At 70.3% G+C, this 57,671-nt stretch carries 46 protein-coding genes and 2 tRNA genes (1 of these 48 running past the window's edge); 40 read left to right on the top strand and 8 right to left on the bottom strand.

Annotated features, from left to right (window positions below):
* Nucleotides 1-100: 100 nt before the first annotated feature.
* Nucleotides 101-1,108, bottom strand: a complete 1,008-nt coding sequence (locus tag ACFVH0_RS03525; protein WP_385817801.1) for a hypothetical protein — start codon at nt 1,106-1,108, stop codon at nt 101-103.
* A 140-nt stretch (nt 1,109-1,248) separates the two neighbouring features.
* Here ACFVH0_RS03525 and ACFVH0_RS03530 point away from each other — a divergent pair, with 140 nt between their 5' ends.
* Nucleotides 1,249-3,897, top strand: a complete 2,649-nt coding sequence (locus tag ACFVH0_RS03530; protein WP_385817802.1) for a valine--tRNA ligase — start codon at nt 1,249-1,251, stop codon at nt 3,895-3,897.
* Between the two features lie 70 nt (nt 3,898-3,967).
* On the opposite strand, the gene ACFVH0_RS03535 is transcribed toward ACFVH0_RS03530, so the two are convergent.
* The 3 genes from ACFVH0_RS03535 to ACFVH0_RS03545 form a co-directional block, all read right to left on the bottom strand.
* A complete protein-coding gene (locus ACFVH0_RS03535; RefSeq protein ID WP_385817803.1) occupies nt 3,968-5,338 on the bottom strand; it encodes a glycosyltransferase in 1,371 nt (456 codons plus the stop codon).
* Between the two features lie 49 nt (nt 5,339-5,387).
* Nucleotides 5,388-6,533 (bottom strand): non-hydrolyzing UDP-N-acetylglucosamine 2-epimerase, encoded by a 1,146-nt coding sequence (wecB, locus tag ACFVH0_RS03540; protein ID WP_385817804.1) that lies wholly within the window; start codon nt 6,531-6,533, stop codon nt 5,388-5,390.
* A 200-nt stretch (nt 6,534-6,733) separates the two neighbouring features.
* The gene (locus ACFVH0_RS03545) at nt 6,734-7,435 is read right to left on the bottom strand and encodes a response regulator transcription factor (RefSeq protein ID WP_385817805.1); all 702 of its coding nucleotides are present in this window, start codon (nt 7,433-7,435) and stop codon (nt 6,734-6,736) included.
* A 115-nt stretch (nt 7,436-7,550) separates the two neighbouring features.
* Between ACFVH0_RS03545 and ACFVH0_RS03550 the strand changes: the two genes are divergently transcribed.
* From ACFVH0_RS03550 to ACFVH0_RS03660, 23 genes are all read left to right on the top strand, one after another.
* The gene (locus ACFVH0_RS03550; protein WP_385817806.1) at nt 7,551-9,074 is read left to right on the top strand and encodes a bifunctional folylpolyglutamate synthase/dihydrofolate synthase; all 1,524 of its coding nucleotides are present in this window, start codon (nt 7,551-7,553) and stop codon (nt 9,072-9,074) included.
* A gap of 4 nt (nt 9,075-9,078) precedes the next feature.
* Nucleotides 9,079-9,438, top strand: coding sequence for a DUF4233 domain-containing protein (locus tag ACFVH0_RS03555; protein WP_385817807.1), 360 nt, complete (start codon nt 9,079-9,081; stop codon nt 9,436-9,438).
* A gap of 96 nt (nt 9,439-9,534) precedes the next feature.
* Complete coding sequence (gene ndk, locus ACFVH0_RS03560) at nt 9,535-9,948, top strand: nucleoside-diphosphate kinase (RefSeq protein ID WP_124717727.1); 414 nt, start codon at nt 9,535-9,537, stop codon at nt 9,946-9,948.
* A gap of 290 nt (nt 9,949-10,238) precedes the next feature.
* Nucleotides 10,239-11,258 (top strand): rod shape-determining protein, encoded by a 1,020-nt coding sequence (locus tag ACFVH0_RS03565; protein WP_124717728.1) that lies wholly within the window; start codon nt 10,239-10,241, stop codon nt 11,256-11,258.
* A gap of 117 nt (nt 11,259-11,375) precedes the next feature.
* Nucleotides 11,376-12,428: a rod shape-determining protein MreC gene (gene mreC / locus ACFVH0_RS03570; RefSeq protein WP_385817808.1), complete on the top strand. Its 1,053-nt coding sequence runs from the start codon at nt 11,376-11,378 to the stop codon at nt 12,426-12,428.
* An 11-nt stretch (nt 12,429-12,439) separates the two neighbouring features.
* Nucleotides 12,440-13,102 (top strand): rod shape-determining protein MreD, encoded by a 663-nt coding sequence (mreD, locus tag ACFVH0_RS03575; RefSeq protein ID WP_385817809.1) that lies wholly within the window; start codon nt 12,440-12,442, stop codon nt 13,100-13,102.
* A gap of 61 nt (nt 13,103-13,163) precedes the next feature.
* Nucleotides 13,164-15,329, top strand: a complete 2,166-nt coding sequence (gene mrdA / locus ACFVH0_RS03580; protein WP_385817810.1) for a penicillin-binding protein 2 — start codon at nt 13,164-13,166, stop codon at nt 15,327-15,329.
* Entirely contained in the window at nt 15,329-16,519 is a 1,191-nt protein-coding gene (gene rodA / locus ACFVH0_RS03585; RefSeq protein ID WP_385817811.1) for a rod shape-determining protein RodA, read from the top strand. Before mrdA ends, rodA begins: the two co-directional genes overlap by 1 nt.
* Before the next feature lie 51 nt (nt 16,520-16,570).
* Nucleotides 16,571-18,094: a CHAD domain-containing protein gene (locus tag ACFVH0_RS03590; RefSeq protein ID WP_385817812.1), complete on the top strand. Its 1,524-nt coding sequence runs from the start codon at nt 16,571-16,573 to the stop codon at nt 18,092-18,094.
* A gap of 50 nt (nt 18,095-18,144) precedes the next feature.
* A complete protein-coding gene (locus tag ACFVH0_RS03595; RefSeq protein WP_385817813.1) occupies nt 18,145-20,070 on the top strand; it encodes a TIGR03960 family B12-binding radical SAM protein in 1,926 nt (641 codons plus the stop codon).
* A 90-nt stretch (nt 20,071-20,160) separates the two neighbouring features.
* Nucleotides 20,161-21,324, top strand: a complete 1,164-nt coding sequence (locus ACFVH0_RS03600; protein ID WP_385817814.1) for a hypothetical protein — start codon at nt 20,161-20,163, stop codon at nt 21,322-21,324.
* A 122-nt stretch (nt 21,325-21,446) separates the two neighbouring features.
* Nucleotides 21,447-22,229, top strand: coding sequence for a TIGR03936 family radical SAM-associated protein (locus ACFVH0_RS03605; RefSeq protein WP_385817815.1), 783 nt, complete (start codon nt 21,447-21,449; stop codon nt 22,227-22,229).
* 231 nt (nt 22,230-22,460) lie between these two features.
* On the top strand, nt 22,461-26,369 hold the full coding sequence (locus ACFVH0_RS03610; protein ID WP_385817816.1) for an Rne/Rng family ribonuclease: 3,909 nt from the start codon (nt 22,461-22,463) through the stop codon (nt 26,367-26,369).
* Between the two features lie 390 nt (nt 26,370-26,759).
* Entirely contained in the window at nt 26,760-27,080 is a 321-nt protein-coding gene (gene rplU / locus ACFVH0_RS03615; RefSeq protein ID WP_030921216.1) for a 50S ribosomal protein L21, read from the top strand.
* A gap of 14 nt (nt 27,081-27,094) precedes the next feature.
* Nucleotides 27,095-27,352: a 50S ribosomal protein L27 gene (gene rpmA / locus ACFVH0_RS03620; RefSeq protein WP_018103204.1), complete on the top strand. Its 258-nt coding sequence runs from the start codon at nt 27,095-27,097 to the stop codon at nt 27,350-27,352.
* A 162-nt stretch (nt 27,353-27,514) separates the two neighbouring features.
* Entirely contained in the window at nt 27,515-28,951 is a 1,437-nt protein-coding gene (gene obgE / locus ACFVH0_RS03625; protein WP_385817817.1) for a GTPase ObgE, read from the top strand.
* A gap of 322 nt (nt 28,952-29,273) precedes the next feature.
* A complete protein-coding gene (locus tag ACFVH0_RS03630) occupies nt 29,274-30,773 on the top strand; it encodes a D-ribitol-5-phosphate cytidylyltransferase (protein WP_385817818.1) in 1,500 nt (499 codons plus the stop codon).
* A gap of 148 nt (nt 30,774-30,921) precedes the next feature.
* Complete coding sequence (locus ACFVH0_RS03635; RefSeq protein WP_385817819.1) at nt 30,922-32,952, top strand: hypothetical protein; 2,031 nt, start codon at nt 30,922-30,924, stop codon at nt 32,950-32,952.
* A 196-nt stretch (nt 32,953-33,148) separates the two neighbouring features.
* Nucleotides 33,149-34,321 (top strand): glycosyltransferase family 2 protein, encoded by a 1,173-nt coding sequence (locus tag ACFVH0_RS03640; RefSeq protein WP_385818054.1) that lies wholly within the window; start codon nt 33,149-33,151, stop codon nt 34,319-34,321.
* Nucleotides 34,322-34,458: 137 nt separating this feature from the next.
* Complete coding sequence (locus ACFVH0_RS03645) at nt 34,459-35,529, top strand: glucose-1-phosphate thymidylyltransferase (protein WP_385817820.1); 1,071 nt, start codon at nt 34,459-34,461, stop codon at nt 35,527-35,529.
* Nucleotides 35,526-36,512, top strand: a complete 987-nt coding sequence (rfbB, locus tag ACFVH0_RS03650) for a dTDP-glucose 4,6-dehydratase (RefSeq protein WP_385817821.1) — start codon at nt 35,526-35,528, stop codon at nt 36,510-36,512. The genes ACFVH0_RS03645 and rfbB overlap by 4 nt, the downstream gene beginning before the upstream one ends.
* The gene (gene rfbD, locus ACFVH0_RS03655; RefSeq protein ID WP_385817822.1) at nt 36,509-37,393 is read left to right on the top strand and encodes a dTDP-4-dehydrorhamnose reductase; all 885 of its coding nucleotides are present in this window, start codon (nt 36,509-36,511) and stop codon (nt 37,391-37,393) included. The genes rfbB and rfbD overlap by 4 nt, the downstream gene beginning before the upstream one ends.
* Nucleotides 37,394-37,549: 156 nt before the next feature.
* Nucleotides 37,550-38,344: a class I SAM-dependent methyltransferase gene (locus tag ACFVH0_RS03660; protein WP_385817824.1), complete on the top strand. Its 795-nt coding sequence runs from the start codon at nt 37,550-37,552 to the stop codon at nt 38,342-38,344.
* 73 nt (nt 38,345-38,417) lie between these two features.
* Here the strand turns inward: ACFVH0_RS03660 and rfbC are convergent, their stop codons facing one another.
* Both rfbC and ACFVH0_RS03670 read right to left on the bottom strand, forming a co-directional pair.
* The gene (rfbC, locus tag ACFVH0_RS03665; RefSeq protein WP_385817825.1) at nt 38,418-39,017 is read right to left on the bottom strand and encodes a dTDP-4-dehydrorhamnose 3,5-epimerase; all 600 of its coding nucleotides are present in this window, start codon (nt 39,015-39,017) and stop codon (nt 38,418-38,420) included.
* Nucleotides 39,018-39,101: 84 nt separating this feature from the next.
* Nucleotides 39,102-41,138 (bottom strand): glycosyltransferase family 2 protein, encoded by a 2,037-nt coding sequence (locus tag ACFVH0_RS03670; RefSeq protein WP_385817826.1) that lies wholly within the window; start codon nt 41,136-41,138, stop codon nt 39,102-39,104.
* A 437-nt stretch (nt 41,139-41,575) separates the two neighbouring features.
* Here ACFVH0_RS03670 and proB point away from each other — a divergent pair, with 437 nt between their 5' ends.
* From proB to ACFVH0_RS03695, 5 genes are all read left to right on the top strand, one after another.
* A complete protein-coding gene (proB, locus tag ACFVH0_RS03675) occupies nt 41,576-42,661 on the top strand; it encodes a glutamate 5-kinase (protein WP_385818055.1) in 1,086 nt (361 codons plus the stop codon).
* 143 nt (nt 42,662-42,804) lie between these two features.
* Nucleotides 42,805-43,305, top strand: a complete 501-nt coding sequence (locus ACFVH0_RS03680; protein ID WP_385817827.1) for a hypothetical protein — start codon at nt 42,805-42,807, stop codon at nt 43,303-43,305.
* A gap of 147 nt (nt 43,306-43,452) precedes the next feature.
* Nucleotides 43,453-44,736: a glutamate-5-semialdehyde dehydrogenase gene (locus ACFVH0_RS03685; RefSeq protein ID WP_385817828.1), complete on the top strand. Its 1,284-nt coding sequence runs from the start codon at nt 43,453-43,455 to the stop codon at nt 44,734-44,736.
* 67 nt (nt 44,737-44,803) lie between these two features.
* Nucleotides 44,804-45,403: a hypothetical protein gene (locus ACFVH0_RS03690; protein ID WP_385817829.1), complete on the top strand. Its 600-nt coding sequence runs from the start codon at nt 44,804-44,806 to the stop codon at nt 45,401-45,403.
* A 407-nt stretch (nt 45,404-45,810) separates the two neighbouring features.
* Nucleotides 45,811-46,953, top strand: a complete 1,143-nt coding sequence (locus ACFVH0_RS03695; protein WP_385817830.1) for a hypothetical protein — start codon at nt 45,811-45,813, stop codon at nt 46,951-46,953.
* On the opposite strand, the gene ACFVH0_RS03700 is transcribed toward ACFVH0_RS03695, so the two are convergent.
* On the bottom strand, nt 46,865-48,025 hold the full coding sequence (locus ACFVH0_RS03700) for a M48 family metallopeptidase (RefSeq protein WP_385817831.1): 1,161 nt from the start codon (nt 48,023-48,025) through the stop codon (nt 46,865-46,867). The two genes, ACFVH0_RS03695 and ACFVH0_RS03700, sit on opposite strands and share 89 nt — an antisense overlap.
* A gap of 110 nt (nt 48,026-48,135) precedes the next feature.
* Here ACFVH0_RS03700 and ACFVH0_RS03705 point away from each other — a divergent pair, with 110 nt between their 5' ends.
* The 7 genes from ACFVH0_RS03705 (at nt 48,136) to ACFVH0_RS03735 (ending at nt 52,330) form a co-directional block, all read left to right on the top strand.
* Nucleotides 48,136-48,288 carry a hypothetical protein gene (locus ACFVH0_RS03705; protein WP_177328010.1) on the top strand — a complete coding sequence of 51 codons (153 nt, stop codon included), beginning with the start codon at nt 48,136-48,138 and terminating at the stop codon, nt 48,286-48,288.
* 84 nt (nt 48,289-48,372) lie between these two features.
* Nucleotides 48,373-48,537, top strand: a complete 165-nt coding sequence (locus ACFVH0_RS03710) for a hypothetical protein (RefSeq protein WP_164495212.1) — start codon at nt 48,373-48,375, stop codon at nt 48,535-48,537.
* A gap of 38 nt (nt 48,538-48,575) precedes the next feature.
* Nucleotides 48,576-49,193, top strand: coding sequence for a nicotinate-nucleotide adenylyltransferase (nadD, locus tag ACFVH0_RS03715; protein WP_385817832.1), 618 nt, complete (start codon nt 48,576-48,578; stop codon nt 49,191-49,193).
* Nucleotides 49,194-49,212: 19 nt separating this feature from the next.
* On the top strand, nt 49,213-50,955 hold the full coding sequence (locus ACFVH0_RS03720; RefSeq protein WP_385817833.1) for an LCP family protein: 1,743 nt from the start codon (nt 49,213-49,215) through the stop codon (nt 50,953-50,955).
* Nucleotides 50,956-51,069: 114 nt separating this feature from the next.
* On the top strand, nt 51,070-51,501 hold the full coding sequence (rsfS, locus tag ACFVH0_RS03725; RefSeq protein ID WP_124717755.1) for a ribosome silencing factor: 432 nt from the start codon (nt 51,070-51,072) through the stop codon (nt 51,499-51,501).
* Nucleotides 51,498-52,151 carry a histidine phosphatase family protein gene (locus tag ACFVH0_RS03730; RefSeq protein WP_385818056.1) on the top strand — a complete coding sequence of 218 codons (654 nt, stop codon included), beginning with the start codon at nt 51,498-51,500 and terminating at the stop codon, nt 52,149-52,151. The genes rsfS and ACFVH0_RS03730 overlap by 4 nt, the downstream gene beginning before the upstream one ends.
* A 106-nt stretch (nt 52,152-52,257) precedes the next feature.
* Nucleotides 52,258-52,330 (top strand) — tRNA-Ala (locus ACFVH0_RS03735).
* A gap of 59 nt (nt 52,331-52,389) precedes the next feature.
* Here ACFVH0_RS03735 and ACFVH0_RS03740 read toward each other — a convergent pair.
* Nucleotides 52,390-53,169: a helix-turn-helix transcriptional regulator gene (locus tag ACFVH0_RS03740; RefSeq protein ID WP_385817834.1), complete on the bottom strand. Its 780-nt coding sequence runs from the start codon at nt 53,167-53,169 to the stop codon at nt 52,390-52,392.
* A 230-nt stretch (nt 53,170-53,399) separates the two neighbouring features.
* On the opposite strand from ACFVH0_RS03740, the gene ACFVH0_RS03745 reads away from it, so the two are divergent.
* The 4 genes from ACFVH0_RS03745 to leuS all read left to right on the top strand — a co-directional run.
* The gene (locus ACFVH0_RS03745) at nt 53,400-54,851 is read left to right on the top strand and encodes an MFS transporter (protein WP_385817835.1); all 1,452 of its coding nucleotides are present in this window, start codon (nt 53,400-53,402) and stop codon (nt 54,849-54,851) included.
* 212 nt (nt 54,852-55,063) lie between these two features.
* Nucleotides 55,064-55,297, top strand: a complete 234-nt coding sequence (locus tag ACFVH0_RS03750; RefSeq protein WP_015608461.1) for a hypothetical protein — start codon at nt 55,064-55,066, stop codon at nt 55,295-55,297.
* 129 nt (nt 55,298-55,426) lie between these two features.
* Nucleotides 55,427-55,499 (top strand) — tRNA-Ala (locus ACFVH0_RS03755).
* 342 nt (nt 55,500-55,841) lie between these two features.
* Nucleotides 55,842-57,671 carry the 5' portion of a leucine--tRNA ligase gene (leuS, locus tag ACFVH0_RS03760; protein WP_385817837.1) on the top strand. 1,044 nt of this gene lie beyond the right edge of the window, so only the first 1,830 of its 2,874 coding nucleotides appear in the window; its start codon is at nt 55,842-55,844; the stop codon falls past the right edge of the window.

Here is a 57,671-nt window from a genome sequence, read left to right on the forward strand (position 1 = left end):
GCTTGGGGGTGGGGGGGGGGAACTTTACGTCGGGGTCGGGTTAGGATTCCGCAAAGGGGGCGCCCGGCAGGGCGCCCCTTTTCCGTATGCCGCAGCCCGATCAGACCTTGGTGCGGGAGGTGTTGTAGAGCTTGGCGGTCAGGGTGGCCATGTCGTCCAGGGGGATGCCCTTCCCGGCCAGGGCGAGCGCCGTGTCGATGGCGTTGACCACACCGACCGTGCTGTAGTCGGCCCAGACGCAGACCGGGACCGTGAATTCCTTCGGGCCCTTCGTGGCGCTGCCGTCGCCGCTCGGGTTGGAGATCTTCATCTCCTGGCACTTCATCAGCGCGCCTTCGAATCCGGACGGCGTGACGGACTCGGGGCTACCGACGAGTTCGACGGTCATGCCCGCCTTGCCTTCCTTCATCGCCGCTTCGGCGTTGGCGAAGGAAACCTCGATGGCCTTGGCCGGGTCGGCGACCTCGCCCCAGGCACCCTGCAGGTTGAGCGCCTTGGTGGTGAGCGGATTGTCCTCGGTGCCGGCCTGGTAGTCGGCCCCCGCCTGCTGGGGGTTCTTGACGCCCATGGCTTCGGCCTTGGTCTTGCGCTGACCGGTCGCCGGCCCCGAGATCTCGCCGGTCGACTTCTTCTTGTACTCGTCGACCGAGGCCGCGGGCGTCAGCTTGTACCCCTTGGTGGAGTCCGCCACGGAGCCGCTGCCACCGCCCGACGTCAGGAAGTACACGCCGCCCGCGATGACCGCTACAGCCACGATCACGCTGCCGATGATCAGGCCGGTCTTCTTCTTCGGCTGGGCCGGGGGCATCGGCATCGTGCCGTAGGCCGGCTGGCCGCCGTACGGGGGAGTGGGGGGCTGCTGGCCGTAGGGGCCGGGCTGCTGGGCCTGGGGGTAGCCGTAGCCCGGCTGGGGCTGCTGCTGCGGCGGGACACCCTGGGGAGCCTGCTGGGGGTAGCCGTAACCGGGCTGGCCCTGCGGGGGCTGCTGGCCGTACGGGCCCGGCTGCTGGCCGTACGGTCCGGGCTGACCCTGCGGCTGCTGGCCGTACGGACCGGGCTGGCCCTGGGGCGGCTGGCCGCCGTACGGGCCCGGCTGGTTGTAGCTCATCTGCGGTGTCCCCTGTTCGGAATGCTTATGCGTTCCGAACATCCTGGCGGAAGGCTTGCCCGGATGGAGCACCGGGAGTCACACCGTTACTCAACAAACCGGTTTCAGTGCATGACTGTGACGGCCCTAAACTGTCCCCCGTGACCGAGAACACTCAGCAGACGCCAGCCAGCAACCCCGAACTGCCGACCCAGTACACACCGGCCGAGGTAGAGGGGAAGCTGTATGAGCGCTGGGTAGAGCGGGGTTACTTCGAAGCCGACGAGCACAGCGAGAAGCCGCCGTACTCCATCGTCATCCCGCCGCCGAACGTCACGGGCAGCCTGCACCTGGGGCACGCCTTCGAACACACGCTGATCGACGCCCTCGTCCGCCGCAAGCGCATGCAGGGCTTCGAGGCGCTGTACCAGCCCGGCATGGACCACGCCGGCATCGCCACCCAGAACGTCGTCGAGCGCGAGCTCGGCAAGGAGGGCAAGTCCCGCCACGACCTGGGTCGCGAGGCCTTCGTCGAGCGCGTCTGGCAGTGGAAGAACGAGTCCGGCGGCCAGATCTCCGGCCAGATGCGCCGCCTCGGTGAGGGCGTCGCCTGGTCCCGTGAGCGCTTCACCATGGACGAGGGCCTGTCCACCGCCGTCCAGACCATCTTCAAGCGGATGTACGACGACGAGCTCATCTATCGCAAAGAGCGCATCGTCAACTGGTGCCCGCGTTGTCTGACCGCGATCTCGGACATCGAGGTCGAGTACCAGGACGACGACGGCGAGCTGGTCTCGATGACGTACGGGGACGGGGACGACACCATCGTCGTCGCCACGACCCGCGCCGAGACGATGCTCGGTGACACCGCCGTCGCCGTCCACCCCGACGACGAGCGCTACAGGCACCTCGTCGGCAAGCAGATCCGGCTGCCGCTGACCGACCGCACGATCCCCGTCGTCGCCGACCACCACGTCGACCCGGAGTTCGGCACCGGCGCCGTGAAGGTCACTCCCGCGCACGACCCGAACGACTTCGAGATCGGTACGCGCCACGACCTGCCGTTCCTCACGGTCATGGACGAGCGCGCGGTCATCACCGTCCCCGGCCCGTTCGAGGGCCTGGACCGGCTGGAGGCCCGCTCCGCGATCGTCGCCGCGCTGCGTGCCGAGGGCCGGATCGTCGCCGAGAAGCGGCCGTACGTCCACTCCGTCGGCCACTGCTCGCGCTGCAAGACCACCGTCGAGCCCCGGCTGTCCATGCAGTGGTGGGTCAAGGTCGCCCCGCTCGCCAAGGCGGCCGGTGACGCCGTCCGCGACGGCAAGGTCAAGATCCACCCCCAGGAGATGGAGAAGCGGTACTTCGACTGGGTCGACAACCTCCACGACTGGTGCATCTCGCGCCAGCTGTGGTGGGGGCACCGGATTCCCGTCTGGCACGGACCCGACGGAGAGATGGTCTGCGTCGGCCCGGACGACGAGCCCCCCACCGGTGAGGGCTGGACGCAGGACGCCGACGTCCTGGACACCTGGTTCTCCTCCGGCCTGTGGCCGTTCTCCACGCTCGGCTGGCCCGAACAGACCGACAGCCTCGCGAAGTTCTACCCGAACTCGGTCCTGGTCACCGGCTACGACATCCTCTTCTTCTGGGTCGCCCGGATGATGATGTTCGGCCTGTACGTCAACGACGGCGTCCCGCCGTTCGAGACCATCGTCCTGCACGGCATGGTCCGCGACGAGCACGGCAAGAAGATGTCGAAGTCCTTCGGCAACGTCGTCAACCCGCTGGACTGGATGGACAAGTACGGCTCGGACGCGCTGCGCTTCACCCTGGCGCGCGGTGCCAACCCCGGCGTCGACGTCCCGATCGGCGAGGAGTGGGTCCAGGGCTCCGCCAAGTTCGCCAACAAGATCTGGAACGCCACGCGCTTCGCGCTGATGAACGGCGCCACGATCGAGGGCGAGCTGCCGTCCGCCGACGAGATGTCGGTGACCGACCGCTGGATCCTCTCCCGGCTGGGCAGCACCGTCGCCGAGGTCGACGCGTACTACGACGACTTCCAGTTCTCCAAGCTCAGCGAGGCGCTGCGGCACTTCGCCTGGGACGAGGTCTTCGACTGGTACGTCGAGCTGTCCAAGACCACGTTCTTCGCGGGCGGCCGCCCGGCCGAGGTCTCGGGCCGGGTCCTCGGCGAGGTCCTCGACGTGATGCTGCGCCTGCTGCACCCGGTCGTCCCGTTCGTCACGGAGACGCTCTGGACCGCGCTCACCGGCCGGGAGTCCGTCGTCATCGCCGACTGGCCGAAGGCTGTGTCCGTTCCCGGGGCTGACGCCCCGGGCGGCTTCCGCGACGCCGCGGCCGAGCAGGAGATCGCGCTCGTCCAGCAGGTCGTCACCGAGGTCCGCCGGTTCCGCTCCGACCAGGGCCTGCAGCCCGGCCAGAAGGTCCCGGCCGAGCTCACCCTGACCGGTACGCCGCTCGCCCCGCACGAGGCGGCCATCCGCCAGCTGCTGCGCCTCCAGCCCGCCGAGGAGGGCTTCCACGCCACGGCGACGCTGCCCGTCGCCGGGGCCACGGTCGCCCTCGACCTCTCCGGCACCATCGATGTCGAGGCCGAGCGCAAGCGCCTGACGAAGGACCTGGGCGCCGCCGAGAAGGAGAAGGCCCAGGCCCTCGGCAAGCTCTCCAACGAGGCGTTCCTCGGCAAGGCCCCGGACAACGTGGTCGACAAGATCCGCGGCCGGCTCGCCAAGGCCGAGGCCGACATCGAGCGGATCTCCGGTCAGCTGGCGAACCTGCCGCAGAGCTGATGACCTGAGCACGGAGCCCCCGTACCCCTGACCGACCAGGGGTACGGGGGCTTCGCCCGTTCCACGTGCGTCAGGACTCCAGCGCCACCGGGCCCGCGGTCACCGGCTCCGCGTTGCGCCGGGTCTTCGCCCAGCCGTTGCGGCCGCGCAGCATCCGCACGAAGGCCCGCGCCGAGACGACGAACAGGTGGTACGCGTACAGCCACAGCGCCAGCCCCCACACCAGCGAGCGCGCGAACGAGGCGTCCGGGGCGTGGTCGCGGCGGTAGACCGGGCCCCACAGGACGAACGGGGTGATGGACACCGCCGCCAGCACCAGGATCAGCGGCCAGTGGTCCAGCAGGGCCATCACCTCGTCAGCGCCCTGCCCCCGGATCAGGCCCACGGCGAGCGCGCCGAACACGAGCACGGTCAGCGCCAGGGTCACCAGATGGGCCAGCGGCTGGACGAAGGTGTACAGGGTCTCCAGCACCCCGCGGCCCGGAATGTGACGGGACGAGACGATCCGGGGCGCGTAACGCACGCACTGCAGGTTCCCCTGGGCCCAGCGGGTGCGCTGGGTCAGCAGCCGGCGGACGCTGGGCAGCGCCTCCTGGGAGACCCAGGTGTCGGCGACATGCGTCGTGCGGTAGCCCGCCAGCAGCATGTGGAGGCCCAGCTCGTAGTCCTCAAGCAGCGCGCCCTTCCGCCACGGGCGGCGCTCTGCCTCGCCGACCCGGTCCAGCGCGCCGAGCCGGGTGAACTGGCCGTTGCCGCCGAGGCCGGTGGAGCCCGTGCGGTTGCGCAGCAGCTGCATACCGGCGTTGGACACCGCGAACTCCATGTCCTGCACCCGCACCAGGACCCGGGCCGCCGCGTTCACCGGGCGTCCGCGTTCCGGGAAGGGCCGGCGGTCGCCCGCGTTGCGCATCCGTACGCCGATCTGCACACCGCCGACGTCCGGGTCGCCGAACGCCTCGGGGCCCGACACCAGCTCCAGCGCGCGCGGGTCGAGCTGCCCGTCCGCGTCCACGACACAGACGACCACCTTCGAGCGGTCGGTGCCCTCCGGCAGGAACGCCCCGAGCCGGTCGTACGCGGCGTTGAGCGCCGCGCCCTTCCCGGTCCTGGCGTCCGGACGGCGGCGCCGGACCAGATGCACCCGCGGGTCGTCGTCGGCGAGCGCCGCGACGACGGCGCCCGTGCGGTCCTCGCTGTCGTCGTCGATCACCCAGACGTCCGACGCCGGGAAGTCGGTACGCAGCCGGGTCACGGTCGTGCCGACGACCGCCTCCTCGTCCCGGCACGGCACGAAGAAATGCCAGTCGAGCAGGGAGGCGTCACCGGGCACGACGGGGGAGCGGCGCAGATACGACCGGCGGGCCCCCGCCCAGTAGAGCAGGAAGCCCAGCAGCAGGACGAAGGGAAGGACGAGCAGAACGGGGGCGAGTGAGCTGGGCATGGCTGCTTTCCATCGACGTGACTGCTGTGCATCGGGACGAGAAGGCCGGTCAGGCGGCCAGGGCCTGCCCGGCGGCGGGCCCGGCCGCTCCGGCGGCCGTGGCGACGAGCCGCGCGATCCGTTCGGCGGCGAGACCGTCGCCGTACGGGCTGGGCAGTGCGGCCAGCCGCCGCAGCCCCCGGTCGCCCTGCGCCAGCCGCAGCCGTGCCAGCCGGCCGAGCTCCGGGCCGGGCGTCACCAGGTCGGCGAAGTCGGCCATCGACTCGGGGCGCTCGGTGGAGCGGCGGACCACGATCAGCGGGCGCCCCAGCACCGTGCACTCCTCCTGGATGCCGCCCGAGTCGGAGACCAGCAGCGCGGCATGACGGGCCAGCGCCAGGAAGTCCCCGTACCCGAGCGGCTCCAGGACACGGATGCCGGCCAGCAGACCGCCCAGCCGCTCCGCCTCGATGCGGGCACGGGTGCGCGGGTGGAGCGGGAGCAGCACCGGGACCTCGTCGGTGGCGAGGGCGGCCAGCTCGGTGAGGACGGTGCGCAGAGTCGCCGTCCCGTCGGTGTTCTCCGGGCGGTGCACGGTGGCGAGTACGTAGCGGTCGCGGACGAGCCCGTGGCGGGCCAGCAGTGCGGTGCGCCGCCCGGCCGGGGGAAGGTGGCGCCGGACCGCCTCGACGACGGTGTTGCCGGTGACGGAGATCCGGTCGGCGGCGATGCCCTCGGCGAGCAGGTTCGCCCGGTTGTCCGGGGTCGCCGCGCAGAGCACGTCGGAGACCGCGTCGACCAGGACGCGGTTGTGCTCCTCCGGCATCGCCGGGTCATGGCTGCGCAGCCCGGCCTCGACGTGGACGAGCGGGACGGACCGCGCGTTGGCGGCCAGCGCGCCCGCCAGGGTGGCGTTGGTGTCGCCCTGGACGACGACGGCGGCGGGCCGGTCGTCGGCGAACAGCGCGTCCAGCTGCTCCAGCGAACGGCCGATCTGCACGGCCCGCGAGGTGCCGCCGATGCTGCTGAGCACCTCGGGACGGGGCAGCCCCAGCTCCGCCAGGAACCGGCCGGACATGGCGTCGTCCCAGTGCTGGCCGGTGTGGATCAGCCGGGTGGCGTCGCCGAGCCGGTGGATGACGGGCGCCAGCTTCACCAGTTCGGGGCGGGTGCCCAGAATCACGGCGACGGAGCGGGCGGGCAGTGCGCTGTACATGGAGTTCGGTGTTCCTTCTCGCCGTTCCCGGCCTCGGGGGAGCCCCAGAGTGGGGGACGGCGGTGGCAGAACCGGTGTGTGCGGGTTGCAGCCGGGTTGCAGCGCGGCCCGGACGTGCCGGAGGGGACCTGTGTCCGGGACCTTGTGCCCCCGCGGGCCGCCGGGCGGCGGGCCCTATTGCCCCGGTCCCGGCCGGGACCTCAGTCCTGACCGGGCTGCGCGGGGTAGCGGTACCCCACACCCCGTACGGTCTCGATGGGCGCGGGCGCACCGGTCGCCCCGGCGATCTTCCGGCGCAGCCGCAGCACCGTGTACTTCACCCGCGAGGCATCGCTGTCCGCGGACACGTCCCACACCATCCGCAGCAGCCGGTCCGCGGAGAGCACCTGCCCCGGATGGCGGGCGAGCGCGGCCAGCAGGGCGAACTCGATCGGGGTGAGGTCGAGCCGGTGCCCCGACAGGACGGCCTCGTGCGTGCTCAGGTCCAGGGTGAGCAGACCGTCCTCGACGACGGACGCGGTCTCGGGCGGGGCGTCGGCGGTGCGCCGCAGCCGGGCCCGCAGCAGCGGCCCGTGCAGCCGCTCCGAGAGTCCGGGCGTCAGATAGTCGTCGGCCCCCGCCTCCAGGGCGCGGGCGGCGTCCGCCACCCGGTACGTCAGGTCCACCACGGCGATCGGCAGATCGCTCATGTCCCGCACCCGGCTCAGCACCTCCCACGGATCGAGGCCGGGCAGCCGGAGGCTGAGGATCAGCCCGTCCGGGCGGTATCTGTACAGGGCGCGCAGCACGCTCTCGCCGGTGTGGACGACCAGCGTCTCGTACTGCGGGTCGGCACTCACCCGGGCGAGCGCCGGATGCAGGCCGTCGGGTGCGGCGATCAGGATCAGCGGGCGGGAGCGCACATCTCCACCATGCGCCCACCCGGCGCGACATGCCGACGGCGCTCCCCGCGTGGCTGAACCGGGCCCGCCACCGGGCGCTGCGTGCGATGTCCGTGCCCATCCGTAGACTGGCCCCGTGAGTGAGCCCCGCCCTTCCGACCGGCACGACGACTCCGATCCCGACGAGACCTTCGCGGAGATCGTCGACGAAGAGACCCAGCGCGACCCCGACCTGGCGGTGATCGAGGCCGGGAGCCGCACGCTGCGCACCCGCTCCGGACCGCCGCAGGGCGACGAGGTCCCCGCCCGCCCCGCCGACCCCGAGGTGGACAAGGCGCTGCGCGCCGTGGAGCAGGAGCTCGCCGGACGCTGGGGCGAGACCAAGCTGGAGCCCTCCGTCGCGCGTATCGCCGCGCTGATGGACGTGCTCGGCGAGCCCCAGCGCGCATACCCCTCGATCCACATCACCGGGACCAACGGCAAGACGAGCACGGCCCGCATGATCGAGGCGCTGCTCGGCGCCTTCGACCTGCGCACCGGCCGCTACACCTCGCCGCACGTCCAGTCGATCACCGAGCGGATCAGCCTGGACGGCTCCCCGATCGACCCCGAGCGGTTCATCGAGGCGTACCAGGACATCAAGCCGTACGTCGAGATGGTCGACGCCCAGCAGCCGTACCGGCTCTCCTTCTTCGAGGTGCTGACGGGCATGGCCTACGCGGCCTTCGCCGACGCCCCGGTCGACGTCGCGGTAGTCGAGGTCGGCATGGGCGGCAGCTGGGACGCGACCAACGTCATCGACTCCTCGGTCGCCGTCGTCACCCCCATCTCGCTGGACCACACCGACCGGCTCGGCACCACGCCCGCCGAGATCGCCGGTGAGAAGTCCGGAATCATCAAGCAGGGCGCCACGGTCATCCTGGCCCAGCAGCCGGTGGACGCCGCGCAGGTCATGCTGAAGAAGGCCGTCGAGGTCGACGCCACGGTCGCCCGCGAGGGCATGGAGTTCGGCGTCGTCTCCCGCGAGATCGCGGTCGGCGGCCAGCTGCTGACGCTGCGCGGCCTCGGCGGCGAGTACGAGGAGATCTTCCTCCCGCTGTACGGCGCCCACCAGGCGCACAACGCGGCGGTGGCGCTCTCCGCGGTGGAGGCGTTCTTCGGGATCGGTGCCGAGCAGCCCGGCTCGCTCGACGTCGACACGGTCCGCCGGGCGTTCGCCTCGGTGGTCTCCCCGGGCCGCCTCGAAGTCGTCCGCTCCAGCCCCACCGTCGTCCTGGACGCGGCGCACAACCCCGCGGGCGCCCGCGCCACCGCCGACGGCCTCTCCGAGGCGTTCGGCTTCTCCCGGCTGATCGGTGTGGTCGGCGCCAGCGGCGACAAGGACGTCAAGGGGCTCCTCGAAGCCTTCGAGCCGATCTTCGCCGAGGTCGTCATCACGCAGAACTCCAGCGGCCGCGCGATGGACGTCGACGAACTGGCCGCCGTCGCGGTCGAGGTCTTCGGCGAGGACCGCGTCCAGGTGGAGCCGCGCCTGGACGACGCCCTGGAGGCGGCGATCACCCTCGCCGAGGAAGAGGACGAGTACGCGGGCGCCGGGGTGCTGGTGACCGGCTCCGTGATCACGGTCGGCGAGGCCCGGCTGCTTCTGGGAAGGCGCTGACCGCATGCGTACGCTCTGTGCATCCACGCTGATCGGCGAGTTCTTCGTCATCGGCTTCGCCGGACTCGTCGCGATGAAGTCCGACGACCTGACCGGTGCCACGGTCTGGACGGTCTGCGGCATCGGCATGCTGCTCTCCGTGCTGCTCTGCGGGATGGTCACCCGTCCCGGTGGCATACAGCTCGGCTGGGCGCTGCAGATCGCCCTGGTGCTGAGCGGCTTCGTCGTCCCGATGATGTTCATCCTCGGCGTGGTCTTCGCCGGTCTGTGGTGGGCCTCGGTGCACTACGGCCGCAAGATCGACGAGGCGAAGGCCCGCTGGGCGGCGGCGCAGGAAGCCGCCGAGGCGCCGGCCGGCGGCTGACCCGGTGCCCGGTGGCCAAACCCGGCCGCCGGGCGGCCCCCGTACCCCTGTAGCCTCGGTTCACCGCACCCGCATGCCTGCAAGGAGCCGCACACCATGACCCAGCGCACCCTCGTTCTCCTCAAGCCCGACGCGGTCCGGCGCGGACTGGTCGGCGAGATCGTCGGGCGGATCGAGCGCAAGGCCGGCTGGCGGATCACCGCACTGGAGCTGCGCACCCTCGACCGCGCCACGCTGGAGCAGCACTACGCCGAGCACGTCGGCCGCCCGTTCTACGAGCCGCTCGTCGAGTTCATGCAGTCCGGCCCGATCGTGGCGCTGGTCGCCGAGGGCGAGCGGGTCATCGAGGGCATCCGGACGCTGGCCGGCCCCACCGACCCGATCGCCGCCGCGCCCGGCTCCATCCGGGGCGACTTCGGCACCATCACCCGGGAGAACCTCATCCACGCCTCGGACTCCGAGGAGTCCGCGGAGCGGGAACTGAAGCTCTTCTTCCCCGGACTCGTCTGATCCGCGATCAGCCGAACAGCGCTCATGACCTGGGGCGACCGAATTAATTCGGTCGCCCTTCGGTATAGGGTCCCAGATCGCGGGAACGCATCCCTCCGACGTAACGTCACCATGAGTGGAACGGCCACCCGTTCCGCCCACAATGGCGAAGGACCCTCGCGCGGTGTCCGTCAATACGGCACTACGATGGAATCTTCCACGCCCGCAGCGCTCAGCTCGCCGTCCAGAACAAGCCACATCGCTTTCTCGGAAGGCCCGACGCATCCTCAATGGGGAACAAGGGGAAATCAATGTCGTTCATCGGCCGTGACATGGCTATCGACCTCGGGACTGCCAACACGCTGGTGTACGTCAGGGGGCGCGGCATCGTTCTGAACGAGCCGTCCGTCGTGGCCATCAACACCAACACCGGCGGGATCCTGGCGGTCGGCTCCGAGGCCAAGAAGATGATCGGGCGTACACCGGGCAACATCGTTGCCGTACGGCCCCTGAAGGACGGCGTGATCGCCGACTTCGAGATCACCGAGCGGATGCTCCGCTACTTCATCCTGAAGATCCACAAGCGCCGCTACCTGGCCCGCCCGCGGGTCGTCGTCTGCGTGCCCTCCGGCATCACCGGGGTCGAGCGACGCGCCGTCATCGAGGCATCGACGCAGGCCGGTGCGCGCCAGGTGCACATCATCGAGGAGCCCATGGCCGCGGCCATCGGCTCCGGGCTGCCGGTCCACGAGGCCACCGGCAACATGGTCGTCGACATCGGTGGCGGCACCACCGAGGTCGCGGTCATCTCGCTGGGCGGAATCGTCACTGCCCAGTCGATCCGCGTCGCCGGCGACGAACTGGACAACGCGATCATCCAGCACGTCAAGAAGGAGTACTCACTCCTCCTCGGCGAGCGCACCGCCGAGCAGATCAAGATCACCATCGGTTCGGCGTACGACATGGACAAGGACGAGCACACCGAGATCCGCGGCCGCGACCTGGTCTCCGGGCTGCCCAAGACCGTGGTCATCTCGGCCGCCGAGGTCCGCAAGGCCATCGAGGAGCCGGTCAACGCGATCGTCGACGCCGTGAAGACCACGCTCGACAAGTGCCCGCCGGAGCTCTCCGGCGACGTCATGGACCGCGGCATCGTCCTCACCGGCGGCGGCGCGCTGCTGCGCGGACTGGACGAGCGGCTGCGCCGCGAGACCGGCATGCCGATCCACATCGCGGAGGACCCGCTGGACTCGGTGGCGCTCGGATCCGGCAAGTGCGTCGAGGAGTTCGAGGCGCTCCAGCAGGTGCTGGACGCCCAGCCCCGCAGGTGAGCAACCCCGCGGGTGGACAACACAATCGGTCCGCCGTACGGAACACTGCGGTTCCGTACGGCCGATCGTTGATATACAGGCACGAACATTCCGACGAGGAAGGCACGGCCGCCGCACGTGAGGGACACACGAGAGAGCCGGCTGCTCCTGGTGCTGCTGATCGCCATCGCGTTCGCATTGATCACGGTGGACATCCGCGGAGGCGAGGAGTCGCCGGTGGACGGCGCCCGGCGGGCCGCCGCAGCGGCCTTCGGGCCGGTGGAGAACGGCGTCGCGGCCGCCGTCGACCCGGTGGGCAACGCCATAGGGGCGGTACGCGACTCCGGTGAACGGCACAACCGGATCGCCCAGCTGGAACAGCAGAACGCCGCGCTCAAGACGAAGCTCGGCAGCGACGACCGCAACCGCAGCAGGGTCCGTGAGCTCGACCGGATGCTGAAGAAGTCGGCCGCCGGACAGTACGGCATCAAGGGCGCCGAGGTCATCGCCATAGGAGCGGCCCAGGGCTTCTCCTGGACGGTCACCATCGACGCGGGTTCCGACGACGGAATCAAGCGCGACATGACGGTCATCAACGGTGACGGCCTGGTCGGCCGGGTCACCACCGTCGGCCCGGACACCGCCACGGTGCTCCTCGCCAACGACCCCGACTTCACCGTCGGCACCCGCATGGAGAAGACCGACGAACTGGGCTTCGCCACCGGCCAGGGCTCCCAGCCGCTGTCCGTCCAGTTCCTCAACGGCAAGGCCAAGGTGAAGAAGGGCGACCGGCTGGTCACCTTCGGCTCCAGCAAGGACAAGCCCTTCGTGCCCGGCGTCCCGGTCGGCGAGGTCGTCCGGGTGGACCCGTCCGGCGGCGGCCTGACCCGTACCGTCTACGTCCGTCCGTACGTCGGCTTCACCAAGCTCGACATCGTCGGCGTCGTGGTCCAGGCCCCGCGCGAGGACCCCCGCGACATGGTCCTGCCGAAGCAGCCCGCCAAGCCCGCGAAGCCGAAGCCCACCCCCACCGTCACCGTCACCATCTCGCCCAACGGAGACATCGTCGACACCGAAGGAAACGTGGTCGGGAACATCCACGAGAGCCCGGATCCCAGCGGCAGCCCGGACCCGAGCGGCGGTCCGGACGCCACACCGAACGCCGGCAACGCGGTCAACGAGCAGAGGTAGAGCTGATTCCCATGCGTCTGAACCGGATTCTGCTCTCCACCGTCCTGGTCGTCGTCGCCCTCGTCGTCCAGGTCTCCGTGCTCGCCCGCCTCCAGCTCCCCGGCGCCGTGCCCGACCTGCTGCTCCTCGTCGTCCTCGCCCTCGCCTTCGTGTACGGGCACGTCAGCGGCGCCCTCATCGGCTTCGGCGCGGGACTCCTCGCCGACCTGGCACCGCCCGCCGACCACGCCGCCGGACGCTACGCACTGGTCCTGTGCGTCATCGGCTACCTCGCCGGGCTGGCGAAGCCGGAGAACGGGCAGCTGAAGTCGGCGATGGTCCCGATGATCGGGGTGGTCGCCGCGGCGATCGGCTCGACCCTGCTGTACGCGCTGGTCGGCGCGCTCGTCGGGGACACGGCGGCCCGTCATGTCGGCCTCGGCAGCCTGCTGTTCACCGCGGCCGTCTACGACCTGCTCCTCGCCCCCTTCGTCGTACCGCTGGTCATGGCCATCGCCAGACGCACGGTGAACGACCCGCTCGCCGACACCTCCGGCGGCGGCGACGTGGCCGCGGGCTGGCTCGCCTCCGGCACCGGACTGCGGATCGGCAGCCAGCGCGGCGGACTGCGCGTCAAGGCCGCCCGCAACCGCGCCTCCCGCGCCGGACGGATCAAGGGGGTCAAGCGACTGTGAGGCCGCACCGCAGGCGGGACACCGCGCGTACCCCCGGCCCGACCACCACCGGGGGCGCCCCGTGACCAACATCCCCGAGACCGGCCGGACCCAGCGGGTCCAGATCCGGCTCATCGTCATCCAGGTCCTCGTCTTCTCCCTGCTGCTCACCCTCGGCGGGCGCCTCTGGTACCTCCAGATCCGCAACGGCCAGGAGTACAGCGACGAGGCGAAGAACAACCACGTACAGCAGGTCGTCCAGCCCGCCGTCCGCGGCTCCATCCTCGACGCGCGCGGTGTGCCGCTGGCCGACAACGAGACCCGGCTGGTCGTCTCCGCGAGCCGCACCGAGCTGATGAAGATGGACGACGACGGCAAGAGCGTCCTGACCCGGCTCGCCGGTGTCCTCGGCATGAAGCCCAAGGAAGTCCTCGACAAGGTCCGGCTCTGCGACTCCAAGACGCCGCAGCCCTGCTGGAACGGCTCGCCGTACCAGCCGATCCCGGTCACCGACGAGGCCACCACCCAGCAGGCCCTCACGATCCGCGAACGCGCCGAGGACTTCCCCGGCATCACCGCCGAACCCACCGCCGTACGCCGGTACGGAGCGCCCGGCAAGGCCAACACCGCCCAGGTCCTCGGCTACCTCTCGCCGGTCACCGACGACGAGATCACCAAGGCCCAGGACACCGACTCGCCGTACCTGCGCTCCGACCAGGTCGGCCGCTCCGGCCTGGAGCGCACCTACGACAAGGAACTGCGCGGCAAGGCCGGGGTCACCCGCTACGAGGTCGACAACCTCGGCCGGGTCATCGGCCAGGCCAAGAACGACAAGGCGGAGCCCGGCTCCACCGTCGTCACCTCGATCGACGCCAGGGTCCAGGCCGTCGCCGAGTACGAGCTCAACGAGGCCATGAAGGCCGCCCGGCAGTCCTTCGACAAGAACACCGGCGAGAACTACAAGGCCGACTCGGGCGCCGTCGTCGTCATGGAGGCCAAGACCGGCCGCGTCGTCTCGATGGCCTCCCTGCCGAACTACGACCCCAACTCCTGGGTCGGCGGCATCTCCGCCAAGGACTACGCCAAGCTCACCGGCAAGAACTCCAACTTCCCGCTGCTGAACCGGGCCATCCAGGGCCAGGCCGCCCCCGGCTCGATCTTCAAGGTCATCTCCTCGACCGCCGCGGTCAACGCCGGATACCCCTTCGACGGCAACTACCCCTGCCCCAGCTCGTACAACGTCGGCGGGCAGACCTTCAAGAACTTCGAGTCCCAGGGCTACGGCTCCATCACCATCGGCCGGGCGCTCGAAGTCTCCTGCGACACCGTGTACTACGGCATCGCGCACAAGGAGTGGCTGAAGGACGGCGGGATGAACCCCAAGAAGAACGCCAAGGACTGGTTCTACAGGACCGCCCACCAGTTCGGCCTCGGCAAGGAGACCGGCATCGACCTCCCCAACGAGGTCAGCGGCCGGGTTCCCGACCGCAAGTGGAAGCAGGACTTCTACAAGGCGAACAAGGACGCCTGGTGCAAGCAGGGCAAGAAGGGCGGCACGTACGTCGAGCAGATCGCGTACGAGAACTGCCTCGAAGGCGACAAGATGCGCGCCGGTGACTCCGTCAACTACTCGATCGGCCAGGGCGACACGCTCGTCACCCCGATCCAGATGGCCACCATCTACGCCGCGATCTCCAACGGCGGCACCCTCTACGACCCCACCGTCGGCAAGGCGATCGTCAGCGGTGACGGCAGGACCGTCCAGGAGATCGAGCCCAAGTCGCACGGCAAGCTGCCCTTCAGCCGCAAGACGCGCAACGAGATAGACGGTGCCCTCGCGGGTGTCGCGACCCGCGGTTCGGCCGCCTGGCGATTCGGCGGCTGGCCGCAGGACAAGATCCCGATGCACGCCAAGACGGGTACGGCCGAGGTCTACGGCAAGCAGACGACCTCCTGGTTCGCCACGTACACCAAGGACTACTCGATCGTCATGACGATCTCCCAGGGCGGTACGGGCTCCGGCGCGTCCGGGCCCGCCGTGCGCAACATCTACGACGCCCTCTACGGTCTCGACGACTCCGGCAAGCAGGACCTGAAGAAGGCGCTGCTGCCCACCCCGCAGAAGTCCCTGCCGAAGATCCAGCAGGACGGCTCGATCGACGCCCCGGAGATCAAGCCCTACAACCCGGACTCGCAGAAGACCCCGCAGGAGCAGACCCTCGCCGCGACGCTGGGGAGGCGTGACTGATGGCCGGCTTCTCCGTCCAGCGGTACGCCCCCGAGCGGTCCGCCTGGGGCAAACTCACCGCCCGCGACTCCGTCGTACGCAAACTCGACTGGCCGCTGCTCGGATCCGCGATCGCGCTCTCCTTCATCGGCTCGCTGCTGGTCTACTCGGCGACCCGGGGGCGCGACTCGCTCACCCACGGCGACCCGTACTACTTCCTCTTCCGGCACGCCCTCAACACCGGCATCGGCTTCGCCCTGATGGTCGGCACGATCTGGCTCGGCCACCGCACCCTGCGCGGCGCCGTCCCGATCCTCTACGGCCTCTCGGTGCTCCTGGTGCTCGCGGTGCTCACCCCGCTCGGCGCCACCGTCAACGGCGCCCACGCCTGGATCATCATCGGCGGCGGCTTCTCGCTCCAGCCGTCCGAGTTCACCAAGATCACCATCATCCTGATCATGGCGATGCTGCTCGCCGAGCGCGTCGACGCGGGCGACCAGCTCCACCCCGACCACCGGACCGTCGCCAAGGCGCTCGGCCTGGCGGCCGTCCCGATGGCGGTCGTCATGGGAATGCCGGACCTCGGCTCCGTGATGGTCATGGTCGTCATCGTGCTCGGCGTGCTCCTCGCCTCCGGCGCCTCCAACCGCTGGATCGCCGGCCTGCTCGGCGCGGGCGTGGCAGGCGCGGTCGCGATCTGGCAGCTCGGCCTGCTCGACGAGTACCAGATCGCCCGCTTCGCCGCCTTCGCCAACCCCGCGCTCGACCCGGCGGGCGTCGGCTACAACACCAACCAGGCCCGCATCGCGATCGGCTCCGGCGGCCTCTCCGGAACGGGCCTCTTCCACGGCACCCAGACCACCGGCCAGTTCGTCCCCGAGCAGCAGACCGACTTCGTCTTCACCGTCGCGGGCGAGGAGCTCGGCTTCCTCGGCGCCGGCCTGATCCTCGTACTGCTCGGCGTCGTCCTGTGGCGCGCCTGCCGGATCGCCCGCGAGACGACCGAGCTGTACGGCACGATCGTCGCCGCCGGAATCATCGCCTGGTTCGCCTTCCAGGCCTTCGAGAACATCGGGATGACGCTCGGCATCATGCCGGTCGCCGGACTCCCGCTGCCGTTCGTGTCGTACGGAGGATCCTCGATGTTCGCCGTCTGGGTGGCCGTCGGGCTGCTCCAGTCGATCAGGGTGCAACGGCCGATAAGCGCCTGAGCCGGCACCGCAGCACTGCCCATTCGCGCACAACACGTCTAGATTCGGGTCATGGCGGACTCGAAGCGCGAGATCGAGCGGAAGTACGAAGCCACCGCGGCCACCCGGCTCCCGGACCTGAGCCGGGTGACCGGGGTCTCGGCCGTCGCCCACCGGGGCGTCACCGAACTGGACGCCGTCTACTACGACACCGAGGACCTCCGGCTCGCGGCGGACTCCCTCACCCTGCGCCGCCGCACCGGCGGGAGCGACGCGGGCTGGCACCTCAAGTTCCCGGTTGCCTCCGGCATCCGGGACGAGCTGCGGGAACCCCTCTCCGACACCCTGCCCCGCTCCTTCGCGGGGCTGCTGCGTTCCCGGGCCCGTGACCGCGGACTCGCTCCCGTCGTCCGGCTGGTCTCCGCCCGCGACGTCCACCACCTCCTCGACGCCCGGGGCGCGCTGCTCGCCGAGGTCAGCGTCGACCGGGTGCGGGCCGAACGGCTGACGGACGGCGGCTCCACGGCCGCCTGGACCGAGATCGAGGCCGAACTCGCGGACGACGGCGACCCGGCCTTCCTGGACGCCGTGGAGCGCCGGCTGCGCAAGGCGGGGATCCGCCCGTCCGCGTCCCCGTCCAAGCTGTCCAGAGCGCTCGCCGAGACCGCGCCGCAGCGGCGGAAGAGCCGCCCCGCCGCGAGGACCGGGCGGCCCACCGCGGGCGATCACGTCCTCGCGTACATCCGCCGCCAGAGAGAGGCGATCGTCGCCCTGGACCCCGCCGTGCGGCGCGACCTCCCCGACTCCGTGCACCAGCTGCGCGTCGCCACCCGCAGGCTGCGCAGCGCCCTGCGGACCTACCGGAAGATCCTCGACCGCGATGTCACCGACCCCGTGGGGGCCGAGCTGAAATGGCTGGCCGCCGAGCTGGGCATCGACCGCGACCAGGAGGTGCTCGACGCCCGGCTGCGCTCCGGCCTCGACGCGCTGCCCCGCGCCCTGGCCCTGGGCCCGGTGCGCGGCCGGCTCCGCATCCGGTCGGCGGCCCGGCGCGGCGGTTCCCGCCGCCGCACCGTCGCCGTGCTCGACGGGGAGCGGTATCTGGCCCTCCTGGAGAGCCTGGACACCCTGCTCGCCGTCCCGCCCCTGCTGCCCGCCGCGTCCCGCGCCCCGGAGCGGGCGCTGCCCCGCGCGGTGCTGAAGGAGTACGGGCGCCTCGCGACCCGGATCGGCCACGCCCTGGAGCTGCCGCCCGGCCACGACCGGGACCTGGCCGCGCACGAGGCCCGCAAGGCCGCCAAACGCGTCCGGTACGCGGCGGAGGCGGCCCGGCCCGCGCTCGGGAAACCCGCCAAGCGGTTCGCCAAGCGGATGAAGGCCGTCCAGAGCCTCCTCGGCGACCACCAGGACAGCGTGGTGGCCCGCGAGGCACTGCGCACCCTGGCGGTCCAGGCACACGCCGCTGGGGAGCCGGCCTTCACCTGGGGACTGCTGTACGGGCGGGAGGAGGCGGCCGCCGCCGCCAGCGAGCGTGAGCTGCCGGAGGTCTGGGAGCGGGCGTCGCGCCCGGAGCTCCGGGCGGCGCTGGGAGGCTGAGCATCGGGGTACGCTTGATGGTCACCCTTGCCGGCTCTCGAAAGTGCGCGATGTCTGTCGATTCGGTCTTCCCACAGCTCGAAGCTCTGCTCCCGCATGTGCAGAAGCCCATCCAGTACGTCGGCGGTGAACTGAACTCCACCGTCAAGCCGTGGGACGAATGCGACGTCCGCTGGGCCCTGATGTACCCGGACGCGTACGAGGTCGGGCTCCCCAACCAGGGCGTCATGATCCTCTACGAGGTGCTCAACGAACGCCAGGGCGTGCTCGCCGAGCGCACCTACAGCGTGTGGCCGGACCTCGAAGAGCTGATGCGCGAGCACCAGGTCCCGCAGTTCACCGTGGACAGTCACCGCCCGGTCAAGGCGTTCGACGTCTTCGGGCTGAGCTTCTCCACCGAGCTCGGCTACACCAACATGCTCACCGCCCTGGACCTCGCGGGCATCCCGCTGGAAGCCAAGGACCGCACGGTCGACGACCCGATCGTGCTGGCCGGCGGCCACGCCGCGTTCAACCCCGAGCCGATCGCCGAGTTCATCGACTGCGCGGTCATCGGCGACGGCGAGCAGGCCGTCCTGGAGATCACCGAGATCATCCGCGCCTGGAAGGCCGAGGGCCGCCCCGGCGGCCGCGAGGAGGTGCTCTTCCGCCTAGCAAGGACCGGCGGCGTGTACGTCCCGGGCTTCTACGACGTCGAGTACCTCCCGGACGGCCGCATCGGCCGCGTCGTACCGAACAGGTCGGGCGTGCCGTGGCGGGTCTCCAAGCACACCGTCATGGACCTCGACGAGTGGCCGTACCCGAAGCAGCCCCTCGTCCCCCTCGCCGAGACCGTCCACGAGCGGATGTCCGTCGAGATCTTCCGCGGCTGCACCCGCGGCTGCCGTTTCTGCCAGGCCGGCATGATCACGCGCCCCGTGCGGGAGCGAAGCATCACCGGCATCGGCGAGATGGTCGAGAAGGGTCTCAAGGCGACCGGCTTCGAGGAGGTCGGCCTGCTCTCGCTGTCCTCCGCGGACCACACCGAGATCGGTGAGATCGCCAAGGGCCTCGCCGACCGGTACACCGAGGACAAGATCGGCCTCTCGCTGCCCTCCACCCGCGTCGACGCGTTCAACGTGGACCTGGCCAACGAGCTGACCCGCAACGGCCGCCGCTCCGGACTCACCTTCGCCCCCGAGGGCGGCTCCGAGCGGATGCGCAAGGTCATCAACAAGATGGTCTCGGAAGAGGACCTCATCCGTACCGTCGCCACCGCGTACGGCAACGGCTGGCGCCAGGTGAAGCTGTACTTCATGTGCGGCCTGCCCACCGAGACCGACGAGGACGTCCTCCAGATCGGCGACATGGCGGTCAACGTGATCGCCAAGGGCCGCGAGGTCTCCGGACAGAACGACATCCGCTGCACCGTCTCCATCGGCGGCTTCGTGCCCAAGCCGCACACCCCGTTCCAGTGGGCCCCGCAGCTGAGTGCCGAGGAGACCGACGCCCGGCTGACCAAGCTGCGGGACAAGATCCGCGGCGACAAGAAGTACGGCCGCTCCATCGGCTTCCGCTACCACGACGGCAAGCCCGGCATCGTCGAGGGCCTGCTCTCGCGCGGCGACCGCCGCGTCGGCTCCGTCATCCGCGCCGTCTACGAGTCCGGCGGCCGCTTCGACGGCTGGCGCGAGCACTTCAGCTACGACCGCTGGATGACCGCCGCCGAGAAGACGCTGCCCGAGTACGGCGTGGACGTCGACTGGTACACCACCCGCGAGCGGAGCTACGAGGAGGTCCTGCCCTGGGACCACCTGGACTCCGGCCTCGACAAGGACTGGCTCTGGGAGGACTGGCAGGACTCGCTCGACGAGACCGAGGTCGAGGACTGCCGCTGGACCCCGTGCTTCGACTGCGGTGTCTGCCCGCAGATGGACACCAGCATCCAGATCGGCCCGACCGGCAAGAAGCTGCTGCCGCTCTCGGTCGTGAAGTAGCCGCCCACGAGCCCGTCCCGCAAGGTGACGGCTCGGTGACGAAGGCCCGGCCCGGGAAACTCCCGGCCGGGCCTTCGCGTCATCCACGGCATGGACCACGGCAAACACCAGGCCCCGGCGGAGTACGAAGCCGGCGAGGGCTGTCTGACCACACTGATCCGGATCCCGGTGCGGATCGTGGTGCTGGTCGTCGTCCTGCCCGTGCGGATGGTCTGGGACGCCCTGGTGGTGACGGCCCGCGCCGTCGACCGGACCCTGCTGCGCCCGCTGGGCCGCGCCCTGACCTGGCTGTACGAGTCGGTGCTCACGCCGGTCGGCCATGCGCTGCTGTGGCTGGCCGCCGCGGTTTTCGTCCGGCCGTGGGTCGCGCTCTGGCGGTACGTGGTGGTGCCCGCGGCGCGGTACGGGCTGGTGGCGCCCGTGGTGTGGCTGTACGAGGCGGTGCTCACACCGGTCGGGCACGGGCTGCGATGGCTGTACCGGGAGCTGCTCGCACCTGCCGGACGCGGGATCCGCCGGGCCGTCGGGTGGGTGCTCACCGTTCTCGTCGTCCTGCCGGTGACCGGACTGTGGCGGTACGTCCTGGTGCCCCTCGGCCTCGGCGCCGCCTGGCTGGTCGAGCACCTGGCCGTACGGCCGCTGGGGTGGCTGTACCGGGAAGTGCTCACCCCGCTCGGACACGGCATCGCCTGGCTGCTCGACAAGCTGGCGCGCGGGATCGTGGCCGCCGGGGCCGGGCTGTGGGCAGCGGTGGTGTGGCTGCTCGCGAACCTGCTGCTCGCACCGGTCCGTTGGCTGTACCGGCGGGTCCTGGCCCCGGTCGGCCGGGAGATCGCCGCCGCGATCGGCGTCGCCTGGCAGGTCGCGGGGTACATCTCGCGGGCCGTCGGCCGGGCCATTGCCTGGCTCGCCTGGCATCTGGTCGGGGCGCCGGTGACCTGGGCCTACCGCACGGTCTGCACACCGGTGGGCCATTTCCTGCGCGATCGGATCTGGGCCCCCGCCAGGCGCGCCGCCGTCGAGACCGGACGCGCGGCCCGGTCCGCGCTGCGCTCGGCGGGCGAGACCGTCCGCCGGGCACGCCGTGATGCGTGGCGGGCCCTGGTCGGCGGCGCCCGGGAGCCCGAGCCCCGGGAACCGGGAAGCCCCCTTGCGCGTAGGCTGGGTGGTACGCAACAAACAACGACTGTGCCCAGCGCGGCGCCCGAACCAGAGATCTCCTCGCCCGGAGCCCAAAAAGCCGGGTGGGGGTGAGCCGGACCGGACGCCCCGGGCCACCCGCATTTCGAGGGCGGCGTGCCACCGCGTCCGCCCCGCACCGAGGAGAAGAACCACTGGGCAAGCGACAGCCCGAAGGCCCGCCGCCCGCACCGGCAGTGCAGCGCATCCGACTGCGCTACACCAAGCGCGGCCGCCTCCGGTTCACCAGTCACCGTGACTTCCAGCGCGCCTTCGAGCGGGCACTGCGCCGCTCCGAGGTGCCCATGGCCTACTCGGCCGGCTTCACCCCGCACCCGAAGGTGTCGTACGCCAACGCCGCCCCGACCGGCACGGGCAGCGAGGCCGAGTTCCTGGAGATCGCCCTCACCGAGGCCCGCGATCCGGCCGTCCTGCGCGACCTGCTCAACGCCTCGCTGCCGGACGGTCTCGACATCACCGATGCCGTGGAGGCCCGCACCTCGGGTCTCGCCGACCGGCTGACCGCCTCCGTCTGGGAGCTCCGTCTCGACGGGGTCACCGTGGCGGACGCGGCGAGGGCCGTGGCCGCGTTCAACGAGGCGGAGACCGTCGAGGTCCAGCGCCGCGCGAAGAACGGCATGCGCACCTTCGACGCCCGCGCCGCCGTGGTCGACCTGCAGGCCCTTGATCCACAGGCTGATAGGCCCGAGGACAAGCCCTGTGCGATACTGCGGCTGGTTGTTCGGCACTTGACACCTGCCGTGCGACCTGACGACGTCCTGTCCGGTCTCCGCGTTGTGGCCGACCTGGCGCCGCCGGTCCCCGCAGCGGTGACCAGGCTGGCGCAGGGGCTCTTCGACGAGGAGTCCGGCACGGTGACCGACCCGCTCGCGCCCGACCGCGAGGCAGCCCCGGCCGCTCCAACCACAGCCGCCGGGACCGCCGTCGCGACGGCGCCGGAAGGTGCAGGTTCCGCGTAAGGCGGTCGTTGCAGCGCAGCCTTCGACCCGGGAGCCATCCGGTTCGGGCCGCGCGATGACCCATAAGACTTTCGCCAGGCCGTACGCACCACGCGTACGGAACCGGCGAGCCAGACATTGAGCTCCCGTGCGGCGCCCGCGCCCCGGACGGCGGACCCGCGTACATCGCGCGGACCGTGCCGGCCCGGAACCAGACGCGGCGCCCGGGAGCCTGACGGGAGAACCGCCCGCATGCCCCAGTCCAACGAACCCGGCACGACCGGGAACGCCGAAGAGAACAACGCACCCGGCGACAAGCTGCCGCCGCGCCGCAGGCGCCGCGCCGCGTCCCGTCCCGCCGGTCCGCCGGTGGCGGACGCCCGGAGCGCAGCCGCGGAAGCGGCCGAGCCGGCCATACCGGCCGTTGACGCCGCAGTGTCCGACAGCAAGCCCGCCGACGCCGAGAGCGCCGCGCCGGCGGAAGCCGCGCCGCCCGCCCGTACGCGTCGTCGTGCGGTCCGTAAGGCGACCGCCCCGGCGGGTGCGCCGCAGGCCGCCGAGGTGACCGAGGCCGCTGTGCCGGTTGCCGAGCCCGAGGCTGTGGAGCCCGAGGCCGAGGCCGAGGTCGTGGAGGCGGCGCCGGCGCGTACGCGTCGTCGTGCGGTCCGTAAGGCGACCGCCCCGGCCGGTGCGCCGCAGGCCGCCGAGGCCGTGGAGATCGTCGAGGAGGCACCGGCCGTCGCCGAGCCCGAGCCGGCCGCCGAGACCGCCGAGCCGGAGCCCGCCGCGCCGCGCGGCCGCACCCGGCGCAGGGCGTCGGCCCCGGCCGGTGCCCCGCAGGCCGCCGAGCCGGTCGCGGAGACCGCCGTGCCGGAAGAGGCCGCCGAGCCCGCCGAGGCCGCCGAGGCCCCGCGTACGCGCCGTCGGGCGACCCGCAAGGCGACCGCTCCGGCGGGTGCGCCGCAGGCCGCCGGGGCCGTGGAGATCGTCGAGGAAGCACCGGCCGTCGCCGAGCAGCCCACCGCGGAGCAGCCCGCGGCCGAGCCCGCCGAGGCCGAGGACGCCGCGCCGCGCGGCCGTCAGCGCCGCCGGGCCACCGCCGCCGCCGGCCGCCCGGAGTTCACCGGCAAGGCCGAGGAGCCCGTACGCAAGGGCCGTCGCGCCGCGCGCCCCGCCGTGGCCGTGTTCCAGGCGCCGGTCTTCGCCGAGCCGATGTTCCAGACCCCGGAGACCGCTGCCGCCGCAGCGGCGGCTTCGCGCTACGAAGAGGTCGAGGCCGAGGAAGAGGTCGAGACGGTCGAGGAGCCGGCAGCGGTCGTCGAGGCCCCGGCCGCCGAGGCCGCGCCGCAGGGCGGTTCGCGTCGCCGTCGCCGCCGTCGTGGTGAGGCCGCCGAGCCCGAGCAGGCCGTGGCTCCCGTGGAGGAGCCGGTCGAGGAGGAGCCGGAGGCCGAGGTCGAGGCCGATCACGAGGCCGAGGGCGAGGAGACGGACGAGTACGGGGACCGGCCCTCGCGCCGTCGCCGTCGTGGTGGCCGTCGCCGCCGTCGTGGCGAGGCCAGTGAGGGTGACGAGGCCGCGGAGCAGCACGGCGACGAGGCCGCCGCCGACCACGCCGAGGACGACCAGGAGCGCGCGCAGGAGCCCGAGGAGGAGGACGAGGACCACGAGGCGTCCGCCTCCGGATCGAGCAGCAGCCGTCGCCGTCGCCGCCGCCGTCGTCGCAGCGGGGACGTCTCCGCCGACACCGACACCGGCACGGACGACCCGGAGCGCACGGTCGTCAAGGTCCGCGAGCCCCGTAAGAAGGAGGAGCGGGAGCCCGGCACCGGCTTCGACGAGGTCCAGTCCATCAAGGGCTCGACCCGGATGGAGGCCAAGAAGCAGCGCCGCCGCGAGGGCCGTGAGCAGGGCCGCCGCCGCGTCCCGATCATCACCGAGGCCGAGTTCCTGGCCCGTCGTGAGGCCGTGGAGCGGGTCATGGTCGTCCGCCAGAACGGCGAGCGCACCCAGATCGGCGTTCTTGAGGACAACGTGCTCGTCGAGCACTACGTCAACAAGGAGCAGGCCACCAGCTACGTCGGCAACGTCTACCTGGGCAAGGTGCAGAACGTACTGCCGTCCATGGAGGCCGCCTTCGTCGACATCGGCAAGGGCCGCAACGCCGTGCTCTACGCCGGTGAGGTGAACTTCGAGGCGCTCGGCATGGCCCACGGGCCGCGCCGCATCGAGACCGCGCTCAAGTCCGGCCAGTCCGTCCTCGTCCAGGTGACCAAGGATCCGATCGGCCACAAGGGCGCCCGCCTGACCAGCCAGGTCTCGCTGCCCGGCCGCTACCTGGTCTACGTGCCCGAGGGCTCGATGACCGGCATCAGCCGCAAGCTGCCCGACACCGAGCGGGCCCGGCTGAAGACCATCCTCAAGAAGATCGTCCCCGAGGACGCGGGCGTCATCGTCCGCACCGCCGCGGAGGGCGCGAGTGAGGACGAGCTGCGCCGCGACGTCGAGCGGCTCCAGCAGCAGTGGGAGGACATCCAGAAGAAGTCGAAGAGCACCGGCAGCTCCAACGCGCCGACCCTGCTCTACGGTGAGCCGGACATGACCGTCCGGGTCGTCCGCGACATCTTCAACGAGGACTTCTCCAAGGTCATCGTCAGCGGCGACGACGCGTGGGAGACCATCTACGGTTACGTCTCGCAGGTGGCGCCCGACCTGACGGACCGCCTGTCGCGGTGGACCTCCGAGGTCGACATCTTCGCGACGTACCGGATCGACGAGCAGCTGATGAAGGCGCTGGACCGCAAGGTCTACCTGCCGAGTGGCGGCTCGCTGGTGATCGACAAGACCGAGGCGATGGTCGTCGTCGACGTCAACACCGGCAAGTTCACCGGTCAGGGCGGCAACCTTGAGGAGACCGTCACCAAGAACAACCTGGAGGCGGCCGAGGAGATCGTGCGCCAGCTGCGGCTGCGCGACCTCGGTGGCATCGTCGTCGTCGACTTCATCGACATGGTGCTGGAGTCCAACCGGGATCTGGTGCTGCGGCGCCTGCTGGAGTGCCTGGGACGCGACCGTACGAAGCACCAGGTCGCCGAGGTCACCTCGCTGGGCCTGGTCCAGATGACCCGCAAGCGGGTGGGCCAGGGGCTGCTGGAGTCCTTCTCCGAGACCTGCGTCCACTGCAACGGACGCGGTGTCATCGTGCACATGGAGCAGCCGACCTCGGTCGGCGGCGGTGGCAACGGCAAGCGCTCGAAGAAGCGTGGCCGGGGCGGCGTGGACCACGAGCACGCGGTGGAGGCCGAGGCCGCCACCGAGGTCGAGACCGAGGCCGAGGTGGCTGCCGAGGTGGCCGCGCCGGTGGCGCTGCCCGAGCCGGAGTTCGTACCGGACGAGGAGCTGTACAGCAGCCCGGCCGAGGCCGAGGCGGCCGCCACGCGCGGCCGCGGCCGTCGCCGTGCGACCCGTAAGGCAACGGCCCCGGCCGGTGCCCCGAAGGCCGCGGCAGCGGCGGCCCCGGCCGTCGCCGAGCCGGAGCCGGTCGTGGTCGTCGAGCCCGAGCCGGTCGTGGAGCCGGAGCCGGCCGCCGAGGTTCCGGCCCCGGTGGCCGAGGAGGCCCCCCAGGGCCGTACGCGTCGTCGGGCGACCCGGAAGGCGACCGCCCCGGCGGGCTCGCCCGCCCCGGTCGAGCCGGTCGCCGAGGTACAGGCCGCCGAGGTGCAGGCCGCCGAGCCGGTCGCCGCCCCGGTCGAGCAGCCGGAGCCGGTCGTCGAGGCCGTACAGCCCGAGGCCGCACCCGAGGAGGCGGCCCCCGAGGCCGCCCCGCCGCGTGCGCGTCGCCGGGTGACCCGCAAGGTCACCGCCCCCGCGGGCTCGCCCGCCGGTGCGGACGGCGCGGAGGTCGTCGTGGTGACCGGTTCGGCCGAGCCGAAGCCCGAGTCCGAGCCGAAGGCCGACGCCGAGACCGTCGAGGCGGAGGCCCCGGTCAAGAAGGCGGCCCGCAAGACCGCCAAGAAGGCCACGGCGAAGAAGGCGGCCACCAAGAAGACGGCGGCCAAGAAGACCGCCGCGAAGAAGACGACGGCCAAGAAGGCGACAGCCAAGAAGACGGTCGCCGCGGAGAAGTCTTCGCAGCCCGCGGTCTCGGCCGACGCCGAGGCGTAGGGGCGACCCGCAGAGCGGTTGCACGGCCGGTGGGCCACACTCCGACAGGGGTGTGGCCCACCGGCCGTTCCGTTCGGCCGGGGAGCCGTCACAAGGCCGCCGGCGGCCTCCAGAGGGCTGCCGGTACGCCGCGACGGCGGTCCGGCGGCGGGGAGCGGCGGGGGAGCAGGAATGAACGGGGGAGCGGCGGGGAAGGACACAGGGCCCGGTTTGACCCTCCGGACGGCGGCCCGTAACCTTGCCCTTCGGCGTGTTTCCATGCGCCTGTCCCTGAGCAACCCCCTCCCTTCACAGGTGAGAGGCCGCTCGTCCATTCGGATCACCTCGGGCCCCGGCCCGTGTGAGCGGCTGGCATCAGGGGCCCCGGTTCCGAGCGAGAGAGAGATCCGCGTGTACGCCATCGTGCGCAGCGGTGGCCGCCAGCACAAGGTTGCTGTCGGTGACATCGTTGAGGTTGACAAGATTTCCACTGCCCAGGTTGGCGACACGGTCGAGCTCTCGACCCTGCTCGTGGTCGACGGCGACGCCGTGACCAGCGACCCGTGGGTGCTGGCCGGGATCAAGGTCCAGGCCGAGGTCGTGGACCACCACAAGGGCGCGAAGATCGACATCCTTCGCTACAAGAACAAGACCGGCTACCGCCGTCGCCAGGGTCACCGCCAGCAGTACACGGCGATCAAGGTCACCGGTATCCCCGCGGCTGCGAAGTAAGGGACTGAGGAGACATGGCACACAAGAAGGGCGCATCGTCCACCCGGAACGGGCGCGATTCCAATGCTCAGCGGCTCGGCGTGAAGCGCTTCGGCGGTCAGGCCGTCAACGCCGGTGAGATCCTGGTCCGCCAGCGCGGCACCCACTTCCACCCGGGCACGGGCGTCGGCCGTGGCGGCGACGACACGCTGTTCGCGCTCGCCGCCGGTGCGGTCGAGTTCGGCACGCACCGTGGCCGCAAGGTCGTGAACATCGTTCCGATCGCCGGCTGATTTTCGGCGCTCGTCGAGCGGTTTCTGCGGAGGCGGACCTCACTTCCCGAACGGGAAGCGGGTCCGCCTTTCGCGTGTTTCTCCCAAGAGAGACGGCTTTCTCCTCCGTGGGGACAGCACGAGTGAGACATTTCTGCATGTATGTAACTGGAGGTTTCAACCATGACCACCTTCGTGGACCGCGTCGAGCTGCACGTCGCCGCGGGTAACGGGGGCCACGGCTGTGCCTCCGTACACCGTGAGAAGTTCAAGCCGCTCGGCGGTCCGGACGGCGGCAACGGCGGACGCGGCGGCGATGTGACCCTGGTCGTCGACCAGGCCGTCACCACGCTCCTCGACTATCACCACCACCCCCACCGCAAGGCCACCAACGGCCAGCCCGGCGCGGGCGACAACCGTTCCGGCAAGGACGGCCAGGACCTGGTCCTGCCGGTGCCCGACGGCACGGTCGTGCTCGACCGGGACGGCAATGTGCTCGCCGACCTGGTCGGCCAGGGCACCACGTTCGTCGCCGGACAGGGCGGACGCGGCGGCCTCGGCAACGCCGCGCTGGCCTCCGCCCGGCGCAAGGCCCCCGGCTTCGCGCTGCTCGGCGAGCCCGGTGAGGCCCGGGACATCGTCCTGGAGCTCAAGACCGTCGCCGACGTCGCGCTGGTCGGCTACCCGAGCGCCGGCAAGTCCTCGCTGATCTCCGTGCTGTCGGCGGCCAAGCCGAAGATCGCGGACTACCCCTTCACGACCCTCGTCCCGAACCTCGGCGTGGTCACCGCGGGCAGCACCGTCTACACCGTCGCCGATGTCCCGGGCCTCATCCCGGGCGCCAGCCAGGGCCGCGGCCTCGGCCTGGAGTTCCTGCGGCACGTGGAACGCTGCTCGGTGCTGGTGCACGTACTGGACACCGCGACGCTGGAGTCCGACCGCGACCCGGTCTCCGACCTCGACATCATCGAGGAAGAGCTGAAGCAGTACGGCGGTCTGGAGGACCGGCCCCGCATCGTCGTCCTCAACAAGATCGACATCCCGGACGGCCAGGACCTCGCCGACATGATCCGCCCGGACCTGGAAGAGCGCGGCTACCGCGTCTTCGAGGTGTCCGCGGTCGCGCGTACCGGCCTGAAGGAGCTCTCCTTCGCGCTCGCGGGCATCATCGCCGAGGCGCGTGCGGCCAAGCCGGTGGAGGTGGCGACCCGGATCGTCATCCGCCCGAAGGCCGTCGACGACGCGGGCTTCACCGTCACGCTGGAGGAGGACGGCATCTACCGGGTGCGCGGCGAGAAGCCGGAGCGCTGGGTGCGCCAGACCGACTTCAACAACGACGAGGCCGTCGGCTACCTGGCCGACCGGCTCAACCGCCTCGGTGTCGAGGACGAACTGGTGAAGGCCGGTGCCCGCGCGGGTGACGGCGTCGCCATCGGCGCCGAGGACAACGCGGTCGTCTTCGACTGGGAGCCGACCCTGGCGGCGGGCGCCGAGATGCTCGGCCGTCGTGGCGAGGACCACCGCCTCGAAGCACCGCGCCCGGCGGCGCAGCGCCGGCGCGAGCGCGAGTCGGAGCGCGACGAGGCCCAGCGCGAGTTCGACGAGTTCAACCCGTTCTAGGACCTGTTCCAGGACGGGCCCAACCCGCTCCGGAACGGTCACCGGCCGCCGGAAGGTCCTGTTCCGCAGGCCCCTCCGGCGGCCGCGCACGCTCTCCGCGTCATACGTACGAGGGAACCGAACCCGCTCAGGGGTGAATCATGCCGCTCACTCGTGTGGCGTCGATCACCTGGCAGGGAAGCCCCAATTCCGGTATTCGCCCTGATCGCAAGGCACCAAAAGGTTTCGATACGGCGTGCGGCGGCCGACGTCCACCTTGCGAGACGGTAACGGAGAGTGCAACCATCGCGGTATCTCCCAGCCCTCGCAAGGTAGGTCGTCTGTGTCTGCTCAGCACATAGCCAAAGCCCGAACCACAGCAGTCGTGCTCGCCGGCGGTACCGGCCAGCGCGTGGGTCTGTCCATTCCCAAGCAGCTGCTGAAGATCGCAGGCAAGGCTGTCATCGAGCACACGCTGTCGATCTTCCAGCAGGCCGACTCCATCGACGACGTCATCGTGCTGATGGCTCCGGGCTACGTGCCCGACGTCGAGAAGATCGTCGCCAAGGCCGGGCTCACCAAGGTCACCAAGGTGATCGAGGGCGGTTCCACGCGCAACGAGACCACCGAGCGTGCCATCGCGGCGCTCGGTGAGGGCCTGGCCGAGGGCGAGGACCGCAACGTCCTCTTCCACGATGCCGTGCGCCCGCTGCTCTCGCAGCGCGTCATCAAGGACTGCGTCGACGCGCTGGACCGCTACCAGGCGGTCGATGTCGCCATCCCGTCCGCGGACACGATCATCGTGACCCGCACCCACGGCGGCGACGGCGAGTTCATCACCGACGTGCCCGACCGCTCCCGGCTGCGCCGTGGCCAGACGCCGCAGGCCTTCAAGCTCTCCACGATCCGCCGGGCCTACGAGGTCGCCGCCGGTGACCCGAACTTCCAGGCCACCGACGACTGCTCGGTCGTGCTCAAGTACCTCCCCGACGTCCCGATCTACGTCGTGGCGGGCGACGAGTACAACATGAAGGTCACCCAGCCGGTCGACGTCTTCATCGCGGACAAGCTCTTCCAGCTGGCCTCCACGGCCGTTCCGCAGCCGACCGACGACGCCGCCTACCGCGAGCTGCTCACCGGCAAGACCCTCGTCGTCTTCGGCGGCTCGTACGGCATCGGCGCGGACATCGCGACGCTCGCCGAGTCCTACGGCGCCACCGTCTACGCCCTGGGCCGCTCCACCACCGGTACGCACGTGGAGAACCCCGAGCACATCGACGAGGCGCTCACCAAGGCGTACGCCGACACCGGCCGCGTCGACTACGTGATCAACACCGCCGGTGTGCTCCGCATCGGCAAGCTGGCCGAGACGGACAACGCGACCATCCAGGAAGCGCTGAACGTCAACTACCTGGCACCCGTGCAGATCGCCCGCGCCTCGTACAAGTACCTCGCCGAGACCAAGGGCCAGCTGCTGCTCTACACCTCCAGCAGCTACACCCGGGGCCGCGCGGAGTACAGCCTCTACTCGTCGACCAAGGCCGCCATGGTGAACCTCACCCAGGCGCTCTCGGACGAGTGGGCGGCCGACGGCGTGCGGGTGAACTGTGTGAACCCCGAGCGCACCGCCACCCCGATGCGCACCAAGGCGTTCGGCGACGAGCCCGCGGGCACGCTGCTGTCCTCCGAGGCGGTCGCCCGGACCTCGCTCGACGTCCTGCTCTCGGAGATGACCGGCCATGTCATCGACGTACGCCAGCAGGACCCGACCCGGGGCGCCTCCGAGGCATCCGGATTCGAGCAGGCGCTTGCCGCTGTCCTGGACCGACAGGCCGATGTGTAATACTGCTTGACAATCGACTATTCGGACCCCTGCAGTCGCCGAGCGCGAACTGCAGGGGTCCGTATTCGTGAAGCTCTGTCTTCACATTCCCCTCGTAAGGTAAAAAAGTCGGCACCCTCGGGAGCGGTACTTCGTGATTTCGAAAGCCATGCGTTTGGCTCGGGTGGGCAGCGGTTCGGAGCTGGCCGCCGCGCTCCTGGTGGCTCTGGGGTTCCCGTGCATAATGCTCGCGGCAATAATCCCCAATCTCTGGTTCTTCGCCGCGGCCACCGCGGTCACCTATCTCGCGGACCGGTATCTGCACCACTGCGGCAGCTATCTGATCAACCGGCTCGCCGCCGTCCGGGCCGGGCTCTCGATCCGCTTCCTGGTCCGTCAGCTGCTGCTCATCCTGCTGCTCTCCCGCATGGGATACGGCGAGGAGACGCTCTTCTACGTGACGGTCGCCTGCCTCCTGGCGTTCTACGGACTCCAGGCGCCGCAGAGCGCGATGGTCACCCTGATCCGGCTCCGCCGCAAGCTTCCGGTGGTCACCCGAAACATCGACCTGTCGGCGGTGCGGATAGCGGATGCCCCGCCGCAGCGCCTGATGAACCGGCCCGCGGAGAAGATGCTCCACCTGGACGTCTTCGCGATCGTGGGCGTGCTGGTCGCCGTCGAGACCGGCAAGGACGTCATCGCGTACGTCGGCCTCGGCCTGACACTCGTTCTCGCGGTCTGCTACCTGGTGGCCCTGCTGCCGTACGTCCGGCCGAGCCGGCTCGTACCGCCGGAGACCAAGGTCCTCAACGCGGTGGGCGACTGGCTCGCCGAGTACCGGCCGACCGTGATGCTGTACTTCTCCGGCTCCAAGGACTCCGCCTACCAGGTCAACATGTGGCTGGAGACGATGGCCCAGCTCGGCGGCCGGCCGATGATCCTGCTGCGTGAGCGCAACATCCTGCCGCAGCTCGCCACGACCTCGGTGCCGGTGCTCTGCGTGCCCGGTGGCGTGCACCTGATGAACCTGGACCTCTCGACGGTGCGGGTCGCGCTCTACGCGGCCAATGTCGGCAAGAACATCCACCTGCTCCGGGTGCCGACGATGAAGCACGTCTTCATCGGTCACGGCGACAGCGACAAGATCGCCAGCGTCAACCCGTACAGCAAGGTCTACGACGAGGTGTGGACCGCGGGCCGGGCCGGCCGCGACCGCTACGCGCTGGCCGATGTCGGGGTGCGCGACGAGGACATCGTGGAGGTGGGTCGCCCGCAGCTGGCCGCCATCCGGTCCTGGTCCGGTACGCCGGGGAACCCGATCCCGACCGTGCTGTATGCCCCGACCTGGGAGGGCTGGGACGACAACCCGGGCAACACCTCGCTGCTGCTGGCCGGTGAGAACATCGTCAGGCGGCTGCTGGAGGCCGAGCAGCCGGTCCGGCTGCTGTACAAGCCGCACCCCTTCACCGGTACCCGCAGTGCCAAGGCCAAGGCCGTGCACCTGCGCATCACCGCGATGATCGAGCAGGCCGCGGCCCAGCGCGCCACCGACCCCCGCTGGGCGGAGCAGTCGGCCGCGCTGCGGGGCGAGCAGGCCGAGGCGCGGGCCGAGCTGGTCCGTATCGAGGCGCGGCTGGCCGAGCTGGCCGGCGGCGGCCGCACCGCCCGGGACGAGGCGGAGCTGTCCCGCGACTCGCTGGCCGACCCGGCGCGCGAGGCCGAGACGGCGAAGCTCAAGGACGAGTGGAACGCGGCGTCCTGGCGTGCGCAGGGCTGGTGGGAGCACCGGGTCATCACCGGCGCCCAGATGCGGCTCTACGACTGCTTCAACGAGTCGGACGCCATGGTCTCGGACATCTCCAGCGTGGTCTCCGACTTCATCGCGAGCGGGAAGCCGTACGCGGTCACGGACTCGGCCGAGCTGGGCGAGGAAGAGTTCCGCAGGCAGAACACCGCGGTGCGCGCCGCGGTGATCCTGTCCAACTCGGCGGCCGAGCTGGATGCCCTGCTCGCCGCGGTGAAGGACCCGGCAGCGGACACCCTGGCGGACGACCGGCGCGAGCTGAAGCAGTACCTGCTCGGTCCGGACGAGCCCACCTCGATCGTGCAGTTCGACTCGGCCGTGACGGCGCTCGCCGCCAAGTCCGACGCCCGGAACACCGGGGTGGCGAAGAGTCTGGGTGAGCCCGTGGGCGGCTGAGAAGTCGACCATTCGCCTTACCTGATTGACGAGGGCCCGGCATACACCCGAGAGGGTTGTGCCGGGCCTTTGTGATGAGTGTCACCTTTTGGCGGTGTGGCGTAAGACAACCAACGGCCCGGGCTGACTGTCTTCTGTTTGTGTGAACGAGACGCAAATTCCTGACGTGACTGTGGTTGTCGGCGCATATGAGGCGATGCCCTACCTCATTCGCTGTCTCGAATCGGTGGAGGCGCAGACCATCGGTGCCGAGCGGATCGAAATCGTCGCGGTCGACGACGGTTCCACCGATGGCACGGGTGAGTACCTGGAAGAATTCGCGGCGAGATCGCAGGTGCCGACCAGGGTGGTCAGGCAGAAGAACTCCGGCGGTCCCAGCGGTCCGCGAAATGTGGGCCTCGGTATGGCCCGTGGGCGCTATGTGTTCTTCCTGGACGCGGACGACTACTTCGGTGACGAGGCCCTGGAGCGGATGGTGGCCATGGCCGACCGGGCCGGTACCGATGTGGTGCTCGGCAAGGTGGTCGGCGTGAACCGGGGGGCGCCGCAGTCGATGTGGCGGGCCACCAAGGAACGGGTCGACGTCTACAACTCCAAGGTCATTTACACCCTGAGCGCCCAGAAGCTCTTCCGGCGTGAACTCCTGGAGCGGCTCTCCCTCAGGTTCGATGAGAATCTCAAGACCGGCGAGGACGCCCTCTTCACGATGGAGGCATATCTGCGCGGCGCCGGTGTCTCGGTGATCTCCAATTACGTCTGCTATTACCTGGTGGGCCGCGACGACGGGAAGCACGTCACCAAGAGCGGAACCTATGTGTGGCGCTTCGACTCGATGCGCGCCATGATGGCGCTCATTCACCGGATCGAGCCCGCCGGGCCGAAAAGGGATTTCCTCATGGTCCGGCCCTTCACGGTGGGGATGCTCCAGCAGTTCGGCCCGATTGTGCTGAAGGATTCCGAGGAAGTCCGCCGGCACAAAATGGAACTCGCGGCTCCGCTGATGGAAAAGTACTGGGACGACGGCGTGGCCCGGCTGATCAAGGTGTCCGAGCGACTGCGTCTCGCCTGTGTGGCGCGGGGCAGGACGGACCTGCTCATCGAGGTGGTGCGGTACCTCCGGGCGAAGACGGTCCCGGATGTGGTCAGTTCACGCAAAGGTGACACGCTGTACCTCGCGTACCCGCACTTCCGCGACAAGTCGGCCGGTCTGGCCGATTCCAACTACGAGGTCACCGTGCCGGACTGGCACGACGGCAAGCGCATCGACCAGCCGAAGGTCGCCGCCCGCCGGGCCTCGCTGTCCCGGCGGGTGGCCCGCAGGATGCGCCGCGACATGCGGCGGTGGAAGGAACGGCTGAACGCGGCGTGACGGCCGCTCGTCCGCCGGGTGGATCCCGAGTGCGCCCATCGGACGGATTCGCGGAATAACACACACGGAAGCTCAGTAAAATCGTTCGGACGTCGCGCCCGCGGCAGGACCGACAGAACACCATGGGGACTGGTCACGTGAAGGCTCTCGTACTATCCGGAGGGGCCGGCACCCGCCTGCGTCCCATCACACACACCTCGGCCAAGCAGCTGGTGCCCGTGGCGAACAAGCCCGTGCTCTTCTACGGTCTGGAAGCCATCGCGGAAGCCGGCATCACCGAGGTCGGCATCATCGTGGGCGACACCGCCCCCGAGATCCGCGAGGCGGTCGGCGACGGCTCCGCGCTCGGCATCGAGGTCACCTACATCCCGCAGGACGAGCCGCTCGGCCTCGCCCACGCGGTGCTGATCGCCCGCGACTTCCTGGGCGACGACGACTTCGTCATGTACCTCGGCGACAACTTCATCGTCGGCGGGATCACCGGTCTGGTGGACGAGTTCCGCGCGGACAAGCCCGACGCGCAGATCCTGCTGACGCAGGTGCCCAACCCGACCTCCTTCGGTGTCGCGGAGCTCGACGCCGACGGCCGGGTGGCGGCGCTGGAGGAGAAGCCGAAGGAACCCAAGAGCGATCTGGCGCTCGTCGGCGTCTATCTCTTCACCCCGGCCATCCACGAGGCGGTCCGCTCGATCGAGCCGTCCTGGCGCGGCGAGCTGGAGATCACGCACGCCATCCAGTGGCTGATCGACCAGAAGCGCGACGTGCGCTCCACCACGATCCGCGGCTACTGGAAGGACACCGGCAACGTCACCGACATGCTGGAGGTCAACCGGACCGTCCTGGAGGCCGTCGAGCCGTTCCAGGAGGGCGCCGACGTCGACGCGGACAGCGAGATCATCGGCCGGGTCCGGATCGAGCCGGGTGCCAAGGTCAGCGGCAGCCGCATCGTCGGGCCCGTGATCATCGGCGCCCGTTCGGTGATCAGCGGCGCGTACGTGGGCCCGTTCACCTCGGTCTCGGAGGACGTCCGCATCGAGGACAGCGAGATCGAGTACTCCATCGTCCTGCGGGGCGCCTCCATCGCCGGTGTCCGCCGCGTCGAGGCGTCGCTCATCGGCCGTGACGTCGAAGTGACCCCCGCCCCCCGTTCCCCGTCCGCCCACCGACTCGTGCTCGGCGACCACAGCAAGGTGCAGATCTCTTCATGACCACCAACATCCTGGTGACCGGCGGCGCCGGCTTCATCGGCTCGCACTACGTCCGTACGGTGCTCGGCCCCGAGGGCCCCGGCGACATCGCTGTCACCGTCCTCGACAAGCTCACCTACGCGGGCAACCCGGCCAACCTCGACGAGGTGCGCGAGCACCCCGGTTTCCGGTTCGTGCAGGGTGACATCTGTGACCCGGAGCTGGTCGCCAAGCTGATGGCCGAGCACGACCAGGTGGTGCACTTCGCCGCCGAGTCCCACGTGGACCGGTCCATCGACGGCGGCGCCGAGTTCGTCCGTACCAACGTGGTGGGCACCCACACGCTGATCCACGCCGCGTACCTCGCGGGCATCAAGACCTTCGTGCACATCTCCACCGACGAGGTCTACGGCTCGATCGACGAGGGCTCCTGGCCCGAGACCCACCCGCTCGCGCCCAACTCGCCGTACTCCGCGGCCAAGGCGTCCAGCGACCTGATCGCGCTCTCGTACCACCGCACCCACGGCCTCGACGTGCGGGTGACCCGCTGCTCCAACAACTACGGGCACCACCACTTCCCCGAGAAGGTCATCCCGCTCTTCGTCACCAACCTGCTGGACGGCAGGACGGTCCCGCTCTACGGTGACGGCGCCAACGTCCGCGACTGGCTGCACATCGACGACCACGTCCAGGGCATCGAACTGGTCCGCACCAAGGGCCGGGCCGGCGAGGTCTACAACATCGGCGGCGGCACCGAGCTGTCCAACAAGGAGCTCACCGGCCTGCTGCTGGACGCCTGCGGCGCCGACTGGGACACCAGCGTCACCTACGTCGAGGACCGCAAGGGCCACGACCGCCGCTACTCCGTCGACTGCACCAAGATCCGCGAGGAGCTCGGCTACGAGCCCCGCAAGGACTTCCGCACCGGCCTCGCCGAGACCGTGCAGTGGTACCGCGACAACCGCGCCTGGTGGGAGCCGCTGAAGGACCGGGCCGCCCTGTGAGCGCCGTCTGGCTGGTCACCGGAGCCGCCGGGATGCTGGGCCAGGACGTCCTGGCCCGGCTCGCCGGTACGGACGCCACCGCGGTCGCCGCTGACCGGGCGGCACTGGACGTCGCCGATCCCGCATCCGTGCGGGCCGCCTTCGAGGAGCACCGCCCGGCCGTCGTGGTGAACTGCGCCGCCTGGACCGCGGTCGACGACGCGGAGTCCCAGGAGGACGCCGCGCTGCGGGTCAACGGCACCGGCCCCGCCGTCCTCGCCGAGGCCTGCCGCGAGCACGGCGCCGTGCTCCTCCAGGTCTCCACCGACTACGTCTTCGCCGGCGACGGCGACAAGCCGTACGCCGAGGACGACCCGACCGGTCCGCGCAGCGCCTACGGCCGCACCAAGCTGGCCGGCGAGCAGGCCGTGCTGAGCACCCTGCCGGAGACCGGTTACGTGGTCCGCACGGCCTGGCTGTACGGCGCGGGCGGCGGCAACTTCGTCCGTACGATGATCAAGCTGGAGGGCGTCAAGGACACCCTCGACGTGGTGGACGACCAGCGGGGTCAGCCCACCTGGACCGTCGATCTGGCCGACCGGCTGGTCCGGCTCGGGCAGGCCGCCCTCGCGGGCACCGCCCCGGCCGGCGTCTACCACGGCACCAGCGGCGGCGAGACGACCTGGTTCGGCTTCACCCGGGAGATCTTCCGGCTGCTCGGCACCGACCCGGAGCGGGTCCGTCCCACGACCAGCGAGGCCTTCGTGCGGCCGGCCCCCCGGCCCGCGTTCAGCGTGCTGGGCCACGACCGCTGGGCCGCGGCCGGGATCGAGCCGGTCCGGGACTGGCGGCCGGCACTCGCGGAAGCATTTCCGGCGCTTGTCGCGGCAGAGCGGCCATGATCATCAATTGATCGTATAGGTGGTCAAATCTCGTCGAATTTCGAAGATATTCACGGGGAAGGTTTACATCAGGGAGAACGCTTACATCACAGTGCGGTCATGAGGTAACTTCGCCGGGAACCGGACCAGTTGGTTTCCTCCGAAGGGCAGCTCCACGTGAACCGCCACGACTTCCTGCGCCATCTGCACCGCGTCTACCGGCCTCGGAACTATCTGGAGATCGGGGTCAACGACGGCAGAAGCCTGGCCCTCTCACGGGTTCCTTCCGTCGCCGTCGACCCCGCCTTCCGGGTCGTGACGGACATCAGCTGTGACGTCCACCTGGTCAGAGCGACCAGCGACGCCTTCTTCGCCCGCAAGGACCCGCTGCTGCACCTGCGCAACGGCCGGAACCCGTTCCGCGCCCTGGCCCGCCGCGATCCGCTCAACGTCCTCGGCGGGGATCCGAAGCTGGAGCTGTCCTTCATCGACGGCATGCACCTCTTCGAGTACGCCCTGCGCGACTTCATGAACGTGGAGAAGCACTCCCGCTGGTCGAGCGTGATCGTTCTCGACGACATGCTGCCGCGCGATGTCGACGAGGCTGCCCGCGACCGGCACACCAAGTTCTGGACCGGTGACGTGTACAAGGTGGTGCAGGTACTGCGCCGCTACCGCCCCGACCTGGTGGTCGTCGAGGTGGACACCGAACCGACCGGCGTGGTCGCCGTGTTCGGCGCCGACCCGGAGAACAACGTCCTGAAGAACGAGTACGACAAGATCATCGAGGAGTTCGTCGTACCCGACCCGCAGGACGTGCCCGAAGAGGTGCTCGTCCGCAAGAACGCGGTCCGGCCCGAGACGCTGCTGCGCGCCGACTTCTGGCCGGCCCTGACCCGCGCCCGCAATCTGCACCGCTCGCGCTCGGCCTTCGCGCCGCTGCGCTCGCGCATCGAGGCAGTGACGGGCTGACCCCGGCCGGACGACGCGAAGCCCCCGTGATCCGTACGGACCACGGGGGCTTCGGCGTATCGGCGCGGACGGCTCAGCCGCGGGCGCGCAGCTGCGCGTAGTACGCCTGGCACGCCTCGTACGAGGGCAGCAGGCCCTGCTCCTCGGCCTCGGCCAGCGAGGGGGCCGCGGCGTCCTTGTCGGACAGCAGCGGGGTGATGCCCTCGGGCCACTCGATGCCCAGCTCCGGATCGAGCGGGTTGATGCCGTGCTCGCGGCCGGGCGCGTAGCCCTCGGAGCACAGGTAGCTGACCGAGGCGTCGTCCGTCAGTGCCATGAAGGCGTGGCCGAGACCCTCGGCGAGGTAGACGGCGTGGTGGTCGACGTCGTCGAGCCGGACGGCCTCCCACTGCTTGTACGTGGGGGAGCCGACCCGGATGTCCACGATGACGTCGACCACCGCACCGCGCACGCACTTGACGTACTTCGCCTGGCTCGGCGGAACGTCCGCGAAGTGCACCCCGCGCAGCGTCCCCCGGCTGGAGATGGAGAAGTTGGCCTGCGCCAGCCGCAGCGTGTGGCCGACGGCCTCGCTCAGCTCCGACGCCTTGAACCACTCGTGGAAGCTGCCGCGGCTGTCCGGGAAGACCTTGGGCTCATGCACCCAGGCCCCTTCGATGGAGAGCTGCCGCATGCGATCACGTCCTTGTTCTGTTGCTCGTGGCCGATGCGTTCGGCCGGTGTTCTGATGGAAAACGTATGGCGGTACGGGCGCGGGTCAGCCGGTGAACCGGGCGGCCAGACGACGCGCCCGCTTGCGGCTCTTGGCCGGGAGCCTGCGCACGATGGGGCCGCCGACGGTGCGCAGCGCGCGGCGCAGCTTCGCCTTCCGGCGCCTGCTGGTGATGCCGAGCATGATCCCGGCGTCGATCGCCGGCAGGCTCGCGGGGAGGGTGATCCGGCCATTCTTGGCGACGGTGACGTCGCAGAGGTGGAACGCGGGGTTCTTGTCGCCGTCCAGCCGGACCGCGAGCTTCCACGTACCGGCCGGGACGCCCGGCGCGCGGTCGGGCACGGTGAGGTGGGCCCGGCCGTCGGTGGGCCGCAGGGTGGTGCGCAGCTGGTGCGAGGAGCCGCCCGCCCCGCCCGCAGGGCTCAGGACCAGGGTGGTCGGGGACGGGCCGGTCCCGTCGGTGGTGAAGAGGTCCAGCCGGAGCTCGGAGCCGCCGGGGGACCGCTGGAGCGGACGCCCTTCGAGGTACTCGGCCAGCTTCTTGGCGCGGCGGGCCACATCGAGGGTGATGTTGCCGTGCGGGTCGGTGAAGTACGGGATGACGGCGCGGGCCGGCGAACCCAGCAGGGCGGGCAGGCAGGCGGCGTCGACCTCCGGGGCGCGGTCGGCGCCGAGCCGGGCCTTGCGGACCAGGCCGAGGCCGCGCAGCGGCACCCAGACGTCCCAGAAGCCGCGCGACACCCGGCCGCGGCCCTTGACCGCCTCCGAGCCGATCTGGCCGCTGCCGTGCAGGACGACCTCGCAGACATCGTCGCCGAGCTCCTCGACCCGGGCGGTGAAGCTCGCCGGGCAGGACCACTCGACGGCGGTCTCACGGTTGCGCAGCGACAGCTCGGCGGAGAATCCGGCCATGTCGTCGGTGACGTCCAGGAGCTCGCCGTCCGGCAGCAGGCCCTCGGTGATGTCGGGGTGCAGGAAGTAGCGCCCGTCGCGGCGCAGCAGCGTCAGCGGGGTCTGGTCCTCGCCGTGGACGAGACGGCCGCTGATGGTGAGGTCGATGCGGCCGTCCGGCCGCCAGGCGAAGTCCTCCAGGCGGGCCGCGGCCTTGACCGACGCGGCGAACCGGGAGATCCGGACCAGGCCCTGGCGGTCGTTGTTGCGCAGCAGTGTGGAGCGCAGCCGGAGCACCGGGCCGAGCCCGTCGTGCACCCCGTCGTCCATGAAGTCCGTGGCCAGACCCTGGACGGCGTCGCACATCTCGTCCAGGTACTCGGGGTCGTACTTGAGGACGGCGGGCTCGCTGAGCCGGCCGAGCATCTCGACGCGGTAGAAGCGGCGCAGCAGCATGTCCCGGAACTCGCCGGGCTCGGTGTTGTCCACGACGACGTCGAGGACCTCACGGAGGTTGCCGTAGTAGCCGGACGGCACGATCTTCGCCGATCCGGCGTTCTGGCCGTCGTCCCGCCGGGAGTAGTAGTAGCAGGTGTAGTTGCCGAGGATCGAGACGACCTTGGCGGGGAAGTACGCCTGCATCATGTAGAGCTGGTCCTCGAGCCGGCGCTTGCCCTCGGGGTAGGCGATGCCGTTCTCGCGGAGGAACTCCGTACGGAACATCTTGTGCGGCGTGAGGCTGTCGTACAGAGGTGCGTCGTGCAGGGTGCACTTCTCGCGGTTCTTCTTGAACACGCCGTGCGGGACGCCGCGGAAGTTGCTCGCCACCTTGCCGATGACGATGTCCGAACCGTTGCGGTGGCCCATGTCGTACAGCCGCTGCAGGGCGCCGGAGGCGAGGTAGTCGTCCTGGTCGACGAACTGGACGTACTCGCCCTTCGCCTCGTCCACACCGATGTTGCGGGGCTTTCCGGGCCAGCCGGAATTCGGGATGGTGATGACACGGAAATGCGGATGTTCCCCGGCCAGCTTCTCGAGCCGCTCACGAGTGTCGTCCGTCGAGCCATCGTTGACGAAGAGAACTTCGAACTCCCCTGCGGGGAGAGTCTGTCGCAGCAGCGAGTCGATGCAGGGGTCGATGTACTTGCCCGGGTTGTATACAGGAATGACGACACTTACTTTGACTGGCATTGCTGCTGTCCCATGTCTGCTAGAAGTCCCTCTGGCCGGCGGCGGATGCGGGGCCTGCGCTGCTGAAAATGGGCATGGAAAGCCACCCGCCGTGCACCCTATCGGCTGTTAGATGACCGAGACGCCTCAATGGTTGCCTATACCGACTCGGCGTGATTCTGCCGACAGCGTGCTGACGCTGCCCGAGGACCCGCCGCCATTCGGTACGTGCGCGCGTGCGAACGGCGCGCTGGAGCGGAACCATGGAGCAGCACCGTTCCAGGGTGTCACGGACCGCCCGCCGCGGATCTGGGATCCGGCGGATCCGGATCCCAGAGGGCGGAACGCGCGGGCGCCGTATCCGCCGCTCGCGTAGATTGCGGGGGCTGGGCGAGGCCGAATCATTGGGGATGGACGTGTCAGGGGCAAGGCAGGGCGTCACAGAGGCCCGCAGGATCGTGGTCAAGGTCGGTTCCTCATCCCTCACCACCGCGGCCGGCGGCCTCGACGCGGACCGCGTCGACGCGCTCGTCGACGTACTGGCCAAGGTGCGCAGCGGTGGGGAGCGCGAGATCGTGCTCGTCTCCAGCGGCGCCATCGCGGCCGGGCTCGCCCCGCTCGGACTGCTGCGCCGGCCCAAGGACCTGGCGAGGCAGCAGGCCGCCGCCAGCGTCGGCCAGGGACTGCTCGTCGCCCGCTACACCGCCTCCTTCGCACGGTACGGCGTACGCGTCGGCCAGGTGCTGCTGACCAGCAACGACACCAGCCGCCGCGCCCACTACCGCAACGCCTACCGCACCCTCGACCAGCTCCTGGACATGGGCGCGCTCCCGGTCGTCAACGAGAACGACACCGTCGCCACCGACGAGATCCGGTTCGGCGACAACGACCGCCTCGCAGCCCTGGTCGCCCACCTCGTCCGAGCGGATCTGCTGGTCCTGCTCTCCGACGTGGACGGCCTCTACGACGGCGACCCCAGCACCCCGGGCACCTCGCGGCTCGCCGAAGTGACCGGTCCCGGGGACCTCGCGGGCGTCACCATCGGCAGCGCCGGCAAGGCGGGCGTCGGCACCGGCGGCATGGTCACCAAGGTCGAGGCCGCCAGGATCGCCACCGCCGCCGGAGTCCCCGTCGTCCTCACCTCGGCGAGCCGGGCCGCCGACGCCCTGGCCGGCCGCGACACCGGTACGTACTTCCACCGCACCGGACGCCGCTCGGCGGACCGGCTGCTCTGGCTCGCCCACGCCTCCACCCCGCAGGGCTCGCTGACCCTGGACGACGGGGCCGTGCAGGCGGTCGTCGAACGCCACAGCTCGCTGCTGCCCGCCGGAATCGCCTCGGTCGAGGGCGAGTTCACCGCCGGTGACCCGGTGGAGCTGCGCGACCTCGAAGGCCGGCCGGTGGCCCGCGGACTCGTCAATTTCGACGCCAAGGAGATTCCGCAGCTGCTCGGCCGCTCCACCCGTGACCTGGCACGGGAGCTCGGCCCGGCCTACGAGCGCGAGGTCGTACACAGGGACGATCTGGTCGTACTTCACTCCTGACAAACCCCTGAAACGACTGAAAGTCCAGCCTCGGGGCAGAGACCTTCACGAAAACCGCCCCATCCCCGGCCGCGGGCTGGTCAACTTTGTAACGGGGAAACAGCGGGGTACAGCACAGCAAACGCATTCACAGGAGGCCGCCGGTGAGACGAGCGCGCCCGGGGGCGCCGCCCCGAGGAACGGGTGGCCGGGCCCTGACCAGCGTCGGAGCCGGTACGGGCTTCGACGGGAGCCGGACCAAGGAGCGAGGGGACGACCGGACCACCGGGTCCGAGCAGAGGGTGGTGAAGGAGGAACGCACCCCGTCGAGGCTGTGGCACATCACGCTCAGCGTCTCGGGAACCGCCACCCCGCTGACGGAGATCAGACGCGGACTCGAACAGCTCGCGCACGACCATCCCTTCCTGCTGACCAGCAGGTACGCCGACGACCACGCGGAGATCCGCTACTGGGAAGAGGCCCGCGATCTGCACGACGCGGCGGCCGTCGCGCTGCGGCTGTGGGGCGAGCACCGCTCCACGGCCAAGCTCCCGCCCTGGGAGATCGTCGGTCTGGAGGTCATCGACCGGGAGACGTACCACCAGCGCATCGCCGAGGGGTACGGTCCGCCCCCGGCCGCTCCGGTGGGGGTGCACCCGTACTGAGCGGACACCCCTCCCGGAGGGGCCGTCCTACTGGAGGGGCCGTCCCGCCGTGGGGGCCGTCCCACTGGAGGGGCCGTCCCGGTCGCGGCTGTCTCGCATCACGGGATGAGCGAGGGATGCCCGCAGTGTGCGCACTACCCTGCGGGCATGACCACGCTCTCGCCGTACGACAACATGTCCCCGGTCGTCCAGGCCGCCTACCGGGCACGTTCCGCCGCCGCCGACATCGCGCCGCTGCCGCGCGCCGCGAAGGACGACGCGCTGCTGGCCATCGCGGACGCGCTCGAAGTGCGGACGGCCGAGATCGTCACGGCCAATGCCGAGGATGTCGCCCGCGCCCGGCAGGCCGGTACCAGCGAGTCGATCATCGACCGCCTCACCCTCACCCCGGAGCGGATCCGTGCCATCGCCGCCGATGTGCGGGACGTGGCGGCTCTGCCCGATCCGGTGGGCGAGGTCGTCCGCGGCTCGACCCTGCCCAACGGCATCGACCTGCGGCAGGTCCGGGTGCCGCTCGGTGTGGTCGGGATCATCTACGAGGCCCGGCCCAATGTGACGGTCGACGCCGCGGCCCTCTGCCTGAAGTCCGGCAACGCCGTCCTGCTGCGCGGCTCGTCCTCCGCGTACTCCTCCAACGCCGCGCTGGTACGGGTGCTGCGCGACGCCGTCGGCGGCTCCGGGCTCCCGGCCGACGCGGTGCAACTGGTCCCGGGCGAGAGCCGTGACTCGGTACGGGAACTGATGCGGGCCCGCGGCCTGGTCGACGTCCTCATCCCGCGCGGCGGCGCCTCACTGATCCGCACGGTGGTGGAGGAATCCACCGTGCCGGTCATCGAGACCGGCACCGGCAACTGCCATGTGTACGTGGACGCGCAGACCGACCTCGACATGGCCGTGGACATCCTGATCAACTCCAAGGCACAGCGCCCGAGTGTCTGCAACGCCGCCGAGACGCTCCTGGTCCACAAGGACGTCGCCGCGCAGTTCCTGCCGCGCGCCCTGGACGCGCTGGCCGACGCGGGCGTGACCGTCCACGGCGACGAGCGGGTGCTCGAATACGCCGAGGGGTCCAAGGCCACCGTGGTCGAGGCGACACCGGAGGACTGGGAGACGGAATACCTCTCCTACGACATCGCCGCGGCCGTCGTGGAGTCGCTGGACGCGGCCGTCGCGCACATCCGGCTCTGGTCCTCCGGCCACACCGAGGCGATCGTGACCACCTCGCAGGCCGCGGCCCGCCGCTTCACCCAGCTGGTGGATTCCACGACGGTGGCCGTCAACGCGTCCACCCGCTTCACCGACGGCGGTCAGTTCGGCTTCGGCGCCGAGATCGGCATCTCCACGCAGAAGCTGCACGCCAGGGGCCCGATGGGCCTGCCGGAGCTCACCTCGACGAAGTACATCGTCACGGGCGACGGCCATGTCCGGTGACCTTCCCCGGCCGGTGAATGTTGCGGGCTCCCTGCCCAGAACGTCCCCGCGGGGCTAGTCTGGAGCCGTGCCGGACGACGTGGGGGGCAGGCCGTTCCCGGACGGCTGGGAGCCCGACGACGACCGCGGGGGCGCGGACGAGGACTTCGCCTCCGTGGTGTTCGACGAGGACTTCGTACGGGCCGCCGAGATCCATGAGCCGACCGCCGTGGAGCGGCTGCTGGCGGCCGCCCAGGCGCGCGCCGAGGCCGAGGCCTCCCGGGCCAGGGCGGGCGGCGGCCCGATGGACGACGAGCTCTACGACGACGGGTACGGCCCCGGCGCGTACAGCCGCGAGGGCGCCTACGACCCGCTGGACCCCGATGACGACGCGTACGGCAGCGGCGGGCCCTACGGGCGCCACGGCGGTGCTCTGCGGCCCTACCGGGGCGCGGCGCGCTGGCACCGGCCGGTGGCCTGGCTGCTCGCCGTGCTGATGGGCATCGGAATGGTCGCGCTGGCCTTCAGCGCCGTCTACCGCAACACCTCCGGCAGCCGCCAGGACCCCGCCCCGCCGCCCGCCACGACCGGCGTGGACAGCGCGCCGGGCTCCGCCCCCGACGCCACCCCATCGGCCCCCACGGGCTATCTGCGCCCCACGGTCTCCGCGATTCCCCGCACGGACTGAGGCCCACGCCGCCCGAGGAACGCTCGGCCTGGGGAGCGCTCGACCCGGAAGCGCTCGGCCTGGGGAGCGCTGGGCCGGGAAGCGCACGGCCCGGGAAGCGCTCGGCCGGGCAGCGCACGGACCGAGGCATATGCCGAAACGGTGTGCCCGCCGGGCCCCGGCGGAGCTACCGGCCGATTCTCCTGGTTCTCCCGTGGTTCGCTCCCGGCTCGGCGTTTATCGCGGTCGTAATCGACCTACCCTGAAGGTGTGACCCCTCTCTCCGAGGGGGCTTCTCACTCGTCCGTACATGCGCAGTCGTGCGACGTCATACGAACTCATGACGGGCAGGCCCTGTCCGAAGCCATCCGGCCGAAGCAGAGCGAAGCGTTCCGGCCCGGGTCGGTGACGTGGAGTCGGGAGAAGTCATGGCAGGCCGCGGAGAACCACCAGAAGGTCCGCCCGAGAGTCCGACGGGCGGAGGTGAGGACGAGTACAGGTCACTCGTCTTCGACGAGTCGTTCGTGCGCGCTGCCCGGCTGCAGGAATTCTCCGCCCAGGAGCGCATGGAGGACCACGCCCCCGCCGTACGCAGCCTGCCGGCCCGACGCCTGCGCACCGGCCCCCGAGCCGCCATCGCCCTGGTCCTCCTGATCGCCCTGGCCTTCGGAATGGCCGTGTACATGGGCCTTCGCCACCCCTACGAGGCACCTCTCGGCAGACGGGCCGAACCGCTGAGGTCGACCGTCGTACCCCTGGCACCACAGGGCGCCGTACCGGGCGGTGCTGCTGCCGCCCTCCTGGCCAAGAGCCCCGCCGCCGACTTCGGAACAGGTGCCGAAGGCATCAATCTGCCGGCGGTCAGGCGGACCGACAATTTCTCCGACAGTCAGGTGGCTACGGCCCTGACCACGGTCAAGGACTACCTGGTGGCCTCCTCGCTCGACCCCGACGTGCTCAACGGGACCGCGGCCCGCCCGGTGGAGATGCTGCTCGACCCGGACCAGACGGCCCAGTTCGAGCGCAGCATGAACAGGCCGCAGGACGACGGGCTGCACGCCGCCACCGGGTGGCTGGTGCGGTTCGACCGGGCGAAGGTGGCCCTGGCCTCCCCGGACATCCGGGTCCGGGGAACCCTGAGCTACACCGAGGAGGGCTCCGACACGCTTGAGGTGGTGTCGGACCACACCTTCACCTACACGCTCCGCCCGGCCGTCCCAGGGCCCCAATCGGCGGGCGGCGCCTCGCTCTTCACCGTACGGCGCGAGCTGCACTTCCGCTTCGACCGGGAGGACCTGCGGCTGCACCGGCTGGAGCTGCGCAGCAGCTACGTCCAGGCCGGACCGCAGTCGTGCCCGGCCGATACCACCGGTGCGCTGCGCCCGCTGCTTGCCGGGCAGCACGCCGTCTCCCGCGGCCCCGCGGGCACCGACCCGTACACGACGGGCAGGCCCACGGCGGCGCTGTGCGGAACCCTGACGGTCAGCTCCCCGCAGGCCCAGACCCGGTCCCCGGCCCATCAGGGCTCCGGGGCTCCTCCGGCCCCGCAGAGTCCGCCGAGCCGTCCGTAGCGCCGCCCTTGCCCGAACTCCCGCCCTTGGCCGCCGAGCCGCCCTGGCCGGTGAACTTGTCGCGGAGTTTGCCGCCCAGGTCCCCGGCGCCGCCCGCTATGTCGCCCACCAGCTTCATCAGCGGGTCCTTGCTGGTGCGCACCGTGTCCGCGTAGTGGGCCGCGGACTCCCGGAAGGAGTCGGTCACCGAGGTGTCCTTGTCCTCGTCGCGCCGCGGGTAGTGGCCATCCATGATCCGCTGGTAGTCGCGGGTCTCGGACCACTTCTTCAGCTCGGCCGCGCGCACCGTGGTGAACGGGTGCGAGCGGGGCAGCAGGTTGAGGATCTTGAGCACCGAGTCCCGCAGATCGCCGCCCTTCTCGTACTCGTCGGCCTGGGCGAGGAAGGCGTCCACGTTCATCTCGTGCAGGTGATTGCCGCCCGCGATCTTCATCAGACCGCGCATCGAGGCCTGAAGATCCTGGCCGACGAGCAGCCCGGCCCGGTCGGCCGACAGCTCGGACTTGCGGAACCACTCCCGCAGCGCCGTCACGATCGCCATGATCGCGACATTGCCGAGCGGGATCCAGGCGACCTTCAGCGCGATATTGGTGAGGAACAGCAGGATCGTGCGGTACACCGCGTGGCCGGAGAGCGCGTGTCCCACCTCGTGGCCGACGACGGCCCGCATCTCCTCCTCGTCGAGCAGCTCCACCAGCCCCGTCGTCACGACGATGATCGGCTCGTCGAGGCCGATGCACATGGCATTGGGCTGTGGGTCCTGGGTGACGTACATCGGCGGGACCTTCTCCAGGTCCAGGATGTAACAGGCATCGCGAAGCATGTCGTTGAGATGGGCGAACTGCGCGTCGCTCACCCGGACGGAGTCGGAGAGGAAGAGAAGTCGGAGACTGCGCTCGGGCAGCAGGCCGCTCAGCGTCTTGAACACGGTGTCGAAACCGCTCAGCTTGCGCAGGGCCACCAGGGCCGAGCGGTCCGCCGGGTGTTCGTAGGCCCGGGACGAGATCCCTGTGAAACGCCTGCGCTGCCTGCTCGGCACGTTCTCGTGGCTCTCGTGGCTGTGTTCGGTCATGAATGGCCCCCTGTTCGTACGAGATGTCGCTCGCCCCCCTGACAAATTCCAGCGTAGGTGCTGGGGCTACGGTGTGCGGGGGGCTGTGGATAACTGAGGAGACGCCCGACATGCCGCACACCGTTGCTCTGCTCGCCGCCGCATCCGGAGAGCAGGGGCCCGGCAACACGCTCCGTATCGTGCTGCTCGCCTCGCTCGTCGGAGCCGTGCTGCTCGGCTGGTTCCTGCTCCGCGGATACCGCAACGACGACAACAACGACTGAGTCGGCGTGAGCGTGCCCGGGGCGCACGCATACGATGTGCGCGACGTCTTCCTTCCGACTCCCGATCGATAGGTCCTGCCGAAGATGAGCCTCACGAGCACCGCACACCAGCTGGTCACTCTCGCCTCCGAGGGCGGCGAGCACGGTGGCAACCACGAAAGCCTCAGCCCGTACGTGACCGGAGGCGGTGCGTTCATCGCGCTGCTGCTCCTGCTGTGGATCACCACCCGCTTCAACCGCGACCGCTGAAGCGAAGGCGAACAGCTGTGCCAGTAGGCTCTGCACGCATGGGAGAGCAGAAAGTGCCTACCGGTCGCGGAAAGCGCCGACTCGGCGTGATGGGCGGGACGTTTGACCCGATTCATCATGGACACCTGGTGGCGGCCAGCGAAGTGGCCGCCCAGTTCCACCTCGACGAGGTGATCTTCGTTCCGACCGGGCAGCCGTGGCAGAAGAGCCACAAGCATGTCTCCCCGGCCGAGGACCGTTATCTGATGACGGTCATCGCGACAGCGTCCAACCCGCAGTTCTCGGTCAGCCGGAGCGACATCGACCGCGGCGGGCCCACGTACACCATCGACACTCTGCGGGACCTGCGCGCGATCCACGGCGACGCGGACCTCTTCTTCATCACCGGTGCCGACGCGCTCTCCCAGATCCTCACCTGGCGGGACGCGGAGGAGCTGTTCTCGCTCTCCCACTTCATCGGCGTGACGCGGCCGGGGCACGTGCTCACGGATGCCGGACTGCCGGAGGGCGGGGTCTCCCTCGTGGAGGTTCCCGCGCTCGCTATCTCGTCCACGGACTGTCGTGAGAGGGTCGCGCAGGGGGATCCGGTCTGGTACCTGGTGCCGGACGGTGTGGTCCGCTACATCGACAAGCGCCAGCTGTACCGCGGCGAATGAGCGACGCAGAGGGGCACCGGTGAACGACCGACAGAACGCGTACGACCCGTACTACCAGCAGCCGCAGATCATCGGCTACGACGAGTACGGACAGCCGGTGTACCAGCAGCCGCAGCAGGCCCAGCAGCAGCCGTACGACCCGTACGCGGCCCAGCAGCCGCAGCAGAACCAGCAGCCGCAACAGGCCGGCCAGGCGTACGGATACGACCCGTACGCCCAGCAGCAGCCGCAGCATGTGCAGCCGCAGGCGTACGACCCGTACGCGGCCCAGCAGCCCCAACAGCAGTCGCAGCAGCAGGCGTACGGCGGCTATGACGGCTACGGCTACGACACCGGCCCGCAGCCCGCCGCGGTCGACACCACCCAGCAGTGGAACATCCCGCAGCAGGCGGCCCCGCAGCCCGCCCCGCCCGCACCTGCCGCTCCGACCCCGTCGGAGCCCGCCCCCGAGCCCGGCGCCGGCGCCGAGCCGGACGCGGCTGTCCCCGGTCAGCGCCGCGCCGACCGCGACTACCGCACCGAGCAGTTCTCCTTCATCGAGGAGCCCGACGAGGACTCCGAAGACGTCATCGACTGGCTGAAGTTCACCGAGAGCCGCAGCGAGCGGCGCGAGGAGGCACGGCGTCGCGGCCGCAACCGCATGGTCGCGCTGATAGTCGTGGTGGCCCTGATCGTGGTCGGCGGTGTCGGCTACCTCTGGTCCGCCGGAAAGATTCCGGGCCTGTCCGGCTCGGAGAAGGACAACACGGCATCGTCGGGCCCGCAGAAGCGGGACGTCATCGTGGTCCATCTGCACAACACCAAGAAGGGCGGCACCTCCACGGCGCTGCTCGTCGACAATGTGACGACCAAACAGGGCACCACGGTCCTGCTCCCCAACTCGCTGGCGGTCGCCGACGACGGCGGCGCCACGACCACCCTCGGCAAGTCCGTCGACGACGACGGCACCACCGGTACCCGCGAGTCCATCGACACACTGCTCGGCACCGACATCAGCGGCACGTGGCGGCTCGACACCCCGTACCTGGAGACCCTGGTCGACCTGGTCGGCAATATCGAGGTCGACACCGACACCGAGGTGCCGGACACGAAGAAGGGCGCCGCACCCCTGGTGAAGAAGGGCGAGGCGCAGACCCTGAGCGGTCAGATGGCCGTCGCGTACGCCACCTACCGGGGGCCGGGCGAGGCCGAGACGAAGCAGCTCGTGCGGTTCGGGGAGGTCATGCGGGGCGTTCTGCGGAAGCTCTCGGACGACCCGAAGGCCGCCACGGTCACCGTGCAGACACTGGGGCAGATCCTCGACCCGTCGCTCCCCGAGAAGGACCTGGCGGCCTCCCTGGCGAAACTCGCCGAGCACGCCAAGGTCGGTGACTACAAGACGGCACTGCTGCCGGTGCAGGACGACGGATCGCTCACCGACGCGGCCACCGAGAGCGTCGTCAAGGACATCCTGGGCGGCACGGTCAAGGCTCCGGCCGCGGACGCGGCGGTACGGGTCGGTGTCAGGAACGGCACCGGGAACACGGACGGCACGGAGTCCGCGCGGATCAGGCTGATCAACGGCGGCTACACCTTCGTCGGCGGCGGAACGGCCGGGACGGCGGCAACGTCCGAGGTCGTCTACAAGACCGCGGCGGACAAGGGGAAGGCGACTCAGGTAGCCAAGACCCTGGGCCTGCCGGTGGACGCGGTGAAGCAGGGCAAGCCCGCCGCGAACGCGGATGTGTCGGTCGTGCTCGGCCAGGACTACAAGATCAAATAGTCATCATCCGGCCGCCCGGATGATGTCGATCCGATCCGCGAACAATCGCTGCGTGGGCTGTCGGCGGTCCGTGAGACCCTAGAGGTTGACCTGACCGCCGACGAAAGCCTGCTTGTGACCGCCACGGACCGCTCCATCGAGCTCATCAACGCCGCCGCTCAGGCGGCCGCCGACCGGCTCGCGCACGACATCATTGCGTACGACGTCAGCGACGTGCTGTCGATCACGGACGCCTTCCTGCTGGCCTCGGCCCCCAATGACCGCCAGGTCAAGTCGATCGTCGACGAGATCGAGGAGCGGCTCCAGAAGGAGCTCGGCGCCAAGCCGGTACGCCGCGAGGGCGACCGCGACGCCCGCTGGATCCTCCTCGACTACGTCGACATCGTCATCCACGTCCAGCACAGCGAGGAGCGGGTCTTCTACGCGCTGGAGCGGCTCTGGAAGGACTGCCCCGAGATCGCGCTTCCCGAGGACGCCGTCAAGACCCGCGGGAAGGCCGAGGAGCACGCCCGGCTCACCGGCAGCACGGAAGGTGAGCAGAGCTGAACCGCGGCGGAAGCGGCAAGGGCCGCAGGATAGTCCTCTGGCGTCACGGTCAGACGGCATGGAATCTGGAGCGCAGGTTCCAGGGCTCGACGGACATCGCGCTCACCGATGCCGGAGTCGGGCAGGCCCAGCGGGCCGCCCGGCTGCTGGCGTCGCTGAAGCCGGATGCGATCGTCGCCTCCGACCTGCAGCGGGCGGCGGCCACCGCCGCCGAGCTCGCCGCGATCACCGGCCTCGAAGTCGCACACGACGCGGGACTGCGCGAGACCTACGCGGGCGCCTGGCAGGGCCTCACCCACGAGGAGATCATCGGGCAGTACGGCGAGCAGTACGCCGCCTGGAAGCGCGGCGAGCCCGTGCGCCGCGGCGGCGGTGAGCTGGAGACCGAGGTCGCAGACCGGGCCGCCCCGGTCGTCCTCGGACACGCCGACAAGCTGCCCGAGAACGGCACGCTCGTCGTGGTCAGCCACGGCGGCACCATCCGCACCACCATCGGCCGGCTGCTGGGCCTGGAGGCGCACCACTGGGAAGGGCTCGGTGGGCTCTCCAACTGCTGCTGGTCGGTGCTGGGCGAGGGTGCGCGCGGCTGGCGCCTGCTGGAGCACAACGCCGGCACGCTGCCCGAGCCGGTGCTCGGCGACGACACCTGAGGGCTGCCCCGCGGCCCCCGGCGGCCGGATTTCACTTTCCGGCAGGTCACAGGCTAAAGTTCTTCTTGTTCGCGGCGCGGAAACGCAGAGAATCACAGCGAACAGCGGGGCTATAGCTCAGTTGGTAGAGCGCCTGCATGGCATGCAGGAGGTCAGGAGTTCAATTCTCCTTAGCTCCACAATCAGGATCCCGTCCCCGACAGGGGGCGGGATCTTTGCATTCCGACCCTTCGCCTCTTCACTTCTTCCGGCGCCGCCGCAACGCGGCGACCCGTTCCCCGCTCTCCTCGTCGGCCGGGGTGTACGCCACGATCCGGCACTCCGGCAGCCCATTGACGGACAACGACACCGAGGTCATCCGAATCTCCCCGGGCAATGCCCAGTGCCGGAAGGTCTTCACCCGTGGCCCGGGCGGGGCGACGTTCCCGCTGCGCCACAGCTCGGCGAAGTACGGACTGGCGGCCGAGAGCCGTTCGACGAACGACTCCCAGGCGGGGTCGCCCGCATGGCGCCCGTACGCGCCCCGCAGCGTGGCCACCATGATCGGCAGCTCCTGCGTCCGGTGGGCGACGGGACAGGTGTCCTCGGGTGCCGTGAACAGCGTCCACAGCACGTTGCGTATCCCCGTTCCCACGGCCTCGGGGACGGCGAACAGGTCCCGGTAGGCAGGATTGGTGGCCAGGATGTCGTATCTCGTGTTGTAGACCACGGCGGGATGCGGATCGAGCGCGTCGATGATGCCCTGGATCTCCGGCCCCACCTCGAAGACGTCGGACTGCCTGCCGGGCACGCAGGCCACCTCCGCCAGGCGGTAGAGGCGTTCGTGCTCCGATGCGTCCAGCCGGAGCGTGCGCGCCACGGCGTCCAGCACCTGCGGTGATGCGTTGATGGGACGGCCCTGTTCCAGCCAGGTGTACCAGGTGACGCCGACGCCGGAGAGCTGTGCGACCTCCTCGCGGCGCAGGCCGGGGGTGCGGCGGCGCAGCCCGGGGGCCATGCCCACATCGGCGGGTGTCACTCGCGCCCGGCGATTGCGCAGAAACGCCGCGAGCTCCGGGCGCCGCCGGGGGCGCTCCGTCCGAGGTGTCGTGCGCCCGCCCGGTCTGCCGTCCGATCCGCCGCCTGATGTGTCGTCACCGTCGTCACACCCCCATGCTCGGTGACCGCCAAGGGAGTTGCCAGGTGCTGTCGGTACCAGCATCAGCGGGCTCTCGTTACCCGTATTCGGCCGGGGCCGGGCTCGATGTCATGACGACGGCATCCGGGGCAACTCCACGTTCCACGACCAGTAAAGAACCCACCACTGACAACCGCTCCGGGAGAGTGCTCGCCCTGGTGCTCGCGGCCCAGTTCATGGCGCTGCTCGACATCTTCATCGTCAACGTCGCCGCGCCGACGATCCACAGCGAACTCCACACCTCCGGCGCCGGGTTGCAGCTCATCGTGGCCGGATACACCATCACGTACGCGGTGCTGCTCATCACCGGTGCCAGGCTCGGCGACCTGCTCGGACACGGCCGGGCCCATCTGGCCGGGCTCGGCGTCTTCACCGTGGCCTCGCTGGCCTGCGGACCCGCCGCGGGAGCCGGGCAGCTGATCGCCTTCCGGCTGGTGCAGGGCGCGGCCGCGGCGGTGATGATTCCGCAGGTGCTCAGCCTCATCCAGCGCCACTTCACCGGCGAGGCGCGGATCCGGGCGCTCGGCGCCTACAGCGCGGTGCTCGCCACCGGGGCGGCCGCCGGGCAGGTGCTCGGCGGAGTAATGGTCAGCGCCGATCTGTTCGGAGCGGGCCGGCGGCCGGTCTTCCTGGTCAACGTGCCCATCGGGCTCCTTCTGCTCGTGCTCGGCAGCCGGGTGCTGCCGCGCGAACCGCGCACCGCGCCCGGCAGGGTGCGGGCCAGGGCCCGCGGCCTCGATCTGCCGGGGCTGGTACTGCTTGCCGCCGCCGTCACACTGCTCACCGTCCCCTTGGTGCTCGGGCAGGAGCTGGACTGGCCGGTCTGGTCCCGGTTCTGCATGGCCGTCTCCATGGGGCTCTTCGCCGGTTTCGCGGCATACGAGTCGCGGCTGGCCGCGCGCGGTGGTGCGCCCCTGATCGCGCCCAGGGTGCTGTGTGTTCCCGGTATCGTCCGGGCGGCGCTGCGCATTCTCCTGGTGATGGCGATCAACGGCGGCTTCCTTTTTTGCCATGACGCTGCACGTCCAGGGGGTCTGGGCTATTCGCCGTTGTGGGCGGGGCTGATGTTCGCACCGACCGCGCTGGTGTTCGGCGTGGCCGGACTGACCTGGCGGCGGTGGCCCGCCGGGCTCCAAGGGGCCCTGGTGCCCGCCGGGTTCGCACTCGTGGCGGCCGCCTCCGTGGCCGTCGGAGTCCTGACGCGTGGGGGCGGCGACGGCGGTCCCGCGCTGTATGCGGCCTTTGCGGCGATGGGCGTCGGCCTGGCGCTGGACTTCAGCCCGACCCTCGTGAGGGCACTGGCTGACGTACGTCCCAAGGACGCGGCCGATGCGAGCGGCGTGCTGGTGACGGTCACCCAGCTCGGACAGCTGGCCGGCGTCGCCGCGTTCGGCACGCTCTATCTCAACCGCCTTGATACGCAAGGGACTCAGAGGTCGGGGCACGCGTTGCGGGTGTGCGCTCTCGCGCTCTCCGTTGCCGCTGTGGCGGCTGCGGCGGCGGGTCTCGTACGACGTAGGTGAACGGCCGGTTCTCCGGCGGGCTGCCCCTCTTGCGGGCTCATGGCAGAATCGGAGCGCCGGAGGGGGCGACGGACCGAACGGGAGGGAGCGCGATGCCTGCGAGCCGCCACGAGGTCCCGGACCTGCTCCTTGTTCCCGGTTTCCCCGCAGCCCCCGAGAACGGCGGGACCTCCTTCATGTGCACCGCCCGCGGCCAAAGCCGGAGCTGACCCATGGGTGCACACAGGCGGAAATGTGACTGGTGCGGCAGCGGTACGCCCATCGTCAGGGACATGGACCCGATCAACCCGGAGTACCAGTACTGGTGCGAGGAGTGCGCGCGGGCGCTGATCATAAAGGGCGACCCGATCGAGACCTATCGGGAGCTGGAGGGGGAGCCGATCTACGGTCGGCTGTTGGAGGAGCACTGCACGCTCAAACGCTTCTACTCCTTCGCCACGGCCTGACCCCTCCGGCCTCGGCCCAGGTGGTGCAGAACAGGTCAAATCGGTGCGGCCGGGAATCGATTTGGTGGACTGGCGGGGTCACCGGTAATGTTCTCGATGTCGCCAGGGAAACCGGGCAGAACACAGCACGGGGCTATAGCTCAGTTGGTAGAGCGCCTGCATGGCATGCAGGAGGTCAGGAGTTCAATTCTCCTTAGCTCCACAGTGAAGAACGAGAAGCGGGTCACCCACACAGGTGGCCCGCTTCTCTCGTCCACGCGTATGTCGATGGCGGAAGCCGGAGTTCCGCCCTACGGCCCGCCCGCCGCCCTGTCCATGGTTCGGTCACGCCCGGCCCGGCTCCGGGCCCGTGCGGTACCCTGACGCCATGCGTGCCGTACGCCTTCTGCTTAGCGAGCCGCGCTGATCAGTCCCGACCGGTGAGAATGCCTGGTCGGAATCGGCGCGGCGTCCCCTCCTGTGCGAGGGGATTTTTCGTTTCCGCAGACGCGTGTCCGTAGACATGGGCGCCCGGCAGATGACGATCGATGGAGCTTTGAGGATCATGAGCGAGACGACTTCCGCAGCCGAGACGGCTGCGCCGCACCGCTACACGGCGGCGATGGCCGCCGACATCGAGGCACGCTGGCAGGACTTCTGGGACGCCGAGGGCACGTACGAGGCGCCGAATCCGACCGGCGACCTGGCCGGCGATCCGGAGCTGGCCGCCAGGCCGAAGAAGTTCATCATGGACATGTTCCCGTACCCCTCGGGTGCGGGCCTGCATGTCGGTCACCCGCTGGGCTACATCGCCACCGATGTCTTCGCCCGCCACCAGCGCATGACCGGGCACAACGTGCTGCACACCCTGGGCTTCGACGCCTTCGGCCTGCCCGCGGAGCAGTACGCGGTGCAGACCGGTACGCACCCGCGGGTCTCCACCGAGACCAACATCGAGAACATGACCGCCCAGCTGCGCCGGCTGGGCCTGGGCCACGACAAGCGCCGCTCGTTCGCCACGATCGAGTCGGAGTACTACAAGTGGACCCAGTGGATCTTCCTGCAGATCTTCAACTCCTGGTACGACACCGAGGCCGACCGGGCCCGCCCGATCGCCGAGCTGGTCGCACAGTTCGAGAGCGGTGCACGCCCCACCCCGGACGGTCGTGACTGGAGCGCGCTGAGCGCCACCGAGCGCGCGGACATCCTGGGCGAGTACCGCCTGGCGTACGCCTCCGACGCGCCCGTCAACTGGTCGCCCGGCCTGGGTACCGTGCTGGCCAACGAAGAGGTGACGGCCGACGGCCGCTCCGAGCGCGGCAACTTCCCGGTTTTCAAGGCCAAGCTGCGCCAGTGGAACATGCGCATCACCGCCTACGCGGACCGGCTGCTGAACGACCTGGACGGGCTGGACTGGCCCGAGGCGATCAAGCTGCAGCAGCGCAACTGGATCGGGCGCTCCGAAGGCGCACGCGTCGACTTCCCGGTCGACGGCTCGGACAGCATCACCGTCTTCACCACCCGCCAGGACACCCTGTTCGGTGCCACCTACATGGTGCTGGCGCCCGAGCACGAGCTGGTCGAACGGATCATTCCGGCCGCCTGGCCCGAGGGCACCCACGCCGTGTGGACCGGCGGGTACGCGTCCCCGGCCGAGGCCGTCGCCGCCTACCGCAAGCTGGCCGCCGCCAAGTCCGACGTGGAGCGGCAGGCCGAGGCCAAGGACAAGACCGGTGTCTTCACCGGCGCGTACGCGACAAACCCGGTCAGCGGCGAGAAGGTGCCCGTCTTCATCGCCGACTACGTACTGATGGGCTACGGCACCGGCGCGATCATGGCCGTACCGGCGCACGACGCGCGCGACTTCGCCTTCGCGCGCGCCTTCGAGCTGCCGATGCGCTGTGTCGTCGAGCCGTCGGACGACCGTGGCACGGACCCCTCGACGTGGGAGGACGCCTTCGGCTCGTACGACGCGAAGCTGGTCAACTCCGCCAACGACGAGATCTCGCTGGACGGCCTGGGTGTCGTCGATGCCAAGGCGCGGATCACCGAGTGGCTGACGGCACACGGCGTCGGCGAGGGCACCGTCAATTTCCGGCTGCGTGACTGGCTGTTCAGCCGCCAGCGCTACTGGGGCGAGCCCTTCCCGATCGTCTACGACGAGGACGGCATCGCCCACCCGCTGCCCGAGTCGATGCTGCCCCTGGAGCTGCCGGAGGTCGACGACTACTCGCCGCGCACCTTCGACCCCGAGGACGCCGACACCCAGCCCGAGACCCCGCTGTCCCGGAACGCCGACTGGGTCGACGTCACCCTGGACCTGGGTGACGGCAACGGTCCCAAGAAGTACCGCCGCGAGACCAACACCATGCCCAACTGGGCGGGCTCCTGCTGG

Origin of the sequence: Streptomyces sp. NPDC127117 (assembly GCF_042677325.1) — a bacterium.
Lineage (GTDB): Bacteria > Actinomycetota > Actinomycetes > Streptomycetales > Streptomycetaceae > Streptomyces.

Bases quoted from the DNA above. Each gene is read 5' to 3' on its own strand.
- ACFVH0_RS03525 (WP_385817801.1), bottom strand. From the start codon at position 1,108: ATGAGCTACAACCAGCCGGGCCCGTACGGCGGCCAGCCGCCCCAGGGC.
- ACFVH0_RS03535 (WP_385817803.1), bottom strand. From the start codon at position 5,338: ATGCCCAGCTCACTCGCCCCCGTTCTGCTCGTCCTTCCCTTCGTCCTG.
- wecB (WP_385817804.1), bottom strand. From the start codon at position 6,533: ATGTACAGCGCACTGCCCGCCCGCTCCGTCGCCGTGATTCTGGGCACC.
- ACFVH0_RS03555 (WP_385817807.1), top strand. From the start codon at position 9,079: ATGCGTACGCTCTGTGCATCCACGCTGATCGGCGAGTTCTTCGTCATC.
- ndk (WP_124717727.1), top strand. From the start codon at position 9,535: ATGACCCAGCGCACCCTCGTTCTCCTCAAGCCCGACGCGGTCCGGCGC.
- ACFVH0_RS03565 (WP_124717728.1), top strand. From the start codon at position 10,239: ATGTCGTTCATCGGCCGTGACATGGCTATCGACCTCGGGACTGCCAAC.
- mreD (WP_385817809.1), top strand. From the start codon at position 12,440: ATGCGTCTGAACCGGATTCTGCTCTCCACCGTCCTGGTCGTCGTCGCC.
- rodA (WP_385817811.1), top strand. From the start codon at position 15,329: ATGGCCGGCTTCTCCGTCCAGCGGTACGCCCCCGAGCGGTCCGCCTGG.
- ACFVH0_RS03590 (WP_385817812.1), top strand. From the start codon at position 16,571: ATGGCGGACTCGAAGCGCGAGATCGAGCGGAAGTACGAAGCCACCGCG.
- ACFVH0_RS03595 (WP_385817813.1), top strand. From the start codon at position 18,145: ATGTCTGTCGATTCGGTCTTCCCACAGCTCGAAGCTCTGCTCCCGCAT.
- ACFVH0_RS03600 (WP_385817814.1), top strand. From the start codon at position 20,161: ATGGACCACGGCAAACACCAGGCCCCGGCGGAGTACGAAGCCGGCGAG.
- ACFVH0_RS03610 (WP_385817816.1), top strand. From the start codon at position 22,461: ATGCCCCAGTCCAACGAACCCGGCACGACCGGGAACGCCGAAGAGAAC.
- rpmA (WP_018103204.1), top strand. From the start codon at position 27,095: ATGGCACACAAGAAGGGCGCATCGTCCACCCGGAACGGGCGCGATTCC.
- obgE (WP_385817817.1), top strand. From the start codon at position 27,515: ATGACCACCTTCGTGGACCGCGTCGAGCTGCACGTCGCCGCGGGTAAC.
- ACFVH0_RS03635 (WP_385817819.1), top strand. From the start codon at position 30,922: ATGCGTTTGGCTCGGGTGGGCAGCGGTTCGGAGCTGGCCGCCGCGCTC.
- ACFVH0_RS03640 (WP_385818054.1), top strand. From the start codon at position 33,149: ATGCCCTACCTCATTCGCTGTCTCGAATCGGTGGAGGCGCAGACCATC.
- rfbB (WP_385817821.1), top strand. From the start codon at position 35,526: ATGACCACCAACATCCTGGTGACCGGCGGCGCCGGCTTCATCGGCTCG.
- rfbC (WP_385817825.1), bottom strand. From the start codon at position 39,017: ATGCGGCAGCTCTCCATCGAAGGGGCCTGGGTGCATGAGCCCAAGGTC.
- ACFVH0_RS03670 (WP_385817826.1), bottom strand. From the start codon at position 41,138: ATGCCAGTCAAAGTAAGTGTCGTCATTCCTGTATACAACCCGGGCAAG.
- ACFVH0_RS03685 (WP_385817828.1), top strand. From the start codon at position 43,453: ATGACCACGCTCTCGCCGTACGACAACATGTCCCCGGTCGTCCAGGCC.
- ACFVH0_RS03695 (WP_385817830.1), top strand. From the start codon at position 45,811: ATGGCAGGCCGCGGAGAACCACCAGAAGGTCCGCCCGAGAGTCCGACG.
- ACFVH0_RS03700 (WP_385817831.1), bottom strand. From the start codon at position 48,025: ATGACCGAACACAGCCACGAGAGCCACGAGAACGTGCCGAGCAGGCAG.
- ACFVH0_RS03705 (WP_177328010.1), top strand. From the start codon at position 48,136: ATGCCGCACACCGTTGCTCTGCTCGCCGCCGCATCCGGAGAGCAGGGG.
- ACFVH0_RS03710 (WP_164495212.1), top strand. From the start codon at position 48,373: ATGAGCCTCACGAGCACCGCACACCAGCTGGTCACTCTCGCCTCCGAG.
- nadD (WP_385817832.1), top strand. From the start codon at position 48,576: ATGGGAGAGCAGAAAGTGCCTACCGGTCGCGGAAAGCGCCGACTCGGC.
- ACFVH0_RS03745 (WP_385817835.1), top strand. From the start codon at position 53,400: ATGACGACGGCATCCGGGGCAACTCCACGTTCCACGACCAGTAAAGAA.
- ACFVH0_RS03750 (WP_015608461.1), top strand. From the start codon at position 55,064: ATGGGTGCACACAGGCGGAAATGTGACTGGTGCGGCAGCGGTACGCCC.